Source organism: Pseudomonas sp. GD04058 (assembly GCF_029836855.1).
In the GTDB taxonomy this organism is placed as follows: Bacteria; Pseudomonadota; Gammaproteobacteria; order Pseudomonadales; family Pseudomonadaceae; genus Aquipseudomonas; species Aquipseudomonas bharatica.
This window is the reverse complement of sequence record NZ_JAOECN010000007.1, coordinates 169,472-226,287: the sequence shown is the minus strand read 5'-3', so window position 1 is coordinate 226,287 and position 56,816 is coordinate 169,472. Positions and strand designations below refer to the sequence as shown.

The following is a 56,816-nucleotide window of genomic DNA, read 5'->3' as shown; positions in this document are numbered from 1 at the left end:
CGTATGCAGGTAGGGGTTTTGTCTTTTCCGGACCGACACAAATCGATCCAGATCCTGTCTGACCCAGGGAACGGGCTCCATGCTATGTTCCCCTCTCTTTTCGACTGCCCAGGGACGTCTCATGTCGCATACCAGCAAGCTGCTTCCGGGATTCATGGTTGTCCACGGCAACCGTTTGGACGAGCTGCGCAGCCTGGTGGTGAGCTGGATGCGGCGTTACCCTTTGGCACCGTTGGAAAACGAGATCGTCCTGGTGCAAAGCAACGGTATCGCCCAGTGGCTGAAACTGGCGCTGGCCGAGGACCCGGAGGACGACGACATGGGCGGCAGCGGTATCGCTGCGGCAATCGAAGTCCAGCTCCCCGGCAGCTTCATGTGGCAGCTTTACCGCAAGGTGCTGGGACGCGAGGAAATCCCGGAAACCTCGTTGCTGGACAAGGCTCCGCTGACCTGGCGCCTGATGCGCCTGCTACCCGAACTTATCCACAACCCACACTTCGAGCCGCTGCAGCGTTTTCTTCTCGACGACAGCGACCTGCGCAAGCGTTACCAACTGGCCGAGCGCCTGGCCGACCTGTTCGACCAGTACCAGGTCTATCGCGCCGACTGGCTGAAGGAATGGGCGGCAGGGCGTCACGTCATGATCAATGCCCGCGGCGAAGCCAAGCCACTGTCGCCGGCCAATTGCTGGCAAGCCGAGCTATGGCGTGCGCTCCTGCATGACGTGGGGGAAGAGGGGATGGCACAGAGTCGGGCCGGTGTTCACCAGCGCTTCATCGAACGCATCAATGCACTGGAACAGGCGCCGCCGGGCTTGCCGTCGCGGGTGATCGTGTTCGGCATTTCCTCGCTGCCTGCGCAAGCCCTGGAAGCCTTGGCTGGCCTGGCCCGCTTCAGCCAGGTGCTGCTTTGCGTGCACAACCCCTGTCGTCACCATTGGGCTGATATCGTCGCCGACAAGGATCTGCTGCGCCATCAATACAAGCGCCAACAACGTAAGCAGGGCATGGCCGGCCCTGTTGACGCCGGAAGCCTGCACCAGCACGCACACCCCTTGCTGGCCGCCTGGGGCAAGCAGGGGCGTGACTACATCAACCTCCTCGACAGCTATGACGATCCCGCCAGCTATCGAACCGCCTTCAGCGATGGCCGCATCGACCTGTTCAGCGACGAGGAGCCGAAGCACCTCCTGGGCCAGCTCCAGGACGATATCCTCGAACTGCGCCCGCTCGGCGAAACCCGCGAACTGTGGCCCGATGTCGACCCGAAAAAGGACCCTTCGGTGCGCTTCCACATTGCCCACAGCGCCCAGCGCGAAGTCGAGATCCTCCATGACCAGTTGCTCGCCCGCTTCAGCGCCGATCCGAAACTGCGTCCCCGCGACGTGATTGTCATGGTGCCGGATATCAACGCCTACGCGCCCCATATCCGCGCGGTGTTCGGGCAACTCGACCGCAGCGACAGCCGCTTTATCCCGTTCACCCTTACCGACCAGGGGCAAAGGGGGCGCGATCCGTTGCTGATCGCCCTGGAGCATCTGCTGAAACTTCCTGATAGCCGCTTCCCGGTCAGCGAAGTCCTCGACCTGCTCGACGTTCCGGCCTTGCGTGCGCGTTTCGCTATCAAGGAAAGCGACCTGCCGACCCTGCACCGCTGGATCGAAGGTGCCGGCATCCGTTGGGGCCTGAACGCCGGGCAACGTGCCGGTCTCGGCCTGCCGGACGAACTGGAACAGAACAGTTGGCGTTTCGGGCTGCGTCGCATGCTGCTGGGTTATGCGGTCGGTGCTGGTGAGAGCTGCGACGGGATCGTTCCCTATGACGAGATCGGCGGCCTCGACGCTGCTCTGATCGGTCCGCTGGTGGCCTTGCTGGATGCTCTCGAAGTCGCACACTCCGAGCTATCCCAGCCTGCCACCGCGACCCGTTGGGGCGAGCGTCTCAATGCGCTGCTGCAAGTCTTCTTCCTTGCCGAAAGCGAGCACGACGACTATCTGCTGGTCCAGTTGCAGACGCTTTGCGACGACTGGCTGCAGACCTGCGAGGCGGTGGGCCTGCAGGACTTGCTGCCACTCACCGTGGTACGCGAGGCCTGGCTCGCCGGCCTCGATCAGGGGCGTCTGTCCCAGCGTTTCCTCGCCGGTTCGGTGAATTTCTGTACCCTGATGCCGATGCGTGCCATTCCATTCAAGGTCGTCTGCCTGCTGGGCATGAACGACGGTGACTATCCCCGGGCGCAACCACCGCTGGACTTCGACCTGATGGGCAGCGACTACCGTCCAGGCGACCGCTCGCGCCGGGAAGATGACCGCTACCTGTTGCTGGAGGCCGTGTTGTCGGCCCGCGCCCAGCTGTATGTCAGTTGGGTCGGGCGCAGTATCCGTGACAACAGCGAGCGTCCTGCCTCGGTGCTGATCGGGCAGTTGCGCGACCATATCGCTGCCGGCTGGCGACTCAAGGGCGCTAGCAAGGACGACAAGCACGACGCGGGCGAACAACTGCTGGACAAGCTCACCACCGAGCACCCGTTACAGCCTTTCAGCGCGCGCTATTTCCGCCAGGGCGGCGACCTGTTCAGCTATGCGCGGGAATGGCGCGGCCTGCACCTGGGGGGTGAAAGTGCGGCCGCCACGGACGAGCAACTGGAGCGTTTCCGGCCTGAAGAGCCCCTGACCCTGGCATTGCTGCAGGACTTTCTCCGCCATCCCGTGCGGCATTTCTTCAGTCAGCGGCTGAAAGTGTTTTTTGAGGTAGTGGAAGATCCAATTGCCGACGATGAGCCCTTCCTGCTCGATGCTCGCCAGCGCTACGGCCTGAGTGAAAGCCTGCTCGGCGCCGCGATGCTCGACCCGGAGCAAGGCGAGACGGCCCTGCTAACCCAGGCCAGACGTCTGCAGGGCAGTGGGCTTCTGCCCCTGGCTGGTTTTGGCGATTGCCTGCGCGAAGAACTGATCGAGCCGCTGCCGGATCTTCTGCGCCGTCATCGAAAGCTGCTGGAAGGATGGCCGACCCGCATCGACAGCGCCTTGCCGATCCGCTTCGAGGTCGGTGAGCTCAAGCTCGAGGGTTGGCTCGGACGTGTGCAGCAGCGTGCCGACCAGGCGCTGCTGAGCATCACTGCCTTGCCCAACGGCATCATCAGCGGGCGCACGCTGAAGTGGCATCGGTTGACCGGTATCTGGGTCACCCACCTGGCCGCTTGTGCCGTTGGCCATCGACTGCACAGCGCGGTGGTCGCCACCGATGTCACCCTGATGCTGGATCCGCTCGACCAGGCTGAAGCCAGCGAACAGTTGGGCAACCTGCTGATTTCCCGCCAGGCCGGCATGAATGCCCCGTTGCCGGTAGCAATCAAGACGGCCTTCGCCTGGCTGGCTGGCAAGGACCCGGACAAGGCCCTCGCCGAAGCCGCCAAGGCCTACGACGGTGATGACCGGCGCAAGGGCGAGCGCAGCGAGAATGCGGCGCTGGCCCGCCAGTTCAGCGACTTCGCGGCGTTGACTTCCAGCGAGGAGTTCGAGGGCTGGTGCGAAAGCCTGTACAGACCGATGTTCGAGGCCCCGTGGCAAACCCTGGCGGCAGAGGAGGTGCGTCCATGAGCGCAGCAGTCGAACAGCCGCCACTGGCCCTCACCTTCCCGCTCCACGGCAGCCAACTGATCGAGGCCAGCGCCGGTACCGGCAAGACGTTTACCATTTCCGCACTCTACCTGCGCCTAGTGCTCGGCCATGGTGGCGAGCAGGGTTTTGGCCGCGAGCTGCTGCCTCCCCAGATCCTCGTGGTGACCTTCACCGATGCCGCTACCAAGGAGTTGCGCGAACGTATCCGCACCCGTCTGGCCGAGGCCGCGCGGTTCTTCCGTGGCGATCTTGCCGAGGCCGATCTGCTACTGACGCAACTGCGCGACGACTATCCTGCCCATGCCTGGCCGGCCTGCGCGAACCGACTCGAAGTGGCTGCACAGTGGATGGACGAAGCGGCCGTTTCCACCATCCATAGCTGGTGCCAGCGGATGCTGCGCGAGCACGCTTTCGACAGCGGCAGCCTGTTTACCCAGACCCTGGAAACCGATCACAGCGAGCTGCTCGGCCAGGTCATGCGCGATTACTGGCGGCGTTTCTGCTATGGCCTGGAAGGTGATGCGCTGCACTGGGTGCGGGAGAACTGGGGCAGTCCGGACCAGCTTCTACCGCGGGTGCGCGCCCTGTTCGGCCGGCATTCGGCCGAGGTGCAGGCGCTGGAGCCGCAAGAAGTGATCCGTGAAGTTCTGCGCCTGCGCGGCGAGTTGCTGCGCTCCTTGAAGGCCCCCTGGGCACAGTGGTCGCAGGAATTGCTGGAAATCCTCCGCGCCGGGATCAAGGCGAAGGCCGTCAACGGCAGCATGATCCAGGAGCGTCATTTCAAACCCTGGTGCGACAAGCTCCTGGCCTGGGCGCAGGACGACCTGGCACATGATCTCGATATAGGCACCGGTTTCACCCGGCTCACGCCCGACGGCCTGGCCGAAGCCTGGAAGAGCGAGCCGCCGAGCCATCCTGCGCTGGAGGTGATGGCCACCCTGCGCGAACAGTTGAAGGCGCTGCCGACCCCGGATGCGCAACTGCTCGAACATGCAGCCGCCTGGGTCTCGCAGCGCTTCGAACAGGAAAAGCGCCGCCGCGCCGAGATGGGCTTCGACGACATGCTCCAGCGCCTCGACCAGGCCTTGGCCGGCCCCGCCGGCGAGCGTCTGGCCGGCTTGATTCGCGAGCAGTTCCCGGTGGCCCTGATCGATGAATTCCAGGACACCGACCCGGTGCAGTACCGCATCTTCGAATGCATCTATCGCATCGAGGACAACGCGCGCGATACAGGACTTTTCCTCATCGGCGACCCAAAGCAGGCGATCTACGCCTTCCGTGGCGCCGACATCTTCACCTACCTTGGCGCGCGCCGGGCTACCGCCGGGCGCCTGCACAGCCTGGACACCAACTTCCGCTCGACCCAGCCGATGGTGACGGCGGTCAACCATGTGTTCATGACCGCCGAACAGCGTCAGGAGGGACGTGCAGCCTTCCTGTTCCGTGACTCGCGGGGCGACAACCCGGTACCGTTCGTTGCAGTGAAGGCCCGTGGGCACAAGGAGCACCTGCAGGTCGATGGCCAGCCGCTGCCAGCGCTGACCCTCTGGCACCAAGACAGCGACACGCCGCTTTCCAGCACCCTGTATCGCCAGACGATGGCCGCAGGCTGTGCCACCCGCATCGTCCAGTTGCTCAATGGCGGCCAGCAGGGCCGTGCCGGTTTCATCCAGGCCGACGGCTCCTTGCGCGGTTGCCTGCCCTCGGATATCGCCATTCTCGTGCGGGATGGTCACGAGGCGCAGTTGGTGCGTGCCGAACTCGCGGCTCGCGGCGTGCGTAGCGTCTATCTCTCCGACAAGGACTCGGTATTCGCCGCCCAGGAAGCCCGCGACTTGCTGTCCTGGCTCAAGGCCTGTGCCGAACCGGACAACGAACGCCTGCTCAAGGCTGCGCTGGCCAGCCACACCCTGGGCCAGTCGCTGTGTGCCCTGGCCCGTCTCAACGAAGACGAGATGCTATGGGAAGATCGCGTCATGCAGTTCCGCCAGTATCGAATGATCTGGCGGATCCAGGGGGTGCTGCCGATGTTGCGGCACCTGCTGCATGACTTCCGCTTGCCCGGGCTGTTGATGAGCCGCCCTGATGGCGAACGTGTGCTCACCAACCTCCTGCACCTTTCGGAACTGCTTCAGCAGGCCGCGACCGAGCTGGACGGCGAGCAGGCGCTGATCCGGCACCTGGCCGAACACCTGTCGGCATCCGGGCAGGCCGGCGAGGAGCAGATCCTGCGCCTGGAAAGCGATGAACAGCTGGTCAAGGTGGTCACCATCCACAAGTCCAAGGGCCTGGAATACGAGTTGGTGTTCCTGCCCTTCATCTGTACCGCCAAGCCGGTGGACGGCAAGCGCCTGCCGCTGGGCTGGCATGACGAGCTGGGTGTGGCGCACCTGACCCTGAGCCCGACCGACGAGCAGATCGCCATGGCCGACGATGAGCGTCTGGCCGAGGACCTGCGCCTGTTCTATGTGGCCCTGACACGGGCCCGGCACGCCTGCTGGCTGGGCGTCGCCGACCTCAAGCGCGGTACCGGCAAGGAATCGCTGTTGCATCGCAGTGCCTTCGGCTACCTGCTCGGGGGCGGTGAGCCGCTGGCTGACTCGACCGCCCTGGCGGGCTGGCTCGATGACCTGGGCAAGGGCTGCGATGCGATCAGCCGCCTGCCGCCACCTGAAGCCGATGACCAGGTTTACGTTCCTGCGCGCCAGACCGCCGAATTACTGGCCCCGCGTGAGCCGAAACGCCGTGCCGCGGAGAACTGGTGGATCGCTTCCTACAGCGCACTGCGCATCGGTGAGGAGGCGCTGGCGCTCGATGCCGATGTCGCCCAGGCCCAGCAGTTGCTGGACGACGAGCGTCCCGACCCGCAGGCCGCGCGCGAAGTCATGGCGACCGCCGGGGATATCCACCGTTTCCCGCGCGGCCCCAACCCCGGCACCTTCCTTCATGGATTGCTGGAATGGGCCGGTCAGCAAGGTTTCGAACGTGTCGCGGCTGCGCCTGGTGAACTGCGCCAGATGATTGCCCAGCGCTGTAACCGTCGCGACTGGAAAGGCTGGATCAATACCCTCGGCGACTGGCTCGAGCATTTGCTGAGCACGCCCATGTCTGTGGGAAATGACCGTAGTCCGGTGGTCCTCGGCGCATTGGGCCAGTACCAGATCGAAATGGAGTTCTGGTTCGCCAGTCATCGCGTCGACGTGTTGCAGCTCGACCGCCTGGTGGCCCGCCATACCCATCAGGGTGCTCCGCGACCAGCCGCCCAGGCAGCGCTGCTCAATGGCATGTTCAAGGGCTTCATCGACCTGGTCTTCGAGCACGATGGGCGCTACTACGTCGCCGACTACAAATCCAACTGGCTCGGCCCCGACGATCTTGCCTACAGCGAGGTGGCCATGGAGGCCGCGATCCTCGAGCACCGCTACGACCTGCAATATGTCCTCTACCTGCTCGCCCTGCATCGCCAACTGCGCGCCCGGCTGCCGGATTACGACTACGACCGGCATGTCGGAGGCGCCCTGTATCTGTTCCTGCGCGGTGCGCATTCACCGGGCCAGGGCGCGTACTTCGTCAAGCCGCCGCGCGCGTTGATCGAAGCGCTCGACGCGCTGTTCCGCGGCGCCCCGCACGGGGTGCAACAGGACCTGTTTGGAGACGTCCCATGATCCGTACCTTCGACGATCTGTTGCCGACCCCGCTGGACGCTGAACACCTCGCCGCCCTTGCGCCGCTGACCGACAGCAACGACCTGCTGGCCTTGCTCGATCGCTGGGTCGAACGCGGCTGGCTGCGCTCGCTGGACCGCGCCTTCGTCGGCTTCCTGCGTGACCGCGATCCCCACGGTGGCTCGCTGGTGCTGCTGGCTGCGGCGCTGGCCAGCCACCAGCTGGGCCATGGCCACGTCTGCCTCGACCTGCACAAGACCCTTGCCGAACCGGACTTCGCCTTGTCGTTGCCTCCCGAAGGTGATGCCCTGGCGGGCCCCCTGCTGTTGCCATCGCAATTGCTCGAGCGCCTGAGCGCCGAGACCTGGCTGCAGCATTTGCACGCCAGCGCACTGGTGGCCGCAGGTAATGATGCACAGCAGGTTTCCCGGCCGCTGGTCCTCAGCGAGGGTCGCCTGTACCTGCGCCGCTACTGGGCCTACGAACGGCAGATCGACGGGGCCCTGCGCCAGCGACTGGCGCAGCATGACGCCACTCCACGGGATCTGCGTGCGCGGCTGGACAGCCTGTTCAAGGATGGCGCCGAACCCGGGCAGGTGGACTGGCAGAAACTCGCCTGTGCCCTGGCCACCCGAAGCGCGTTCAGCATCATCACCGGCGGTCCCGGTACCGGCAAGACCACCACGGTGGTGCGGTTGCTGGCCTTGTTGCAGGCGCCGGCAGTCGAAGCAGGGCGTCCCTTGCGCATTCGCCTGGCGGCGCCGACCGGCAAGGCGGCTGCGCGCCTGACCGAATCCATAGGCCAGCAGGTCGAGTTGCTCGAGGTCAGTGCCGAGGTACGTGAGCATATTCCCTGCGATGTCTCCACCGTTCACCGTCTGCTCGGCAGTCGTCCCAACTCCCGGCACTTCCGCCACCATGCGGGCAATCAATTGCCGCTGGATGTGCTGGTGGTGGACGAAGCTTCGATGATCGACCTGGAGATGATGGCCAACCTGCTGGCCGCCATGCCGGACAATGCCCGGCTCATTCTCCTGGGTGACAAGGACCAGTTGGCCTCGGTGGAGGCCGGGGCGGTGCTCGGCGATCTTTGCCGGGATGCCGAGGAAGGTCGCTACAGTCCGCAAACTGCTGCCTGGCTGGAGCAGGTCAGTGGCGAGTCCCTGGCGAACAGTGGCCTGCTTCCCGGCGATGCGCAACAGCACCCCTTGGCCCAGCAGGTGGTCATGTTGCGGCGGTCGAGGCGGTTCGGCGAGGGAAGCGGGATTGGCGAGCTGGCTCGCCTGGTCAATCGCCAGCAGGCGGGCAAGGCGCGCGAACTGCTCCAGCAGGGCAAGCATGCCGATGTCTTCGGTCTGACCCTGCGCGGTGAACAGGACCGTGCCCTTGACCGACTGGTGCTGGATGGCCTGGAGAAGGGGGCGGAGGGCCCGTTGGGCTACCGCGATTACCTGCATGCGATCCGCCAGGGGCGCCCGCCTGCCGACCGGGCCGGGGACGAACCTTGCTGGGGTGAATGGGCGCTTGGCGTGCTCAAGGCGTTCGAGCGCTTCCAGTTGCTCTGTGCGGTGCGCAAGGGCCCCTGGGGCGTGGAAGGCCTGAATCAGCGGGTTTGCCGTGTGCTGACCCATGCCGGCCTGATCGACGGCGACCTGCCCTGGTACGAAGGCCGTCCGGTACTGGTGACCCGCAACGACTACGGCCTGAACCTGATGAACGGCGATATCGGCATCGCCCTGAGGGTGCCGGATGGCCATTCCGAGGACGTCCCCCTGCGGGTCGCCTTCCCGCGCAACGACGGCCGTGGCGGCGTACGTTTCGTCCTGCCCAGCCGGCTCAGCGAAGTGGAAACCGTGTACGCCATGACCGTGCATAAATCCCAAGGCTCGGAATTCGCCCACACCGCGTTGGTGCTGCCGGACGCCTTGAACCCGGTGCTGACCAAGGAACTCATCTATACCGGCATCACCCGGGCCAAGCACTGGTTCAGCCTGGTCGAGCCACGCAAGGGCGTGCTGGAAGAGGCGGTGGAGCGCAAGGTGAAGCGGATTTCGGGGTTGATGCTGGAGAGGACCTAGGCGACCGGGTATTACTGCGGGAATACCATCTCCCGCGATTCCCCCATCAACAACCCGCCGTTCCTCTCCGTCACATCCCGGATGTAATCCCACAACAAGGTAATCCGCTTCAACTTGCGCAGATCCTCCCGGCAGTACATCCAGAACTGCCGGGTGATCTCCACCTGCTCCGGCAACACCGCTACCAGCCCAGGGTCCTGCGCCGCCAGGAAGCAGGGCAGGATCGCCAGCCCGCGGCCCTGTTGCGCCGCCACGTACTGGGCGATCACGCTGGTGCTGCGCAGGTGCGCACTGGCATTGGGCAACAGGTTGTTGAGGTACAGCAGCTCCGAGCTGAATGCCAGGTCGTCCACATAGCTGATGAAGGGATGCTCTGCGAGGTCGCTGATCTGCCGGATCGGTGCGTGGCGTTCCAGATAGTCCCGGGTCGCATACAGGCGCAAGCGGTAGTCGCACAGCTTGCAGCAGACATAAGGCCCATGCTCCGGCCGCTCCAGGGCGATGACGATATCCGCCTCGCGCTTGGACAGGCTGATGAAGTGTGGCAGCGGCAGGATATCCACCGAGATCGCCGGCCAGGTATCGACGAAGTGGCTGAGCTGGGGGGTGATGAAGAAGCTGCCGAACCCTTCGGTACAGCCCATCCGCACATGTCCGGAAAGCGCCACGCCGGAACCGGAAACCTGTTCGCAGGCCATATGCAGGGTGCTTTCGATGGCTTCCGCATAGGTCAGCAGGCGCTGGCCTTCTGCAGTCAGCACGAAGCCGTTGGTCCGCGACTTCTCGAACAGCAAGGTGCCCAGTGCCTGCTCCAGCGAATTGATCCGCCGCGACACGGTCGTGTAGTCCACGTTCAGGCGCTTGGCCGCGCTGCTGGCTTTGCGCGTGCGCGCCACTTCGAGAAAGAACTTCAGGTCGTCCCAGTTCAGCGAACCCAGGGAGGTGATGTTTTTTTGCATGTTGGACCGGTTTTTATGTGCGTTTTTGTTGGAGATTTGCACATCTATACTCCAAAACACCCCAGGCCCCCAAGCGCCTAGCAGCGGCGCGGCCGATTCTCTCGCTAACAATAATGTCCAGGAGAAGCCCCCCATGAACGCATCCCTCACGCCCGGCCAGACCAAGGTCGATCAGGTCCGCCTGTTGATCGACGGCCAGTGGGTCGAGTCGAAAACCAGCGAATGGCGAGACATCGTCAACCCGGCCACCCAGGAAGTGCTGGCGCGCGTGCCCTTTGCCACCGCCGAGGAAGTGGATGCCGCCGTGGCTGCCGCCCAACGCGCCTTCAAGACCTGGAAGGACACCCCGATCGGGGCACGCATGCGCATCATGTTGCGCCTGCAGGCGTTGATCCGTGAACATTCCAAGCGCATCGCCGTGACCCTCAGCGCCGAGCAGGGCAAGACCATCGCCGACGCCGAAGGCGATATCTTCCGCGGCCTGGAAGTGGTGGAGCATGCGTGCAGCATCGGCACCCTGCAGATGGGCGAGTTTGCCGAGAACGTGGCCGGCGGGGTCGACACCTACACCCTGCGCCAGCCGATCGGTGTGTGCGCCGGCATCACCCCGTTCAACTTCCCGGCAATGATCCCGCTGTGGATGTTCCCGATGGCCATCGTCTGCGGCAATACCTTCGTGCTCAAGCCGTCCGAGCAGGATCCCCTGTCGACCATGATGCTCGTCGAACTGGCGATTGAAGCCGGGGTTCCGGCCGGTGTGCTCAACGTCGTGCACGGCGGCAAGCACGTGGTGGATGCGTTGTGCACCCATAGCGATATCAAGGCGATTTCCTTCGTCGGCTCTACCGAGGTCGGCACCCACGTCTACAACCTGGCCGGCCAGCACGGCAAGCGCGTGCAGTCGATGATGGGGGCGAAGAACCACGCTGTGGTGCTGCCCGACGCCAATCGCGAGCAGACCCTCAACGCCCTGGCCGGTGCGGCCTTCGGTGCCGCCGGCCAGCGCTGCATGGCGACCTCGGTGGCGGTGCTGGTGGGCAAGGCCCGCGAGTGGCTGCCGGACCTCAAGGCCCTGGCTGCGAAGCTGAAGGTCAATGCCGGCAACGAGCCGGGCACCGATGTCGGCCCGCTGATCTCCAAGCGCGCCAAGGAACGTGTGCTGGGCCTGATCGAAAGCGGTATCCGCGAGGGCGCCAGGCTCGAACTGGACGGTCGCGACGTCAAGGTGCCGGGCTACGAGAACGGCAACTTCGTCGGCCCGACCCTGTTCTCCGGGGTGACGACCGACATGCAGATCTACACCCAGGAAATCTTCGGCCCGGTGCTGGTGGTACTGGAAGTCGACACCCTCGACGAAGCCATTGCCCTGGTCAACCGCAACCCCTTCGGCAACGGCACCGGCTTGTTCACCCAGAGCGGAGCGGCAGCGCGCAAGTTCCAGGCGGAGATCGACGTCGGCCAGGTCGGCATCAATATCCCGATTCCGGTGCCGGTGCCGTTCTTCAGCTTCACCGGATCCCGTGGCTCCAAGCTCGGCGACCTCGGCCCGTACGGCAAGCAGGTGGTGCAGTTCTACACTCAGACCAAGACGGTCACTGCCCGCTGGTTCGATGACGACAGCGTCAACGACGGCGTGAACACCACCATCAGCCTGCGCTAAGGAGTCGATCATGCGTATCGCATTCATAGGACTGGGCAACATGGGCGCGCCGATGGCGCGCAACCTGATCAAGGCCGGGCATCACCTCGACCTGTTCGACCTCAATACCAGCGTTCTCGCCGAACTGGCGGGTCTGGGCGGGCATATCAGCGATTCGCCGCGGCATGCCGCCAGCAGTGCCGAGCTGGTCATCACCATGCTTCCTGCCGCGGCTCATGTGCGCAGCGTCTACCTGGGTGAAAACGGGGTACTGGCCGGTGTCCGTGCCGGTACGCCGGTGGTCGACTGCAGCACCATCGATCCGCAGACCGCCCGTGACGTGTCCGCTGCCGCGAAGAAACAGGGCGTGGACATGGGCGACGCGCCGGTGTCGGGAGGCACTGGTGGCGCCGCGGCAGGAACCTTGACCTTCATGGTCGGTGGCAGCGACGCGCTGTTCGCCACCCTGCAGCCGGTACTGGCGCAGATGGGACGCAATATCGTGCATTGCGGCGATGTCGGTACCGGGCAGATCGCCAAGATCTGCAACAACCTGCTGCTGGGGATTTCCATGGTCGGCGTGTCCGAGGCCATGGCCCTGGGCAATGCGCTGGGCATCGACACCAAGGTGCTCGCGGGCATTATCAACAGCTCAACCGGGCGATGCTGGAGTTCCGACACCTACAATCCGTGGCCGGGAATCATCGATACCGCACCTGCGGCTCGCGGGTATACCGGGGGCTTCGGGGCGGACCTGATGCTCAAGGACCTGGGCCTGGCGACCGAAGCGGCGAAACAGGCGCATCAGCCGGTGATCCTCGGAGCGGTGGCACAGCAGCTCTACCAGGCAATGAGCTTGCGCGGGGATGGCGGGAAGGACTTTTCGGCGATAGTGGAGAGTTACCGTAAACCCGAATGATGTGGTGTTCTCGGGGGCCCTATCGCTGGCAAGCCAGCTACCACGCGAACCTGTGGGAGCTGGCTTGCCAGCGATGAGGCCCTCGAAGATCAAGCAAAGACGAAATACTTGCGCACCGTCTCGACCACTTCCCAGGTGCCCTTCATTCCCGGCTCGACGATGAAGATATCCCCGGCGCGTAGGTGAATCGGCTCCTGGCCGTCAGGGGTGATCACGCAATAGCCTTCCTGGAAATGGCAGTACTCCCACTTCTCGTAGGCCACTCGCCATTTGCCCGGGGTGCAGATCCAGGTGCCCATGATCTTGCTGCCGTCTTCGCTGGTGTAGGCGTTGAGGTTGACGGTGTGCGGATCGCCCGCCAGTTTTTCCCATTTGCAGGCGTCGAGTACCGGCAGCGGATGGGTATCGCGAAGGACCACGATTGGCTTGCTCATAAGGGCTCCGTCAGGCAATTGAAAGAGTCCGCAGCCTAGCGGGCCGGTCTGCACGGCAATTGCCTGTGTTCGACGTCCAGTTGTCTAAACGCGCGGCGCCAGGGCCTCAAGCAGGGCCAGGGCCTGACCGGGCAAGCTGGCGAAATCCCGTGCGCAGAGCAGCAACCGGCGCTGCGCCCACTCTTCCTGCAAGGCCACACTGTGCAACGGCAGCATGCCCTGCCAACGGCGCACCGCCGCCAGCGGCACGATGCCCAGCCCGGCACCGTGGGCGACCATGCGGATCACCCCGTCGAAGCCCTCGGCCCTTACTCGCACCTGCATGCGTCGGCCCAGGTGCAGCGCCTGTTCTTCCAGATGAAGGGCCAGGGCGCTGCTGGCGCCGAGACCGACATAGCCGTGTTCGAGTGAGCGGGGAAAGTCGGGATTGTCCACAGCCGCGAGCGGGTGGTCGGGCGCCATGATCAGCACCAGCGGATCATCGCGGAATGGCCGGGTCTGCAAGTCGCCGCAAGCCACTGCCGTCGAGATGATCCCGATATCGGCGATGCCCTGGCCGAGCGCCTGGACGATGCGCAGGCTCGGCAATTCCTGGATATCCACATCGATCTGCGGACGCTGGCGCAGGAACCCGGCGAGCAGTTCCGGCAGGTACTCGGTCAGCGCCGCGGTATTGCACAACAGGCGAACCTGGCCCTGCAGGCCGTTAGCGTACTGCGCCAGGTCGAATCGCAGGCGCTCGACCTGGAGGCCGATCTGCCGCGCATGGGTGACCAGCGCCTGTCCCGCTGGCGTGGGTTGCACGCCCCGGCGATTGCGTTCGAGCAGGGCGATTCCCAGTGAACTCTCCATCGCCCGGATCCGCGCACTGGCTGCCGGCAGCGACAAATGACTGCGCCGCGCACCGGCGGTGATGTTGCCGCATTCCACGGTATGGAGGAAAAGGCGGAGGTCGGTGAGGTCGAAGTGCATGGGAGCGGCCGCCAGAAATTGGTTGAGTTTAGAGAAGCCTATTGCCATACGATAGGCTGGCTGCCGAATTTACGAATAGGCTACTGATGGTTATCCGGGCACTATTTCCCCATGCAAACCTTCCTCGCCTTCTACCAACAAATCGGCCCAGCGCTTACCCTGCTGGTTCTCCTCACCTTCCTCCTCGCCGGCGCAGTCAAGGGTGTGATTGGGCTCGGTCTGCCCACCATTGCCATGGGCCTGCTCGGCCTGGCTATGCCTCCGGCGCAGGCAGCGGCCTTGCTGATCGTCCCTTCGACCCTGACCAATATCTGGCAACTGGCAAGCGGCGGACACCTGCGCGGCTTGATCAATCGTTTGTGGCCCATGCTGCTGATGATCTTCCTCGGCACCCTGGCCGGCAGCGCCTGGCTGGGGATCAGCAGTGGCGCCTGGGCGGCCCATGCCTTGGGCGCGGCGCTGTTGCTGTATGCGCTGGTGGGATTGTGGTTGCCGCCGTTCAGCCTGAAACCGCGGCAGGAAGTGTGGCTGGGGCCCGTGTGTGGCGCGCTGACCGGACTGATCACCGCCGCTACCGGTGTCTTCGTGATCCCGGCGGTGCCTTACCTCGGTGCGCTGGACCTGGATCGCGATGAGCGGGTCCAGGCCCTGGGCTTGTCCTTCACCGTTTCCACCGTCGCACTGGCCATCGGCCTGGCCGGGCAGGACGCCCTCGGCAGTCAGGCCCTGGGTGCGTCGTTGCTGGTGCTGGCGCCTGCGCTGCTGGGTATGTTCGTCGGCCAGTGGCTGCGCCAGCGCATCAGCGCCCAGCTCTTCAAGCGCTGCTTCTTCATCGGCCTGGCGCTGCTCGGCGCGCACCTGATGATCAACGGTTAGCCGAGGACTCGCTGAGCATCTCGATCAACTGGATGTCGAAATCCCGCTCCAGGTAGTCCATGCGCCGCTCGAAGAATTCAGTCATGTGCGGCAGGGCGGAATGCACGTCCAGCGCTTCCTTGCTGGCCCAGACTTCATAGAACACGAACAGGGTCGGGTCTTCCTTGTCGCGCAGCATGTGGTACTCGATGCAGCCCGGCTCGGCGCGGCTCGGTTCGATGTAGGCGCGGAACAGGCGTTCGAAGGCCTCGGCCTGTTCCGGGCGGGTCTTGGCTTTGAGAATGAAGCCGTAGGGTTCGCTCATGGGAAATCTCCGGAAAGTGAAGAGCTGATTCTATTTCAATAATCGGCAGCCAATTTGTGCTTTAAGGTCAAAAGTATTTTGCTCGTGGGGCGGTTTTTCCCTCGTCGGCTGCCGATTAATCTGCCGCCATCCAGTTATCCCGGTCCCCTTCGAGGCGGACCCGAACGAACGACGAGGCTGCGCAATGAAAAAGATCCTGTTGCTCAACGGCGGCAAGCAATTCGCCCATTCCGATGGCCGCTTGAACGAAACCCTGCATGAAACCGCAGTGGCGTTCCTAGACCGCGCTGGCTACGACGTGAAGAGCACCTATATCGACGGCGGCTACGACACCCAGGAGGAAGTCGGGAAGTTCCTCTGGGCCGATGTGGTCATCTACCAGATGCCCGGCTGGTGGATGGGAGCGCCCTGGACCGTCAAGCAATACCTCGACGAGGTCTTCACCGCCGGCCACGGCAGCCTGTATGCCAGCGATGGCCGAACCCGTGCCGACGGCTCGAAGAAATATGGCAGCGGTGGCCTGATCCAGGGCAAGCAATACATGTTGTCGCTGACCTGGAACGCCCCGCAGGAGGCGTTCGATGAGCCGGGCCAGTTCTTCGAGGGCAAGGGCGTGGACGCGGTGTACTTCCCGTTCCACAAGGCCAATGAATTCCTCGGCATGAGCCGCCTGCCGACTTTCCTCGCCACAGACGTGATGAAACGTCCCGATGTGCCGGCGACCGTCGCTGCCTACGAGGCGCACCTGGCCCGGGTATTCCCTGGCAAGGCCTGATCCGGCCTTGCGTATCGCGCGGCGACGGGCTATGACTCTGCCGGTTGCCGATCGTGAGAGTCCTTCAGTGAAAGCCAGGTCCGATGAATTGCAGGTGTTCGTCTCGGTCATCGAGTGTGGCTCGATTTCCGCCGCCGCCGAACAGGGCGGGCAGACGCCCTCGGCCATCAGCCGGACCCTGTCGCGCCTGGAAAGCAAGCTCGGCACCACCCTGATCAACCGCACCACGCGGCGCATGGACCTGACCGAGGAAGGGCGTTTCTTTTTCGAGCGGGCCAAGGCGATCCTGCAGCAGATGGACGAGTTGGAGGAACACCTCTCCCAGCACCACCAGACCCCGTCCGGGCGCCTGCGGGTCAATGCCGCGCTGCCGTTCATGCTCCATGCCATCGTGCCTTGGGTCGGCGAGTTTCGTGCGCTGTATCCGCAGATCCAGCTGGAGTTGAACACCAACGACCTGATCATCGACCTGCTGGAGCAGAGCACCGATGTGGCGATCCGTATCGGTGAGCTGGCCGACTCCAGCCTGCATGCCCGCTCCCTGGGTTGCAGCCCGCTGAACCTGCTGGCCAGCCCGCTCTACCTGGAGCGCCATGGCGTTCCGGCACGGGTCGAGGATCTGGCGCAGCACACCCTGATCGGCTTCACCCAGACCGAAACCCTCAACCACTGGCCGTTGCGCCACGCCGAGGGCGATCGCTGGCTGATCCGTCCGACCCTGTGTGCGTCCAGCGGCGAAACCATTCGCGCCCTGGCCCTGGCTGGCGAAGGCATCGCCTGCCTGTCCCATTTCATGACCCACGAGGATATCCGCAGCGGTCGTCTGCAGGTCCTGCTGGGCGAAGCCAACAGCGGCTACCGTCAGCCGATCCACGCCGTGTACTACCGCAACTCGCAGCTGGCCCTGCGCATCCGGTGCTTCCTCGACTTCATCCAGCACAAGCTCGCTGCCTACGCCTGCTGAGGAAACATCCCACTTCGTTTGATAACTCTTCCTTCATGGGCCTTAATGAGTGTTCAACGAAAACAACACCAGGGACGTTTTATGCGCGTAGTGATGCTTCGAACCTTGGGCTTCTCCGCGGCGATTCTCGCCAGCTCTGCGGCTTACGCAGTGACATTGGAAGGCGGCGCTGTCGCCGCACCCGATCAATATGGCGCACAGGTTGCCGCCGACATTCTCAAGAAGGGTGGCAACGCGGTGGATGCCGCCGTCGCCACCGCCTTCACCCTCGCCGTGACCTACCCCGAGGCCGGCAACATCGGCGGCGGTGGCTTCATGACCCTGTACATGGACGGCAAGGCGTATTTCCTCGACTACCGCGAAGTGGCGCCCAAGGCTGCCACGCGCAACATGTACCTCGACGACAAGGGCGAGATCATCGAAAACCTCAGCCTGGTAGGCGCCCGTGCGGCGGGCGTACCGGGTACGGTGATGGGTTTGTGGGAGGCGCACAGCAAGTTCGGCAAGCTGCCCTGGTCGGAGCTGCTGACCCCGGCCGTCGGCTATGCGAAGAACGGTTTCAAGGTCGCCGAGAAGCAATACCAGTACCGCGAGGACGCCCAGGGTCTGTTCAAGGACAGCACCAACTTCAACGATTACTTCGGTCACATGAAGGTCGGCGAAACCTTCAAGCAGCCCGAGCTGGCGCAGACCCTGGAGCGCATCGCCGACAAGGGCGTCAGCGAGTTCTACCAGGGCAGGACCGCCGACCTGCTGGTGGCGCAGATGCAGGCCAGCAACGGCCTGATCAGCAAGGAGGACCTCAAGGACTACAAGGCGGTCTGGCGTGAGCCGATGCGCATCGACTGGCGCGGCAACGTGGTGTACACCGCGCCGCTGCCCAGCTCGGGCGGCATAGCGCTGGCCCAGTTGCTGGGCATCAAGGAGCAACGTGCGGCCGACTTCAAGGGCGTCGGGCTGAACTCGGCACGTTATATCCACCTGTTGGCCGAGATCGAGAAGCGGGTATTCGCGGACCGCGCCGACTACCTGGGCGACCCGGCCTTCGCCAAGGTGCCGGTGGCCGAACTGGTGGCGCCGGATTACCTGGCAAAGCGCGCGAAAGAGATCAATCCGACGGCGATTTCCGAAACCGCGAAAGTCCGTCCGGGCCTTGAACCGCACCAGACCACCCACTTCTCCATCGTCGACAAACAGGGCAATGCGGTCAGCAATACCTACACCCTGAACTGGGACTACGGCAGCGGCATGGTGGTCAAGGGCGCGGGCTTCCTGCTCAACGACGAAATGGATGACTTCAGTTCCAAGCCGGGTGTAGCCAATGCCTTCGGCGTGGTGGGTGGCGATGCCAATGCCATCGAGCCGGGCAAGCGCATGTTGTCGTCGATGAGTCCGAGCCTGGTAACCCGCGATGGCCAGGTGACCCTGGTGCTGGGAACGCCGGGTGGCTCGCGGATCTTTACCTCGATCTTCCAGGTGCTGAACAACCTGTATGACTACGACCTGCCGCTGGACAAAGCCGTGGCCGCGCAGCGCGTCCATCACCAGTTGCTGCCCAAGGACACCATTTATTTCGATGCCTATGCGCCGTTGACCGGTGAGGTGGCGCAGGAGCTGAAGAAGATGGGATATACCCTGGAGGATCAGGGCTGGGAGATGGGGGATGTGCAGGCCATCCGGGTCAGTGGCGGCAAGCTGGAAACGGCTTCGGATCCGAGGGGCAGGGGAGTGGGGCAGGTAGTTAAATAAGGTGCCAGGACCCGGAAGACTGCTGTGTTCTTTCGGGCCTCATCGCTGGCAAGCCAGCTCCCACAGGGTTCGCGGCGCTGCAGAACCCTGTGGGAGCTGGCTTGCCAGCGATTGGCCCTTCCGGTCAGACCCGGAAGTGACTGACCATCATCTGCAGCTGATTCCCCAGCCGCGCCAACTCGACACTGGACGCCGCCGTCTCCTCGCTGGCCGAAGCGGTCTGCTCCGACACGTCCCGCACACTCAGGATGCTCCGGCTGATTTCCTCGGCCACCGCGCTCTGCTGCTCGGCTGCCGCAGCGATCTGCTGGTTCATCGACTGGATGTCGGAGACCACGCGGGTGATGCTCTCCAGTGAGGTCCCGGCCTTGCGCGTCAGCTCGACGCTGCTGTCGGTCAGGCTGCGGCTGCCAAGCATGACATTGGCCACCTGCTGGGTGCCGGCCTGCAGGCCGGCCACCAGTTCTTCGATTTCCTCGGTGGATTTCTGCGTGCGCTGCGCCAGCCCGCGTACTTCATCGGCCACCACCGCAAAACCACGTCCGGCTTCGCCGGCACGGGCCGCCTCGATGGCGGCGTTGAGGGCCAGCAGGTTGGTCTGCTCGGCGACCGATTTGATCACGTCCATGACGCTGCCGATCTTCTGGCTTTCCTTCTGCAGCTCGGCCATGGCCTCGGTGGAGCGCTGTACCTCGCCGGCCAGCCTTTCGATCTGGGCAATGGCCTGGCCGACCACGTCGTCACCGGCACGCGCCTGGCGGTCGGCGTCGGTGGCCGCTGCCGAGGCGTGTTCGGCGTTGCGCGCGACTTCCTGCACGGTGGTCGCCATTTCATGCATGGCGGTAGCGACCTGATCGGTCTCGCTCTTCTGGTTGTTGGCGCCGGCACTGGTTTGCTCGGTGACGGCCGACAGCTCTTCGGCAGCGCTGGCGATCTGGGTGACGCCATCGCGGATGCCGCTGATCAACTCGCGCAGGGTGGTGCCCATGCGCTGGATGCCCTGTTGCAGCACGCCCAGCTCGTCGCGACGATTGACCCGCTGTTCGTGGGTCAGGTCGCCGGCGGCGATACGTTCGACCACGGTCATGGTTTCACGCAGCGGGCGGACGATCTGGCGGGTGATGATCAATGCGGCGGCAATGCCGACGATCAGGGCCAGCAGCGTGGCGATCAATTGCAGGGTACGGGCTTCGGCGCTTTCGGCGTCGCGACGTTCGAGCTGGATCTTGTACAGCGCTTCGCTGCGGCTGACGATGTCGTAGCCTTGGGTGGTCATTTCCGCACGGGCGGCGGCGATGTCGGCGATGGCGGCCTTGTAGCGGTTCAAGGCATCGCGATAGCTGACCACGGCAGCCTCGAACTGCTGGATGCGCGCTGCTTCGTTGGGCAGCACCTGGCCCAGCTTGCGCGCATAGTCGAGGGCGTTGTCCAACTGGCGCAGCGCCGTCTGCTCGCTCTGCGTCGAGTTGTCGGCGATGTAGCCGCGCACTTCGAAGCGCACTTGCAGCAACTGCTCCTTGGCGGCGCTGGCCGCGCGGTATTGCTCCAGGCGTGCGGCATCGCTTTCGCCTTGGCCGAGCACATCGCGGTTGATGTTATCGATCAGTTGCAGCGCGGCGGCGGCAGTGGTTTCCAGATCGGTACGGGCCACCGCGCTGGCCTTGTAGGTGGCGCGCATACGGTCGAGGGTGACCTGGTAGGCGGCGATGATCTGCGCCTGCTCGTTCAGCAGCTTGAGGTTTTCCGGGCTCTTGAAGGTCTTCAACAAATGCTGCTGCTGTTGGTTGAAGTCATTGAGCTTGGCCTGCACGTTGTTGGCGGTGGCGTCGTCGCCGTTGGCCAGCATGTACTGCAGGCGCGCGACCCGCAGGTTGGTCAGGTCGCTGTTCAGGCGGGTGATGTCGCTCATCCAGTTGCTGCGCTGGATCAGGCTGCCCAGGCTGCTCCAGCCGGTGAGTGCGAGCAGGGCGGTGAGCACCAGGACCAGGCCGAAACCGAGCCCGAGCTTGAGATTGACACTGATGTTGGCAAACCAACTGTTCATGGGTTCCCTCCAGAAAAGGTGTGATCGGCGGTCGCTGAAAGTTCTTTTTCTTGGAGGCCAGCGTGTGTAGAGGACGCTTTATCGGCGTAAACCCGGCAGGCTGAAACGCTTTTTCAATAAAACCGACGAAAATACTCAACAAGATGTGACAAGCCCCGCAAATGCGGGGCCTGGGGGATGTTCTCTGGATTGGGATTCTTGTGGTGAGGCTTGCGGCCCTATCGCTGGCAAGCCAGCTCCCACAGGGACCGAGTGGACCGCGAACTCAAGAACACCATCACAGCACTTTGGCGGTGAAGGTATCGCACTGGTTGATATCCCCCTTGTCGAACCCCGCCTTGAACCACTTCACCCGTTGCGCCGAGGTTCCGTGGGTGAAGGAGTCCGGTACCACCCGGCCCTGACCCTGCTGCTGCAAACGATCATCACCGATGGCATTGGCCGCGTTCAGGGCCTCTTCGACATCTCCCGGCTCCAGCCAGTTGTGCCGTTGTTGCGCCTGGTAGGCCCAGACCCCGGCAAGGCAGTCGGCCTGCAGTTCCTGGCGTACCAGCAGGCCGCTGGCGCCCTCGACCCGCTGGCCGCTGCGCCGCGCGTCGTTGACCTTGGCCGAGATGCCCAGCAGGGTCTGCACGTGATGGCCGACTTCATGGGCGATCACGTAGGCCTGGGCGAAGTCGCCCGCAGCGGCGAAGCGCTGCTCCATTTCGCGGAAGAAACTCATGTCCAGGTACACCTGCTGGTCTGCCGGGCAGTAGAACGGCCCGGTGGCAGAGGTGGCGAAGCCGCAGGCGGAATTCACCTGGCCGCTGAACAGCACCAGCTTCGGATCCTTGTACTGCCTGTTGGCCTGGGCAAAGATCGCCCGCCAGGTGTCTTCGGTATCACCCAGGATGCTGGCGACGAACTGGCTGCCCTCGTCGTTCGCCGCCGGGCGCGGCGCCGTCTGGGACTGGGTGGGCGCGCCCTGCTGCATCTGCCCGGCCAGTTGCCCCAGGATCTGCATCGGGTCCTGCCCGGTCAGCAGGCCGATCCCGACGATCAGCACCACGGCGCCCAGGGTCAGGCCCTTGCCGCCGCCCATGCGCATGCCGCCCGGACTCTCGCCCCGAGCGTCGACCACGTTGTCGCTGCGTCTGCCTTTTCGCCATTGCATGGGTATTTCTCCACGGGGTGGTGTCGTCGCCCTAAGACTAGTCCAGTCGGGAGACATCAGGTTACACATAACCATCTGGTTATGAGTCAGGTAGGACAATTCAGTTTTCGCCGGGTTCGTCACGAGAGACACTTCGCCGCACCACCTGCCCGTCCTGATCGGGCTCTCCATAAATCCAAGAACAGGAGAACGGCATGTCTGCTACAGACAACAGTCGCTTCGTTATCCGTGATCGAAACTGGCACCCTAAGGCCCTCACCCCCGACTACAAGACTTCCGTCGCCCGTTCGCCACGCCAGGCGCTGGTGAGCATTCCGCAGTCGATCAGCGAGAGCACCGGCCCGGACTTTTCCCACCTGCGCTTCGGCGAACACGACAACGACCTGTTGCTGAACTTCAACAACGGTGGCCTGCCCGTTGGCGAGCGCATCCTGGTCACCGGCCGGGTCTTCGACCAGTACGGCAAGCCGATCCCCAACACCCTGGTTGAGATGTGGCAAGCCAACGCCGGCGGCCGCTATCGCCACAAGAACGACCGCTACCTGGCGCCGCTGGACCCGAATTTCGGTGGCGTCGGCCGTGCCCTGACCGACAGCGAAGGCCGCTACAGCTTCCGTACCATCAAGCCGGGCCCGTACCCATGGCGCAATGGCCCGAACGACTGGCGTCCGGCGCATATCCACTTCTCGATCAGCGGCCCGTCGATCTCGACCCGCCTGATCACCCAGCTGTACTTCGAAGGCGATCCGCTGATCCCGCTGTGCCCGATCGTCAAGAGCATCGCCAATCCGGCGGCGGTCGATTTGCTGATCGCCCGTCTCGACATGAGCAACGCCAACCCGATGGACTGCCTGGCCTACCGCTTCGATATCGTCCTGCGCGGCCAGCGCGCCACTCACTTCGAAAACCGCTGAGGAGCCCCGTCATGCCTATCGAACTGCTGCCGGAAACCCCTTCGCAGACCGCCGGCCCCTACGTCCACATCGGCCTGGCCCTGGAAGCCGCCGGCAACCCGACCCGCGACCAGGAAATCTGGAGCCGGATGGCCAAGGACGGCGCGCCGGGCGAGCATATCCTGGTGTTCGGCAACGTCTATGACGGCAACGGCCACCTGGTGCGCGACTCCTTCGTCGAGTTCTGGCAGGCCGACCACACCGGTGCCTACCAGACCGACTACAACCTGGAGAACGCCTTCAACGGCTTCGGCCGTACCGCCACTACGTTCGACGCCGGCGAATGGACCATGCACACCATCAAGCCGGGCGTGGCGAAGAACGCCGCCGGCGTGCCGATGGCGCCGCATATCAACATCAGCCTGTTCGCCCGCGGCATCAACATCCACCTGCAGACCCGCATCTACTTCGATGACGAGGCCGAGGCCAACGCCAAGGACCCGGTGCTCAACCTGATCGAGCAGCCACAGCGCCGCGAGACCCTGGTGGCCAAGCGCTGCGAAGTGGACGGGAAAACGGCGTATCGCTTCGATATCCGTATCCAGGGTGAAGGGGAGACGGTGTTCTTCGACTTCTGATGCATGGCCTGGGCAGTTGTGTTGCTGCCCAGGGCCTCATCGCTGGCTTGCCAGCGATGAGGCCCTCAGATCTGCTTGCCATTGAAGGCCAGCACCTCCCCCTCCACCACTTCCTGCCGCACGATCAACGGCTCCACCAACGGCCGGCTGGCGAGAAAATGCGCCGTCAGCATATGCGCCTCGAACGCCGCCTCGCTTTCGTACACCTCGTACAGCCAGACCAGGTCCGGATCGCTGTAGTCGCGGATCACATCGAACACCAGGCATCCCGGCTCATCCCTCACCGAACTGGCCGCATTGATCCGCATCGCGTCCATGAAGCGCTCCAGGGTGCCGGGCTGCAGTTGGGTCTTAAGTAGAAGGCTGTACACGTTGAACTCCTTTTTGTCTTATATTTGCGCAAAATTGTATACAAAAATGGAGTCGAAACCATGCCTGCCCGTCCAAGCCGGCTCAACGGCCTGCGCCATCTGGCGATCCTGGTGCCCAATCTCGAAGTCTGCGAGCGTTTCTACGTGGAGGTGCTCGGCATGGAGGTGCTGCATCGCGCCAACGAGGATCTTGTCTACCTCACCTGCGGCAACGATAACCTGTCCCTGGGGCGTGCCTTCGCTCCGAGCAGCGGTGTGCAGGCGGTGGACCACTACGGCTTCGTGGTCGACAGCCTCGACGAATTGCACGCCTGGCATGCCTATCTGAAGGAATGCGGGGTAACCCTGCTGGACACGCCGTTCGCCCACGGCGACGGGACCTGGAGCTTCCACCTGCTGGACCCTGCGGGGAACAAGGTCCAGCCGATCTATCACCCGGCGATATCCGGCCAGCGCTTCACCTGATCACTCGTAGTCGGTGACGCCGGCGATATGGCGGGCGGCGATATAGCCGAAAGTCAGTGCCGGCCCGAGGTTGATCCCGCCCGCCGGGTAGTGGCCGCCCATGATGCTGGCCATGTCGCAGCCCGCCGCATACAGGCCGGGGATCGGTTGCCGGTCGCCATCCAGCACCTGGGCGTGCTCGTTGGTGCGCAGCCCGGCGAAGGTGCCGAAGCAGCCGGCTTCGACCTTCACGGCATAGAACGGCCCCTGCTCGATGGGTGCCACGCAGGGGTTCGGTCCGTGCAGCGCATCGCCCTGCTTGCGGTTGTACAGGGTGCTGCCACGGCCGAACTGCGGGTCCTCGCCGAGGCGGGCGTGGTGGTTGTACTCGGTCACGGTGTCGATCAGCCCGCGTGCGTCGATGCCGCACTGGTTGGCTAGCTCCTGGAGGCTGTCGGCGCGCTTGAGATAACCGCTGCGCACCAGCGGCGTTGTGGGCAGCGGGAAGGGGCGGGCGATGCCCAGGCCATAGCGGCGCTGGAAGGTGTGGTCGCAGATCAGCCACGACTCGACCTTCTCACCCGGTGCTGCCGCGACCATCGCACTGACGTAGTCGTAGTAGCCGCCGGCCTCGTTGACGAAGCGCCGGCCGTTGCTCAGCACGCCGATGATCCCCGGTTTGCCGCGCTCGATGATGTGCGGGAAGTGGCCGCTGCTGCCGTCGCTGTACGGGACCCTGGACACCGGCGCCCAGGCTACCGGGCTGTAAAGGTCGTCGGCGACCTTGCCACCCGCGCTTTCGCCCAGGCGCAGGCCGTCGCCATTGGCCGAGAGCGGCGGCAGGGCCAAGTGCTCGTGACCGGTGGGCGTGCGCGGGAACATCGCCTTGCGCCGCTCGATATCGTTGGGGAAACCACCCGCCGCCAGCACCACGGCGCGGGCCTTGATGGTCACTTCGCCCTTGACCGTGTGCACCACGGCGCCGCTCACCTTGCCGTCCTCACGCAGCAGGCGACGGGCCGGAGCAGATTCCCAGAGCAACACGCCCAGGTCCTCGGCGGACTTCGCCAGCCGCGCCACCAAGGCCACGCCATTGACCAGATGCAAGGCGCGGCCGTGGGTCGCCAGGCCGATCAGGTGGCGGGTGACACGTTTGCCCACATGCAGTACCGAGCGCCACGAGCGGGTCAGAGTGAGGAAGGCCGTGAGGTCCTTGCCGGCCATGATCGGCATGCCCCAGAACGCGGTTTCGCGCAGGGTGCGGCGCAGGCGCTTGAGCAGCTTGCCGGTTTCGCGAGCGTCATAGGGCGCGGCGATCACCGAGCGGCCGCCGGTGCCGGCGCCGGGGGTGTCGCCATGGATATCGGCGATGCCGTTGCCATCGGCGAACTGCAGGCGGGTGTGCTTTTCGAAAAAGCCGACCATGTGTGGCGCGGCGTCGAGAAAGGCGTCGATCAACGGCGCGTTGAAGCGCTCGCCCAACTCGTGTTCCAGGTAGGTGCGCGGCGCCGAACGGTCCTCGACGATACCGGCGCGCCGGGCCAGCGGATTACACGGTACCCAGGCCCAGCCGCCGGACCATGCGGTGGCGCCGCCGAACACCGGGTCCTTCTCGACCACGATGACCTTCTGCCCGTGCCACGCGGCGGTAACCGCGGCACTCAGGCCGGCGGCGCCGGAACCTATCACCAGAACATCGCACGCAACGGTACGGGATGGGGTGGGCAGAGCTGTCATGAACAATCCTCGGGATGTTATTTTTGGAACTTGATTCCATAATCGCTAATGACGCGGACGGTGCCAAGCCTCCGCTATCGAAGTTGGGCGAAGATCGAACAGTGGTTTGCGCTTTGTCCGGCGCTCTTTAGAATTCGCCCCACATTTCCAAGGACCGTGACCATGGCCGGCAGTCAGATCGAACGCGCGTTGAGCCTTATCGAAAGCCTTACCAGCGAGCCTCGCGGGCTGCCGATGCAGACGCTGGCCGAGCAGCTCGACATTCCGAAAAGCGCGACCCACCGCATGCTCGCCGAGCTGATCCGGCTGGGCTACGTGCGGCAGAATCCGGAGAACAGCCGCTACCTGCTCAGCACCCGGCTGGTTGCCATGGGCTTTCGCTACCTCGCCAACAGCGGCGCGGACATCGTCCAGCCGATCCTTGACGATCTGGCGCGCAAGAGCGGCGAGCTGGTGCGCCTCGGGGTGATCGAAGGCGAGCGCCAGACCTGGATCGCCAAGTCCCAGGGCGCGCGCTCGGGGCTCAAGTACGATCCGGACATGGGCCGGGATGCACCGTTGTTCTACAGCGCCTCGGGGCATGCCTGGCTGGCCAGCCTGAGCGATGCCCAGGCCCTGCTGCTAGTGGAGCGCCAGGGCGTGGGCCCGGCCGAGGAATTCGGGCCGAACGCACCCAAATCCAATGCCGAATTGCTGGAGCGCCTGCGCCTTGCCAGGGAGCGTGGCTACGCCTGGGTGGTGGAGAGCTCGGCGGTAGGCATGTCGGCGCTGGCGGCGGTGGTGGCGGATCCCCGGGATGGCCGGGCGGTCGGGGTGGTCAGCATTGCCGGGCCTACGGCGCGGATGAGCGAGGCGCGGATGCATGAACTGGCGCCTTATCTGCTGGAAACCGTTGAGGAGCTGGCGGCGGCGAGTCCGGCATCCGAGTTGTTCAGCTAATTTTGCTTTGATCTCTCGGGCCTCATCGCTGGCAAGCCAGCTCCCACAGGGATCGGGTGCACCGCAAAACCTGTGGGAGCTGGCTTGCCAGCGATAGGGCCCTCACATCCAGCACATCATTTTCAGAAACCCATCGATACCAGGGGTCTCCCCGTTTTTTCTGCTTGCAATGAATCTCCCACAGGGATCGAGTGCACCGCAAAACCTGTGGGAGCTGGCTTGCCAGCGATAGGGCCCTCAAAACCAGTACACCATTTTCAGAAACCCATCGATGCCAGGGTCTCCCTGTTTTTCTGCTTGCAATGAATCTGGAACCAAGTTCTAAATAATTGCGTCAGAACAACAACCCCAAGAGACCCCCGCGAAAATGAGCCAACGAATCTTCTCCCTGGCCGCCCTGACCGTGCTCGAGCTGTCCCCGCCGGACATGGTCGAGGTCGCTGCCCGGGCCGGCTACAGCCATGTCGGCCTGCGCCTGGAACCGGCCACCGCCGAAGAACATCACTTTCCCCTGGTCGGCGATGCCGGCCTGCGCCGCCAGACCGCCGAGCGCCTGCGCGACACCGGCATCAAGGTGCTCGATATCGAGATCCTCCGGCTCAAGCCGGAAACCCGCGTCGACGATTTCGATGCCCTGCTGGCCGTTGGCGCAGGGTTCGGCGCCACCGAGTTGCTGGTGGCCGGCAACGACCCCGACCAGGCCCGGTTGACCGACAACTTCGCCGCGCTCTGCGACCTCGCCGCGAAGTACGGCATCTACCCGCACCTGGAGTTCATGCCCTGGACCGACTGCAGGAACCTCACCCAGGCCTGGGATATCGTCAGCGCCGCCAACCGCGAAAATGCCTGCGTGCTGGTCGATGCCTTCCACTTCGACCGCTCCGCCTCGCGCCTGGACGACCTGCGCCGGATTCCGGCCTCGCGCATGCGCTATCTGCAATTGTGCGACGTTGCCGGGCCGCGTCCCGACGATATGGCCGAGATCCTGCGCCAGGCACGCAACGAGCGGCGGTTCCCCGGCGACGGCGACTGTGACCTGCGCGGCCTGCTCGCCAGCGTTTCGCCCGATATGCCACTGAGCCTGGAAATCCCCACCCGGCAGTTGCTGGAGCAGGGCGTGTCCGCGTTGCAGCGGGCGCAATGGGCGCTGGACAAGGCCCGTTCCGTACTGAGCCCCCTTTAAGGCCCCGAGCCCAACGTCCCGAGTCGCGCCCATGCCCTCTGTCAGTCAACCGTTCAAAGGCATTCTCCTGGTCGTCCTGGCGACCTTCCTGTTTTCCAGCCACGACGCCATGTCGAAGTACCTGTCGGGTTTCTATCCGATCGTCTGGGTGGTCTGGGCGCGCTATTTGGTTCACACCTTGCTGATGCTTGGCATCTTCCTGCCCCAGGCCGGCCTGCGCGGGCTGTATACGCGCAGGCCCGGCCTGCAGGCGGCGCGGGCCCTGTGCCTGCTCGGCTGCAGCCTGTTGTTCACCAAGGCCTTGCAATACCTGCCGCTGGCCGAGGCGACCGCAGTCAACTTCCTTGCCCCGCTGATGGTGACGGCGCTGTCGGTGCCGTTGCTCAAGGAGTCGGTGAGCAAGGGGCAGTGGGTCGCGGTATTGGCGAGCTTCGTCGGGGTGCTGATCATCGTCCATCCGGGCGGGGCGCTATTCACCCCGGCAGTGCTGTTGCCCTTCGGCTCGGCAACCTGTTTCTGCTTCTACCAGATCCTCACCCGCAAGCTGAGCCAGGTGGACAGCCCGACCGCCACCAACTTCTTCACCGGGCTGTTCAACACCCTGGTGATGAGCGCCCTGGTGCCGTTGTTCTGGATCGTGCCAAGCCTGACCCACGGCCTCATGACCTTGGCCTTGGGTACCTTCGGCATGCTCGCCCATCTGTTCCTGACCCAGGCCTTCCGCCATGCGCCGCCGGCCATGCTGGCGCCGTTCAGCTATTGCCAGATTGTCTTCGCGGGGTTGATGGGCATCGTGCTGTTCGGCCAGAGCCCGGACCGCTGGGGCGTGATCGGCATTGCCATCGTCTGCCTCAGCGGCCTCGCCGCAGCCTGGCTGCAAAGGCGCCGCTGAAACGCAAGCGGGGCCTGTCCACCGAAGGACAGGCCCCGCCCGGGGTTACGCAGGGTGGGTCAGTCTTCGACCTTCGGGACCTTGCGCGGCGCCATGAAGTACATCCAGGTCAGGGCGATGAAGTACATCGTCGGGATCATGGTGAACAGCACGGCATAGTTGTTGTTGGTGGTGGTCAGCACGTAGCCGACGATCTGGGTCATGAACATGCCGCCGATGGCCGCGCACATCCCACCGAAGCCGAACACGGTGCTCATCATGTGCTTGGGCGTGTAGTCCATCACCAGGCTCCAGATGTTGGCGGTCCAGGCCTGGTGCGCAGCGATGGCCAGGGAGATCGCGATGACCGCGACCCACAAGCTGCTGGCGCCAGCGGCGAAGATCACGCCGATGATGGTGGCGGCGAAGATCAGCATCGACAGCAGGCGCGCCTTGACCGGGGCCATACCGCGGCCGATGAGGAACGAGGACAGGATGCCGCCACCGACGCTGCCGAAGTCGGCGCTGAGGTAGATGACGATCAGTGGGATACCCATCTGGGTAACGCTGATGCCCAGGCTGTATTGCTGGTTCAGGAACGGTGGCAGCCAGTACAGGTAGAACCAGAACACCGGCGCGGTGATCGAGTAGGCCAGGGCGAAGGCCCAGGTGCCGCGCATGCGCAGGATCCGCGAGAACGGCACGCCTTTCTGCTCGGGTTCGGCTTCGCCCATTACGTAGGCACGTTCGGCGTCGGTCACGGTTGGGTGGTCTTCAGGGTTGAAGTACTTCAGGCCCCAGAAGATCACCCAGACCAGGCCCAGCGCGCCCATGGCCATGAACGCGGCCTGCCAGCCCCACACGGTGAGGATCAGCGGCAGCAGCATCGGGGTGAACATGGCACCGACGTTGGTGCCGGCGTTGAAGATGCCGGTCGCCACGGCGCGCTCGCCGGCGGGGAACCACAGGCGGGTGGTCTTGACGCAGGCCGGGTAGTTGGCGGCTTCGGTCAGGCCGAGGACGAAGCGGCAGACCATGAAGCCGACCGCCGAGGTGGCCAGGCCGTGGGCACCGGTTGCCAGGCTCCAGAGCAGCACGGCGCAGAAGAACACGCGCTTCACACCGACCCGGTCGATCAGCCGGCCTTGCAGGACGAAGCCGATCGCGTAGCCGACCTGGAACCAGAAGTTGATGTTGGCGTAGTCCATCGCCGTCCAGCTCATCTCCTTGGCCAGGATGGGCTGCATCACGCCGAGGGCGGCACGGTCGATGTAGTTGAGGGTCGTGGCGAAGAAGACCAAGGCCAGCATGACCCAGCGGGTCTTGCCGACGGCCATGGCGCCGCGGATCTTGTCGCCGATACCGGCGTGCGGGTTGCTGCTCAGCGTCTGAGCAACGGGAGTGCTGGAGCTGTGGATCATCGTGGGTTACCCGTATTTTTATGTTTATGGGTCAAGCCTGGGTGACGCAAGAAAAGCGGGCATTACAGGTTATTTGGCAGGATCGGCGCCGCAGTTTGGCCGAGTAGCCTGCTTCATGGTTGGAAATGGTGCGCCACTGCTCAAAAAAGGGTCAATTCGTCTCAACGCATTTCGGGCGATAATCGCACACAAAACTAACCAGTTCGTACCTTTTTCTTGAGCGGATTTTGGCCCCGGCCAATAATTCTTCATAGTTTGGGCACTGCCTGCCCGTAGGAGACTGAAGATGCAGCGTTCGATTGCCACCGTGTCCCTGAGCGGCACCCTGCCGGAAAAGCTCGAAGCCATAGCCGCTGCGGGTTTCGACGGTGTCGAGATTTTTGAAAACGACCTGCTCTACTACGACGGCAGCCCCCGTGAAATCCGCCAGCGCTGCGCCGACCTGGGCCTGGATATCACCCTTTTCCAGCCATTTCGCGACTTCGAAGGCTGCCGCCGCGACCGTCTGGCCCGCAACCTCGACCGCGCCGAGCGCAAGTTCGACCTGATGCAGGAACTGGGCACCGATTTGGTGCTGGTATGCAGCAACGTCGCCGCCGATGCCCTCGGCGAAAAACAGATTCTCGTCGATGACCTCGGCCTGCTGGCCGAGCGTGCCGGCGCGCGCAACCTGCGCATTGGCTACGAAGCGCTGGCCTGGGGGCGGCACGTCAACCAGTGGCAGCAGGTCTGGGACATCGTTCGCGAGGCGAACCACCCGGCGCTGGGCATGATCCTCGACAGCTTCCACACCTACTCGATCAAGGGCGACCCGAGCGGTATCGCCGACGTCCCGGGCGACAAGATCTTCTTCGTGCAGATGGCCGACGCGCCGATCCTGGCCATGGACGTACTGGAGTGGAGCCGGCATTTCCGCTGCTTCCCGGGCCAGGGCGAGTTCGACCTGCCAGCGTTCCTTGCGCCGATCCTCAAGGCCGGTTATCGCGGCCCGTTGTCCCTGGAAATCTTCAACGACGGCTTCCGCGCCGCGCCGCCGCGGGCCAACGCGGCCGACGGCCTGCGTTCGCTGCTGTACCTCGAGGAGAAGACCCGCGAGCGCCTGCTGCAGACCGCCCCAGCGGTAGCCGCCGAGCCGGACCTGCTGTTCGCCCCGCCAGCGGCGGATACCTATGACGGTGTCGAACTCCTTGAGTTTGCGGTGGACGATGCTTCCGGTGCCAAGCTCGGTGGCTGGCTGGAAGGCCTCGGTTTCGCCAAGGTCGGCCAGCACCGCTCGAAGAATGTCAGCCTGCTGCGCCAGGGCGACATCAACCTGATCCTCAACGCCGAGCCGTATTCCTTCGCTCACAACTTCTTCGAAAGCCACGGCCCGTCGCTATGCGCCACCGCCGTGCGGGTCAAGGACAGCGCCAGGGCCCTGGCCCGTGCCGTGGGTTATCACGGCCAGCCCTACCGTGGCTTGGTCGGTCCCAACGAACGCGAACTGGCGGCGGTACGTGCGCCGGACGGCAGCCTGATCTACCTGGTGGACCAGGGCGCCGATGGCCAGACCATCTACGACACCGACTTCAGCCTCAGCGGCGGGGTCGCGGACAACGGCCTCGGCCTGACCCGCATCGACCACATGGCCATGGCCCTGCCGGCCGACGGCCTGGACACCTGGGTGCTGTTCTACAAGAGCCTGCTGGACTTCAAGGCCGACGACGAAGTGGTGCTCCCGGACCCTTACGGCCTGGTGAAGAGTCGCGCGCTGCGCAGCCAGTGCAGCAGTATCCGCTTGCCGCTGAACATCTCGGAGAACCGCAACACCGCGATTTCCCACGCGCTGTCCCACTATCGCGGTTCGGGCGTGCATCACATCGCCTTCGATTGCGAGGACATCTTCACCGCCGTGAAAAAGGCCAAGGAGTCTGGCGTGGCATTGCTGGACATCCCGCTGAACTACTACGACGACCTCGCGGCGCGCTTCGACTTCGATGACGAGTTCCTCAGCGAGCTGGCTTACTACAACGTGCTGTACGACCGTGACGCCAATGGCGGCGAGCTGTTTCACGTGTACACCGAGCCGTTCGAGGATCGCTTCTTCTTCGAGGTGATCCAGCGGCGCAATGGCTATGCCGGGTATGGTGCGGCGAACGTGGCGGTGAGGCTGGCAGCGATGGCCAAGGCGCGTAGTGGTGGGTTGCGCCACGCCAAGTTGTAAGGCTTGATGGCCTCATCGCTGGCAAGCCAGCTCCCACAGGGTTTGTGGGAGCTGGCTTGCCAGCGATGAGGCCGTCAGCAGCACCCACAATGATCGGGGTAAATCCCCCTACAACCCCAAGGCTTTCTTCTGGTGCAACCCGGGCCCATAATTGCGCCGTTAATCGAAGGCCACGAGTCCCGTATGACGACTACCCCTGCACTTGCCGAGGCGACGGACAGCACTCCGCGCAAAGGTCGCAAGAACAATCCGGAAAAAACCCGCGAGAACATTCTCCAGGCGGCGATCACCGAGTTCGTCCACCAGGGGCTGGCCGGTGCCCGGGTGGACGCCATCGCCGAGCGTACCCAGACCTCCAAGCGGATGATCTACTACTACTTCAACAGCAAGGAGCAGTTGTACGTCGAGGTGCTGGAAAAGCTCTATGGCGATATCCGCAGCACTGAAAGCAACCTGCACCTGGACGAGCTGGAGCCGCGTACCGGCATCCGCCGGCTGATCGAGTTCACCTTCGACCACCATGACCGCAACGTCGATTTCGTGCGTATCGTGTGCAACGAGAACATGCACCACGGCGAATACGTGAAGCAGTCCACGGCCATCCGTTCGATGAACAATACGGTGCTGCGGGCGCTGGACGAGATCCTGCGGCGGGGCGCGGACCAAGGGCTGTTCCGCAAGGGCCTGGATGCACTGGACGTGCACCTGCTGATCAGCTCGTTCTGTTTCTACCGGGTGTCCAACCGCCACACCTTCGGCGAAATCTTCCAGATCGATTTCGAGGACCAGGCCATCAAGGCCCGGCACAAGGAAATGATCTGCGAGTCGGTGCTGCGTTACCTGCAGGCTTGAGAAACACCGCAGGATTGTCCTGCGGTGTCGCTGTCTTCAGTTGCCCAGGCTGTGGAAGTGCTTGGTCATGCGCTGCGGATCGGGGGTAATGCCGGTGAACAGCTCGAACGCCTTGACCGCCTGGTACACCGCCATGGTGGCGCCGTTCAGGGTGCGGCAGCCCAGGGCCCGGGCTTCCTTGAGCAGTTCGGTTTCCAGCGGGAAATAGACGATCTCCGCCACCCACAAATCTGCCCGCAACAATGTCTTTGGCACCGGCATGCCCGGCAGCTTGGCCATGCCCATGGGCGTCGTGTTGACCAGGCCGCAGGCGCTGTTCATCGCGCTGTCGAGGTCATGGCCGACCCTGGCCCGGGTGCCGACGAAGTGCTGGTTGAGGTTATCCACGAGGGCCTGGGCCCGTTCGCTTTCCACATCGAAAATGGTCAGCTGTTCCACGCCCTCGCTGAGCAGGGCATGAGCGACGGCGGCACCTGCGCCACCGGCTCCCATCTGCACTACGCGCTGCCGTGAAACGTCGGTCAGGCCGCGACGGAAACCTTCGGCAAAGCCGAGGCAGTCGGTGTTATGACCGATGCGCCGGCCGTCCTTGAGCACCACGGTATTGACTGCGCCGATGCCACGGGCTTCCGGCGAAAGGTCATCCAGCAGCGGCAGGATCGCCTGTTTGCACGGGAAGGTAATGTTCAGGCCGGTGTAGCCCATGTATTGGGCGGCGGTCAGGAGTTCTTCGAGGGCAGTGCTGTCGAGCTTCAACTGGTCGAGGTCGATCAGGCGGTAAAGGTAGGTCAGGCCCTGGGCGGCGCCTTCGTGCTCGTGCAGCGCAGGGGTGCGCGAGGCCTGGATGCCCGCGCCGATCAGGCCGGCGAGAATGCCGGGCGGTTTGGCCAGATTCATCGGTAAGACTCCGTTGTTGTTCTTGGCGATTGGAAAAGGAGTTCCGACAAAATGTACCGTTTGGTTAACAGGAATCAACCGGCTGCCGCGTTTAGTGTTCGCTGATCGAACAGGCTCGTGCTAAACCTTGTGCTTCGAACATGGAGGAGGGGCGTACATGACAGTAGCGATGGACGTAACCCGGCAGCCGACCTGGCCCGGGCTGGCCAACCTGAGCCAGTCGATTCTTGCCGCGCTGGGCGGCGTGGGCTTTCGCAATGCCTTCGAGCTGGCACCGTCGTCGGCGACCTGCCTGTTGCTGATCGACGGGCTTGGACATGCCTTGCTGCAGGAACATGCACAGCAGGCGCCTTTCCTGGCGGCCCTGGCGAAACCTGGGGGCGTGTTTCGCGTGGGCTTTCCGGCGACCACGGCGGCGAGCCTGGCAACGCTGTCCTCGGGCATGGCCAGCGGGGTGCACGGCATCGTCGGTTGCACCTTTGCCCTCGATGCCGACAGTGAATTCTCGCCGCTGACCTGGACCTGTTCGCCCTTCTCCGAAGAAAAGCTAGCAACCCTGGCCCCGCCACCGGAGCGCTTCATCGTGCCGCAAACCGCTTGGGAACAGGCCAGCGAGCAGGGCCTGCGAATCAGCACGGTGATGCCGGCGCGCTATGCCGACTCGCCCTATACCCGGGCCGTCTACCGCGGTTCGCAGATTCTCGGGGCGCCGTCCCTTGATGCTTATCCGCTGCTGGTGCGCCAAGCGCTGACTGTCGACGCTGCGGCCTATTGCTTTGCCTACTTCGCCGACCTGGACTTCGCCGGCCATCTGTTCGGCCCCGGCTCCGAAGCCTGGCTGGAACAGTTGCGCAGCGCCGACCGGCTGGCCCAGGCGATCTTCCGGCAACTGCCGCAGGGCGCGCGGCTGCTGGTCAGCGCCGACCACGGCATGCTCGGCCTGGACAGCGCCGAGGTGGTGGATTTCGACCTTGAGTACGGGTTGCAGGAGGATGTGCTGGCGATCGCCGGGGATATCCGCGCGCGGCATGTCTATATCGATGCTGCGCGGCACGACCGGGTGCTGGAACGCTGGCGGGACCGGCTTGGCGACAATTACACGGTGCTGAGCAAGGCCAATGCGATCGCCGGCGGATTGTTCGGCGATGTGATGCTGAGCCAGGCGGAAGGGCGGATCGGCGACCTGATCGTGGTGCCGAATGCTGGCGGGGGGATCATTCGCAGCGTAGTGGAGCCGGCGGCGAGTCGCTGGCAGGGGCATCATGGGGCGTTGGCCGATGCCGACCAGGTGGTGCCGTTGTTGATGTGTTGACTGTCAGGGCCTCATCGCTGGCAAGCCAGCTCCCACAGTGTCCGCGGTGATCATAAAATCACTCCCACAGGTTTGGCGGTGCACGCGATCCCTGTGGGAGCTGGCTTGCCAGCGATGAGGCCCAAGAGATCAGCGCCGAACCAGCAGAACCCCACTCTCCATATGGTGGGTATACGGGAACTGGTCGAACAAGGCGCAGCGCTCCACCCGGTGGGTGTCATGCAACTGTGCGATGTTCGCCGCCAGTGTCTCCGGATTGCAGGAGATGTACAGGATATTGTCGAAACGCCGGGTCAGCTCGCAGGTGTCCGGGTCCATCCCGGCCCGCGGCGGATCGACGAACACGCTGCCGAACGCGTAGCTCTTCAGGTCGATCCCTTCCAGCCGGCGGAACGCCCGCACTTCGTTCAGCGCTTCGGTCAGTTCTTCCGCCGACAGCCGCACCAGGCGCACGTTTTCCACCGCGTTGTCATCGAGGTTGTGCAGCGCGGCATTCACCGAGGTCTTGCTGATTTCGGTGGCCAGCACCTTGCGCACCCGGGTTGCCAGCGGCAGGGTGAAGTTGCCGTTTCCGCAATATAGCTCCAGCAGGTCGTCCTGGCGCTGGCCCAAGGCTTCATAAGCCCAGCCGAGCATCTTCTGGTTGACCTGGCCGTTGGGCTGGGTGAAGGCCCCTTCCGGCTGGCGATAGCGGAAGGTGCGGCCCGCGACCTGCAGTTCCTCTACCGCGTAATCCCGGCCGATCACCAGGCGTTTGCCCTTGGAGCGACCGATGATGCTCGCACCCAGCTCGGCGGACAGTTGCCGCGCCTCGGCTTCCCACTGCTCGTCCAGCGGACGGTGGTAGCACAGGGTGATCATCGCATCGCCGGCCAGGGTGGTGAGGAACTCCACCTGGAACAGCCGGTTGCTCAGCGCTTCGCTGGCCTGCCAGGCGCTTTTCAGGCGCGGCATCAGTTCATTGATGCGCTGGCTGGCGATGGGGAAATCCTCGATCAGGATCGGCGTATGCTTCTCGCCCGGGGCGAACATCGCGTAGTGGCGCTGGCCATCCTGGCGCCACAGGCGGAACTCGGCACGCAGGCGATAGTGCTCGCGGGGCGAGTCGAAGACGGCCGGCTGCGGCGCATCGAACGGCGCCAGCAGCGCACGCAGGCGTTCTACCTTGGCCGCGAGCTGCTGGTCGTAAGTGGAGGGGTCGAAGACAGCACTCATGCGTTGAACCAGCCCAGCTTGATGACGAACAGGATGGAGAGGATGACCAGCGCCGGGTTGAGGTCCTGGCGGCGGCCGGACAGCAGCTTGATGGCGGTCCAGGAAATGAAGCCGAAGGCGATGCCGTTGGCGATCGAGTAGGTCAGCGGCATGGCCAGTGCGGTGATCATTACCGGAGCGGCTTCGGTGATGTCTTCCCAGTCGATTTCCGCCAGGCCCGAGGCCATCAGCACGGCGACGAACAGCAGCGCCGGGGCGGTGGCGAAGGCCGGCACGCTACCGGCCAGCGGGGCGAAGAACAGCGCCAGGAGGAACAGGATGGCGACGACGATGGCGGTCAGGCCGGTGCGGCCGCCGGCGCTGACGCCCGCTGCCGATTCGATGTAGCTGGTGGTGGTCGAGGTACCCAGCAGCGAACCGGCCATGGCCGCGGTGCTGTCGGCGATCAGGGCGCGGCCCATCTTCGGCATATGGCCGTCCTTGCGCATCAGGCCGGCGCGCTTGGCGACGCCGATCAGGGTGCCGGAGTTGTCGAACAGGTCGACGAACAGGAAGGCGAAGATCACGCTGACCAGGCCGACGTCCAGGGCGCCCTTGATGTCCAGTTGCAGGAAGGTCGGGGCCAGCGATGGCGGCATCGACACCACGCCGCCGAACGGGGTGACACCCAGGGCGATGGAGGCGATGGTGACAGCGAGGATGCCGATCAGCACGGCGCCGCGGACCTTCATGGCTTCCAGGGCAACGATCAGGAAGAAGCCCAGGGTAGCGAGGATCGGTGCCGGTTGCTTGAGGTCGCCCAGGCCCACCAGGGTGGCCGGGTTATCGACGACGATACCGGCGTTATGCAGCGCGATCAGCGCAAGGAACAGGCCGATGCCGGCGGCGATGGCCGAGCGCAGCGGCAGCGGGATGCTGTTCACGATCCATTCGCGGATACGGAAGATCGACAGCAGGAAGAACAGCACCGCCGAGATGAACACTGCGCCCAGGGCCACCTGCCAGGTGTGGCCCATGTGCAGGACCACGGTATAGGTGAAGAAGGCGTTCAGGCCCATGCCCGGGGCCAGGGCGATCGGGTAGTTGGCGATGATGCCCATGGTGGTGGAGCCGATGGCCGCAGCCAGGCAGGTCGCGACGAACAACGCGCCCTTGTCCATGCCGGTCTCGCCGAGGATGCTCGGGTTGACGAATAGAATGTAGGCCATGGCCAGGAATGTGGTCACGCCCGCCAGGATCTCGGTCCGCACATTCGTATTGTGGGCTTTCAGTTGAAACAGCCTTTCCAGCATGTCCTGCTCCCCGTGGCGCGATCGGCGCCAAAAATTGTCGACCCGGTCAGGAAAGCACAAAGCGTACCGCATTGGTGCTGTTTCGACCGGGCCGGAAAAAAGCCGCGCATGATACCAGCATGGCTGGCCGAGGGTAATGCGTCCAACAGGAAGGACAGGAGAGAACACCTTGGCCCCTGTGGGAGCTGGCTTGCCAGCGATGAGGCCCGGGCTGACAACATCTTTGCCCCTGCCGGCCCTATCGCTGGCAAGCCAGCTCCCACAGGTTTTGCAGGGTTCTGAAGTCAGTTGTCCGACCGCCGGCTATGCATATGATCCCGCCCCGCCAGCGTCGGGAACAGCTTGATCCATACCCCGGTCACCACCAGCGTGCCGACGCCGCCCAGCACCACCGCCGGTACCGTGCCGAACCAGTGTGCGGTCACGCCGGACTCGAATTCGCCCAGTTGGTTCGAGGCACCAATGAACAAACCGTTCACGGCGCTGACCCGGCCGCGCATCTCGTCCGGCGTCTCCAGTTGCACGAAGGCGCCGCGGATCACCATGCTGATCATGTCCGCCGCACCCAGCACGGCCAGCACCGCCAGCGAGAACCAGAACGAGGTGGACAGGCCGAAGGCGATGGTCGCCACGCCAAACACCCCGACCGCCGTGAACATCACCCGGCCCACTTTGCGTTCCACGGGGAAGCGCGCCAGCCACAGCGACATCAGCAGCGCCCCCACCGCCGGTGCCGAGCGCAGCAGGCCCAGGCCCCAGGGGCCGGTGAGCAGGATGTCCTTGGCGAATACCGGCAACAGCGCGGTAGCGCCGCCCAGCAGTACGGCGAACAGGTCCAGGGAGATCGCCCCGAGGATGTCCGGGCGGCTGCGGATAAAGCGGATCCCCGCCAGCAGCGACTCGATGCTGGCGCGCCCCTGGGCCAGCGGGACCTGGCGCGAGGCCAGGCTCAAGGTCAGGCAGCAGGCGATCACGTAGAGGCAGACGGTCGGCCCGTAGACCCAGACGCTGCCGAAGGCATACAGGAACCCGCCCAGCGCCGGGGCGACGATGGTTGCCGATTGCATGGCCGAAGCCGACGCCGCGACTGCCCGGGGGAACAGGCCTGGCGGGACGACGTTGGGCAGCAGCGCCTGGGTCGCGGGCATCTCGAAGGAGCGGGCGGCGCCAAGGAGGAAGGCGAGGATGAAGATCAGCTCGCGGGTCACCGAGCCGGTGCTGCTGGCCAGCGCCAGCGACAGGGCGATCAGCGCCTGCAGGCTCTGGCACAGCGCGGCCACGCGGCGCCGGTCGTAGCGGTCGGCAACATGCCCGGTGTGCAGCATGAACAGCACCCGCGGGGCGAACTCCACCAGGCCGACCAGCCCCAGGTCGAGCACGTTGCCGGTCAATTGGTAAAGGTGCCAGCCGATGGCCACGGTGAGCATCTGGAAACCGCTGGCGGTAAACACCCGGGCCAGCCAGAAGGACAGGAACGGACGGTGATGACGCAACAACAACGGAGCCTGATCGGACATCGAGCGCGGGGTCTTTATCGGGGAAGGGGTGTTGCAGCGTAACACCAGGCTGTAACAAAAGGTTGCATGAAGCGGCAAAACCCGTGCGGTCAGCGCACCGATCCGTCCTTCGGTAAAGAGGGTGAGGCAACCGGTCACGCGGCAAACGACCACACAACCCTGCGGGGCTTTCGGGACTATCCTTTTCTCCTGACGTTGATCTGTATCAATACTTGTATCTGCAACGATTGATCAGCGGCGCCGGGCCATTCAGGCCGCCAATCCCTGCGGTGGGAAATTAATCAGAACAAATCCAGCCGAGTGCACTCCACCACCAAGGGGGCAAGTTGACGTCAAGGCAACGGACCCTGACGCCGGTTTACCTGACAGAGGAAGCACCATGTTCGGATCAGAGGCTCTCGATCTCGCCCGAATGCAGTTTGCGTTCACCGTGTCCTTTCACATTCTTTTCCCTGCCATCACCATCGGGCTGGCCAGCTACCTGGCGGTGCTCGAAGGCCTATGGCTGAAAACCAACGAAGCGGTATACCGCGACCTTTACCATTTCTGGTCGAAGATCTTTGCCGTCAACTTTGGCATGGGCGTGGTCTCCGGGCTGGTCATGGCCTACCAGTTCGGCACCAACTGGAGCCGCTTTTCCGACTTCGCCGGCGCGGTGACCGGCCCCTTGCTGACCTACGAGGTGCTGACCGCGTTCTTCCTCGAAGCCGGCTTCCTCGGTGTCATGCTCTTCGGCTGGAACCGCGTGGGCCGCGGCCTGCATTTCTTCTCCACGGTGATGGTGGCCCTCGGCACCCTGGTCTCGACCTTCTGGATCCTTGCGTCCAACAGCTGGATGCACACGCCCCAGGGGTACGAGATCGTCGACGGCCGGGTGATCCCGGTGGACTGGCTGGCGGTGATCTTCAACCCGTCCTTCCCGTTCCGCCTGATGCACATGGCCACTGCCGCCTTCGTCGCCACCGCTTTCTTCGTCGGCGCCTCGGCGGCCTGGCACCTGCTGCGTGGCCGCGATAACCCGGCGATCCGCAAGATGCTGTCGATGGCCATGTGGATGGCCCTGATCGTTGCGCCGATCCAGGCGGTGATCGGCGACTTCCACGGCCTCAACACCCTCAAGCACCAGCCGGTGAAAATCGCCGCCATCGAAGGCCATTGGGAAAACGTCGGTGATGAACCGACCCCGCTGATTCTCTTCGGCATTCCCGACATGCAGGCCGAAACCACCCGCTTCAAGCTGGAAATACCGGCCCTGGGCAGCCTGATCCTGACCCACAGCCTGGACAAGCAGGTGCCGGCGATGAAGGACTTCCCGCCCGAGGACCGGCCCAACTCCACCGTGGTGTTCTGGTCGTTCCGCATCATGGTCGGGCTGGGCATGCTGATGATCTTCGTCGGCCTGTGGAGCCTGTGGCTGCGCAAGCGCGGCACGCTTTACAGTTCGCGGCCGTTCCTGCACCTGGCGTTGTGGATGGGGCCGTCCGGGCTTATCGCCATCCTGGCAGGCTGGTTCACCACCGAGGTCGGACGCCAGCCCTGGGTGGTCTACGGGCTGATGCGCACCGCCGACGGTGCCTCCAACCACAGTTACGCCCAGTTGGGCTTCACCCTGATCATGTTCGTGGTGGTGTATTTCGCCCTGTTCGGCGCCGGCCTTGGCTACATGATGCGCCTGGTGCGCAAGGGGCCGAAGACCGGCGAGGGCGACGAGAGCAACCCGGGCGGCCCTGGCCAGCCCCGTACACCGGCGCGGCCGCTGTCGGCGGCGAAGGACGAACACGACATCGGCGATGTCAGCCTGAACAAAGAAGGACACTGAATCATGGGAATCGATCTTTCACTGATCTGGGCCGTGATCATCATCTTCGGCGTGATGATGTACGTGGTCATGGACGGTTTCGACCTGGGCATCGGCATCCTCTTTCCCTTCGTCAAGGGCGAGCAGGACCGTGATGTGATGATGAACACCGTGGCACCAGTATGGGACGGCAACGAAACCTGGCTGGTGCTCGGCGGCGCGGGGCTGTTCGGCGCCTTCCCGCTGGCCTACTCGGTGGTGCTTTCGGCGCTGTACCTGCCCCTGATGCTGATGCTGGTCGGCCTGATCTTCCGTGGCGTGGCCTTCGAGTTCCGCTTCAAGGCCAAGGCCGACAAGCGTCACCTGTGGGACAAGGCATTCATCTGGGGCTCGCTGACCGCGACCTTCTTCCAGGGCGTGGCCCTCGGCGCCTTCATCGAAGGGTTCAAGGTGGTCGATCGCCAGTATGCCGGCGGAACGCTCGACTGGCTGACCCCGTTCAGCATCTTCAGTGGCCTGGGGCTGATCGTGGCCTACGCACTGCTCGGCTGCACCTGGCTGATCATGAAGACCGAGGGCAAGCTGCAGGAGCAGATGCACGCGCTTGGCCGGCCGCTGGCGCTGGTGCTGCTGCTGGTCATCGGCATCGTCAGCCTGTGGACGCCGCTGGCCTACCCCCAGATCGGCGAGCGCTGGTTCAGCATGCCCAACCTGTTCTGGTTCATGCCTGTGCCGTTGCTGGTGCTGGTCACCTTCTACGGTTTGCTCCAGGCGGTGAAGCGCAACGCCCACTACACGCCGTTCCTGCTGACCCTGGTGCTGATCTTCCTTGGCTACAGCGGGCTGGGAATCAGCCTCTGGCCGCACATCATCCCGCCGTCGATCACGATCTGGGACGCCGCCGCGCCGTCGCAGAGCCAGGGCTTCATGCTGGTGGGGACGCTGTTCATCCTGCCGTTCATCCTCGGCTACACCTTCTGGAGCTACTACGTGTTCCGCGGCAAGGTGACCCACGAGCATGGTTACCACTAGGAGGGTTCAGGTCATGACCGGGAAAGACACCTTCGAGCCGGAAAAGAAGCCGCTGTGGCAGCGGCTCGGCTGGCTGGCGCTGATCTGGACGCTGAGCGTGGCGAGCCTGGCGGTGGTGGCGTGGCTGATGCGGATGTTCATGAGTGCGGCGGGGTTGAGTACACACTGACCTTGTGCCCTATCGCTGGCAAGCCAGCTCCCACAGGGTCAGCACAAATCTTGAGGTCTGTGCAGTACCTGTGGGAGCTGGCTTGCCAGCGATAGGGCCAGTACGACCGCAGCCTATTTCCGCGCTTTGAGCACCACGAATTTCGGCGTCGCCGCGACCTGCTCCACCCCACGGAACAGCCGCGCCAGCTTGGTGTGATACCCCAGGTGCCGGTTACCGACGATATACAGGGCCCCGCCCACCACCAGCGCCTCCCGGGCCTGCTGGAACATGCGCCAGGCGAGGAAGTCGCCGACCACCTGCTGCTGGTGGAACGGCGGGTTGCACAACACCACATCCAGCGATTGCTCGGCCTGTCCGGCCAGCCCATCGGCCGCACGGATCTGCACTTCGCGCTCGCCCAGGGCCGCTCGCCAGTTTTCCTGCGCCGATTGCACCGCCATGTACGACTCGTCCACCAGCGTGTAGTGCGCCTGCGGGTTTTCCAGTGCACTGGCGATCGCCAATACACCGTTGCCGCAGCCAAGGTCGGCGACCCGCGCATTGCCCAGGTTGCGCGGCAAGTGCGGGAGGAAGGCGCGAGTACCGATATCCAGCCCTTCGCGGCAGAACACGTTGGCGTGATTCACCAGTTCGAGCGCTGGCTTGTCCAGCCGGTAACGGGTCGGGTAGGGCGAGCTGGCGCGAGGTTTTTCTTCGAAAGTGGCGACCAGCAGGCGCGCCTTTTTCTGGGCCAGGGATGCCTGCATCGGGCCGATGTACCTCTCCAGCAAGTCACCTGCAGCCCGCGGCAAGTGCTTGATCATCGCCCCGGCCACCACCTTCGCGCCTGGCGTCAGGTGCCCTTGCAGGCGGATCAGTTGCTCTTCAAGCAGCGCCAGGGTCTTTGGCACCCGCACCAATACATGATCGAAAGGCCCCTGCCACGCTTCGCTGGCCGGCACGAAGGCTACGCCATCCCACGGCTGGCCATTGCGCGGAAGGTTCTTTTCCAGGCCCAGGCGGGCGAGAAACGAATCGCCACTGCTGGTTACCGGGAAACGCTCGCGCAGGCTGATCGCCAGGCCACCGAAGCTGTCGTTTAGCACCAGTACCCGGGCGCTGGCCGGCAGGTTGCGGGCCGCCAGATGCTCCAGCAGGTATTCGTCCGCGGCGTCGAATGCTTGCAGTGGATCGTTGGCGTATTCGGGTTGGCGGATCAGGTCGAGTTCGGCGAAGGGGCTGGTCAGCAAAGGCATGGTACGAGGCTCTGGGGCATGGGTGGCACTGCCGGGCAGTGTCAGACAGGCGCCGATTCTACAGGGCTTTGCCGTATAGCGGGGTCAGAGCAGTCCGTGCATGGCGGCGATGGCCACGGCGCCGGCCTTGTTGTTGGCGCGCATCTTGGTGATGACGCTACGGATATGAAAGTTCACCGTGCTTTGCGACAGGGTGAGAATGCAGGCGATGTCGGATGCGGTCTTGCCCGCTGCGGACCATTTCAGCACTTCGCGCTCGCGGTCGGAAAGGCCGAAGCCGTTGGGGCGTAACGGGTTGATGCGTTCGACCATGACGGTATGCATGACATTGCACAGCCACAGGGCCTGGCCGGTCTTGTCGTAGAACTCGCAGCTGTCGATCGCCCCTGTGCTGCGCACCAGGCTGAGCATGCTGTTGTTGCCGCGGATATCGTGCGCGGCCTGGCTCCAGCCATGGGTCAGCCCATGAGTCCTGGCGTCTTCACGCAGTTGGGGCGTTTCGGCGAATACAGCGTCTTCCCAGAGCAGGGGTATCAGTGAGTGCCGGCAGTGCTGAAAGGTCGGATCCTGGGCGAGGTAGTTGCACGCCTGGTAATGGGTGTTCCACTCGGCCGAATAGTTGTTGAACATGATGATCTGCGCGGTCATTCCGCTGGCCTGGCTCTGTACCACCAGGCTCAGGTACTCCATGTCCAGTTGCTGCGCCAGCGACAGGGCGGATTCGAAGATGCGCTCGGGTTCCTGCTCCGCGATCAGGCTTTCGAGCTGCTCCTGCTTCCAATGCGCCATTTGAGTGTCGCTCCCTTTGAATGGATCCAACTTGCGCTTTGTCGTCTGCTGAGTATAGAAATCGTCCTACAAGATGATTGGTTTTTTTCGCTATAAGTTGATCCAGGTCATGATCGGTAACGTGTAGTTGGGGTAAACGCGATGTGTATGCGTTTCCGCCCTCAACTCTGGCAAGCCACTACAAACCGGTGGTGTTTATTCATACGGCTTTGGGCGAAACTGGGCGCACCTGATTTGTGGAGCGAACCATGACTGCCAGCGCGGAGAAATACACCCGCCAGACCCTGCTCGACGTCCAGCCGCTGACGTCCAGCCTGTTCAGCCTGCGTACCACCCGCGATGCCGGTTTCCGTTTCCGTGCTGGCCAGTTCGCTCGCCTGGGCGTCGCCAAGGCCGACGGCAGCGTGGTCTGGCGGGCGTATTCGATGGTTTCGTCGCCGTTCGACGAGCATCTGGACTTCTATTCCATCGTCGTGCCCGGCGGCGAGTTCACCAGCGAACTGAGCCGTCTGCGCGAGGGCGACGAGTTGCTGGTCGATCGTCAGGCGTTCGGCTACCTCACCCTGGACCGGTTCGTCGATGGCCGTGATCTCTGGTTGCTGGCGACCGGCACCGGGATCGCGCCGTTCCTTTCGATCCTCCAGGACTTCGAAGCCTGGGAGCGCTTCGAAACCATCAAGCTGGTGTATTCGGTGCGCGAAGCCCGTGAACTGGCCTACCTGGACCTGATCGCCGGCCTGGAGCAGCGTGAGTACCTGGCCGAACATGCCGGCAAGCTGCAGTTCATTCCGGTGGTGACCCGTGAGCAGCACCCGGGAGCCTTGAACGGGCGGATCACCACCCTGATCGAGAACGGCGAGCTGGAGCAGGCAGCGGGCCTGGAACTTAGCCCCGAGCACTCGCGGGTGATGTTGTGCGGCAACCCGCAGATGATCGACGACACCCGGCAGGTACTCAAGGCTCGGGGCTTGAACCTGAGCCTGAGCCGGCGGCCGGGGCAAGTGGCGGTCGAGACTTACTGGTAAGGCTGAGCGCTGACCCCTGTGGGAGCGGGTTCACCCGCGATGACGTCGGTGAATTCACTACCGTATCGCGGGTGAACCCGCTCCCACAGGGTACGCGTAAACCTTAGGGTTTATTGTTCTGCTGTTTCAGCAAATCCCGGATCTCGGTCAGCAGCGTCTCCTGCGGCGTCGGCGCAGGCGGCACCGACGGCGCGACGGCTTCTTCACGCTTCAAGCGGTTGATCGCCTTGACACCCATGAAGATCGCGAACGCCACGATCACGAAGTCCACCACCGTCTGGATGAACTTGCCATAGGCCAGCACCACCGCCGGTGCATCGCCCTCGGCGGCCTTCAACGTCACTGCCAGGTCACTGAAGTCCACCCCGCCAATCAACAGGCCCAACGGCGGCATCACCACATCGCCGACGAAAGAGGAAACAATCTTGCCGAATGCCGCGCCGATGATGATACCGACGGCCATATCGACGACATTGCCCTTGACCGCAAAGGCTTTGAATTCACTGATCAGGCCCATGGTTTATTCCTTGTAACAATTGAAAGGGGTCAACGCAGTGTAATTCAGCTGCTGGCTTAATGCGCTGCGTCGCAACAAATGACCCCGCTGATAGCCAATGGTTTGGTCGCGATTGGCACCTTTCCCGGCACGGCGGCTATCATGGCGACTTTTTCCAGGAGATTGCCCATGGCCAAGGCCAAGCGCTTGTACGGCTGCACCGAGTGCGGTGCGACCTTCCCGAAATGGGCCGGCCAATGCAGTGAATGCGGCGCCTGGAACACACTCACCGAGACCATGATCGAAAGCGGCGGGGCGGCGGCACCCAGCGGCCGCACTGGCTGGGCCGGGCAGCAGGCGCAGATCAAGACCCTGGCCGAAGTCTCCATCGAAGAGATCCCGCGCTTTTCCACCGCCAGCGCCGAACTCGACCGCGTCCTGGGCGGCGGCCTGGTGGACGGCTCGGTGGTGCTGATCGGCGGCGATCCCGGGATCGGCAAGTCCACCATCCTCCTGCAGACCCTCTGCCACATCGCCGCGCGCATGCCGGCGCTGTACGTCACCGGCGAGGAGTCCCAGCAACAGGTGGCCATGCGTGGCCGCCGCCTGGGCCTGCCGCTGGATAAGCTGCGGGTGATGACCGAGACCTGCATCGAAAGCATCATCGCCACCGCGCGCAGCGAAAAGCCCAAGGTGATGGTGATCGACTCGATCCAGACCATCTTCACCGAGCAACTGCAATCGGCCCCCGGCGGTGTTGCCCAGGTGCGTGAAAGCGCGGCGCTGCTGGTGCGCTACGCCAAGCAGAGCGGCACGGCGATCTTCCTGGTCGGCCACGTCACCAAGGAAGGCGCCCTGGCCGGCCCGCGGGTGCTGGAGCATATGGTCGATACCGTGCTGTATTTCGAAGGTGAATCCGATGGCCGCCTGCGCCTGCTGCGGGCGGTGAAGAACCGCTTCGGTGCGGTCAATGAACTCGGCGTGTTCGGCATGACCGATCGTGGCCTTAAGGAAGTGTCCAACCCCTCGGCGATCTTCCTCACCCGGACCCAGGAGGAAGTGCCGGGCAGCGTGGTCATGGCCACCTGGGAGGGTACCCGGCCGATGCTCGTGGAGGTCCAGGCCCTGGTCGATGACAGTCACCTGGCCAACCCGCGCCGGGTGACCCTCGGCCTCGACCAGAACCGCCTGGCCATGCTGCTGGCGGTCCTGCACCGGCATGGCGGAATTCCCACCCACGACCAGGATGTGTTCCTCAACGTGGTTGGCGGGGTCAAGGTGTTGGAGACCGCGTCCGATCTGGCGCTGATCGCGGCCGTGATGTCCAGCCTGCGCAACAAGCCACTGTCCCAGGGCTTGCTGGTGTTCGGCGAGATCGGTCTGTCAGGCGAGGTGCGCCCGGTGCCGAGCGGCCAGGAGCGCTTGAAGGAAGCTGCCAAGCACGGCTTCAAGCGTGCCATCGTGCCCAAGGGCAACGCGCCGAAGGAAGCGCCGGCGGGCCTCCAGGTGATCGCCGTTACTCGTTTGGAGCAGGCGCTCGACGCACTCTTCGAGGAGTAGGGCGGCGGCAAGGTCTTCTTGCAAGTGATTCTCACTAGCGAGTAGCATGGCGCCTCCATCCCGATAGCCCTCTGGAGTTCGCGTGGCGGAGTCCGACCTCAAGCGCCTGTTCCTCAAGCACGCGAAAAGCCTGCAGGGCCTGCTCACACGCAAGGTACGCGACCCGCAACTGGCCGCCGACCTGGTGCAGGAAAGCTTCCTGCGCCTGGTCGAGCAGAAGGCCGGCGAGCGCATCGACAACACGCCGGCCTATCTCTATCGCACGGCGCACAACCTGATGATCGACCACCTGCGCCAGCAACAGCGGCGCAAGACCGACCTGGTTCCCCACGAAGCCCTCGAAGGCATCGTCGAAGACAGCCCCGGCCTTGAAGACAGCACGGCGACCGAGCAGCATATGCGCCGCCTGCGTGCGGCGATGAACGAGTTGCCGCCACGAACCCGGGAAATCTTCCGCCTCAACCGCCTCGAGGGCTTGACCCACGCCGAGGTTGCCAGGCGCCTGGATATTTCCGACAGCTCGGTGCAGAAGCACCTTTCCAAGGCTTTGGCCTATGTCATGCAGTGTCTTCAGGAACCGGGATGACGAACGGTTTACTGGGAAATACGCCTTCGGACGTCAGCCCTTACATAAGCAGAATTCGAGAGAACCGTGTGAGCAGCCAGATCCCGCCAGAGCAAGCGATTCGCGAGCAGGCCGCCGAGTGGGCGGTATTGCTGGAGGCCGGATGCCTGAGCCCCGGGCAGGAACAGGCATTGGCCGAATGGTGTGAACGCGATCCGCGTCATGCGCGGGCGTTGGCGTTCGCCCGGGCGACCTGGGCCGATCTTGGACGCCTGGGATCCCTGGACGAGCCGCAGCCTGCGGCGCTGCTGCTGCCGCAACTGCCGCGGCCGGTCACTGGCCGGCGTCGCCGGTCGCGTCTGCGCCTGGCGGCGAGTGCGGCGGCGGTGCTGCTGGCGGTGTTCGCCGTGGTTCGCGGGCCGGATACCGTCCAGCGCCTGAACGCCGACTACGTCACCAGTCGTGGGGAAATCCGCCAGGTCGTCCTGCCCGATGGCAGCAAGGTAGACCTCGACAGTGGCAGCGCCATCAGCCTGGCCTACAGCGATAGCGAGCGGCGCGTGCGTTTGTGGTCGGGGGATGCGCTGTTCGACGCAGTGCCGATCGGTGGCAAGGAAACGCGGCCTTTCGTCGTCGAATACGCCGGCGCCACGACCCGTGCGCTTGGCACGCGTTTCGTGGTCGGTGGGGAGGGGCAGGGTGGCTGGGTTGGCATGCTCGAGCACAGCACCCGGGTGAGCCTGCTCGAGCCGCCGGCCAGCGGCGTTGCCGAGCGGGTGCTGGAGGAGGGCCTGAGCCTGCGCTACGACTCGCAGCATGGCATCCGCGCCTGGCCGGAACAGGATGTACGCCGCGCCAGTGCCTGGCAGCGCGGGCTGCTGATCTTCGAGCGCGAGCCGCTGGCGAAGGTAGCCGAACAGATCAACCGCTACCGTGGCGGGCATGTGGTCATTACCGATTCGGCGCTGGCGCGGCGCGAGGTCAGTGGCATGTTCCGCCTGGACAACCTCGACCATGCGCTGGTGATGCTGACCGAAGAGCTGAAGGTGAAGCGGGTCGATTTGCCTGGGCTGACCTTGATCTATTGAAAACTTTTCGTCGCTCTTTCGGGCGTAATCGCTGGCAAGCCAGCTCCCACAAGGATTGCATGCACCGCTGACCCCTGTGGGAGCTGGCTTGCCAGCGATGAGGCCGGCGAATACTCCGCAAAAGATCCCTGCTGAAAATTTATTTACTGACTTTCCCCACCCCGCTCGTCTGATTGTTGAGATTGATTTTCATTACTAGAAAATGCCAACACAGCGAGCCACCTGAAGTGACCACTCCACAACAACGACCCTTGCACCTCAACCGGATTGCCCTGGCCTGCAATCTGCTGCTGAGCGTCTGCACCCTGCCGATGGGGATCGGCGTGGTACAGGCAGCCGAGCCGGGCCAGGACGCGAGCCAGCGCAGCGCCCTGATCCGTTTCGATATCCCGGCCCAGCCCCTCGATAGCGCCGTGCTGGCCTTCGCCGAGCAGGCCAAGGTCCAGGTGTTCTTCGACAGCCGCAAGCTGGCCGGCCTGCGCAGCGAAGGCCTGCACGGCGAACATACCTCGCGCGAGGGCCTGGCCCTGCTGCTGGGGGCCAACCCGGTGCGCTACCGCTTCGGCGGTAATGACCAGGTCGGCCTGGAGCGCCTGAGCGATGACGGCAAGGCCCTGGAACTGGGCGCCACGCGGATCCGTTCGGTGAGTGACGGCGATTGGGTCTACACCGCGCCGCGCTCGGTGGCGGTGATCACCCGCGAGCAGATCGACAAGCGCCCGCCCCGCCATGCTGCCGACATGCTGGAGGAAACCGCCGGTGTCTATACCGCGGTCAACCAGCGCGACCCCGGCCTGTCGGTGAATATCCGCGGCGTGCAGGACTACGGTCGGGTCAACATGAACATCGACGGCATGCGCCAGAACTTCAACGTCAACGGCCACCAGCAGCGCAACGGCATCATGGTGGTGGACCCGGAGTTCGTCAGCTCGGTGGAAATCGAAAAGGGCTCGCAATCGGGCATGGGCGGCGCCGGCGTGCTCGGCGGCATTGCCAGCTTCAATACCGTGCAGGCCAGCGAATTCCTTGGGCCGGACAAGGAGTACGGTGGTCGTATCCGTGCCGGTCACGGTATTGGCGAGCTGGGCAATGGCACCTACTTCAATGGCAGTGCGCTGTTCGCCTTCGGCAATGAAGCGGGCGACCTGCTGCTTGGCGTCAGCGAACGCCACTTCGGCGATTACCGCGCCGGTACCAACGACAAGGACAACCTGGGCACCCAGATCCGAGCCCGTGAAGTCTGGCCCCAGGCCTGGGAAAACTGGCTGGAAAGCGAGGTCGGCGACATGGGCAGCGTGACCCGCTCGCGGCTGTTCAAGCTCGGCGTCAACCTGCCCCAGGACCAGCGCCTGCAGTTCAACTACATCGAGACCGACACCGACAGCAAGGATGCCTGGACCTGGCCGACCGATGATCTCAGCGCCTTTTACTACCAGCGCAGCGGCGCCACCGACCTCAACGCGAAGAACGCTTCGATCGATTACAGCTTCACGCCCGACAACGACCTGATCGATGTGCAGGCGAAGGTCTATTTCGTGCGCACCCGCATGGATCGCTGGAACGCCGCGAGCACCGCCAGCCCCGGCAGCGGCAACTGGTTCGGCGCATACAACGACCGTTTCCAGACCGACACCTGGGGCCTGCAATTGCAGAACACCTCGCGCTTCTATATCGGCGCGGCGGACAAGCTGACCATCAACTACGGCACCGAGCTTTTCGAAGACCGCTTCAAGCCGGCGACCGATCGCGTGGCCGCGACCAACGAGCAGGCGCTGCCATATGTCGAGGGCGCTACGCCGGAGGGCAAGAAGCTGACCGCCAGCCTGTTCGCCAATGCTCAATATGAGCACGGCGACTGGCTGACCCTCGACGCCGGCCTGCGCTATGACCGCTATCGCCTCAGTGGCGCCAGTGGCATGACCCTGTGGATGTACCCCGAGGGCACCTGGGAAGGTGCTGCTTCGACGAAGACCCGCCAAACCCTGCTCTTCGATGACACGACGGAACAGGGGCATTTTTCGCCGACCTTCGGCATCGCGGTAAAACCGGGTGTCGATTGGCTGCAGTTGTACACCCGCTGGGGTCGAGGCTGGCGCTCGCCGGCGGTCACCGAGGTGTTCATGACCGGGCGTCCGCACGCCGGCAACGCGTCCGAGATGGTCTATCCCAACCCCTACCTCAAGCCCGAGACCTCCCATGACTGGGAGCTGGGTTTCAACATCTTCCGCGAGTCGTTGTTGCGCGACGGTGACCGCTTCGGCCTGAAGGTGGCCTACTTCGATACCCGGATCGACAACTTCTCGTTCCTCGACGTCAACGTCAACCTGCCGGACGAAACCTCCTCGGGCACCGGCCTGGGCCGCATGGCTTACCAGAACAACGAGGAAACCACGCGCTTCCGGGGCGTCGAGTACTCGCTGGACTACGACGCCGGGGCCTGGTACGGACGCCTGGCCTACACCCACATGATCGGCAGCAACGATTTCTGTTCCCGGCAGTTCTACATGGGCGGCGCCAAGCAGGTGGTCAGGGTCGGCACCGTGACCCGCCCCGTGCAGGTTGGCAACCGCATCGTGATGCGCCAGTTCCCGGTCAGCGAGGCGCAGGCCAACGACGCCATGAGCAACCAGATCACCTGCGGCAACATCATGGGCAATGCCACCTACATGCCCGCCGACCGTGGCTCGCTGACCCTGGGCATGCGCTTCTTCGACAACACCCTGGATGTCGGTGGTCGCCTGCGCTACAGCAAGGGCAATGGCGCCAACCTCGACACCCCCGGCTACGCCACCCTCGACCAGGCGCTGTGGCCCAAATACAAGGTCTACGACCTTTTCGCCAGCTACTGGATGACGCCACAGGTGAACCTGTCGCTGGCCCTGGAGAACGCCACCGACCAGGCCTATTTCGTGGCCATGGGCGATGTCAACAACCTGTCCCTGGCTCGCGGTCGCACCCTGACCGGAATGCTGGAATACCGATTCTGAAATGACACGGCCCCCGGGCCGCTGGCAACGCTTTTGTCCTTCGGGACAAAAACGAAGGCAGGCGCCTTCGTCAATCCACCCCAACGTTCAGAGGAACAGTCATGAGCATTTCCGTTACTTACGATGCCGCCATTTTTGCCAACTACACCGTCGACGAGTACCTGGCGGAGTGGGCCACCGGATTCGCCACCGCAGGCCATGGCACCAGCAACACCGGTGGTTTCAACAACGGCGGTTTCAACGGTAGCCAGTACGCCACCCACGGCGCCAACGGTTCGGACTACGCGTTCATCGCCGGCAGCGATACTGCCAATGGCCTGCATTACGTGTTCAACCCGGCCCTGCCGGCCAGCAGCAACCAGAACCATTACCTGTATGGCTCGCTGGACAACGTTTCCCTGGGCTACGACCTGTCCGGTGGCAACGGCAGCAACTTCGCGCTGGGCAACGACGTTGTGACCTTCTCCGGCCTGGATCTGGACTCGGTGCTGGGTGCCGGCCGCACCGGCAACGAGGTGCACCAGGTGATCTACGGCCTGATGCAGGGCAACACCTCCGCCCTGGAAGGCGTGCTCGACAGCCTGCTGGCCAGCTACAGCGTGTCTACCGACAACACCTTCGCCGAAATCACCGCGGCCTTGAATGCGGCCTCGGCCACCGCTGTCGGCGTCCAGGCGCAGGTCGACGACCTCGCCCTGGCGGCCTGACAGCGGGCAATAAAAAGCGAATGGCAGGTTGCCCTGGCATTCGCTGATCTGCTGCATTACCCCGCAGCCCGTGTCTTTGCCGGGCCCAGGCTGCGGTGGTGCGAATTCTGTGGCGAGGGTACGGCGATTGCAATCGCCCGCCGTCGCCGTTTGCGAGGAATCCAAGCAATGGGAACCGCTCCCGTTTCGGCCAACAACGAAGTGCGCCAGGCGCTCAAGGCCTGCCGCGCCGGCTTTGCCAATGTCGGCCTGTTCACGGCGGTGATCAACCTGCTGATGCTGGCGCCGGCCCTGTACATGCTGCAGGTCTACGACCGGGTGCTGTCCTCGGGCAACGAGATGACCCTGCTCATGCTCAGCCTGATGGTCGTTGGCCTGTTCGCCTTCATGGGGTTGCTGGAGTGGGTGCGCAGCCTGGTGGTGATCCGCCTCGGCACGCAGATGGACCTGGGCCTCAATCCCCGGGTGTTCCAGGCCGCCTATGAAGCCAGCCTGGCCGGCAGCAAGGGGGCCGCCGGGCAAGTGCTGGCGGACCTGACCAGCCTGCGTCAGTTCGCCACCGGCCAGGCACTGTTCGCCTTCTTCGATGCGCCGTGGTTTCCGGTTTACCTCGCGGTGATGTTCCTGTTCAGCCCCTGGCTGGGGTTGATGGCGCTGGCCGGTGCGGTGCTGCTGATTGCCCTGGCATGCTTGAACGAACGCCTGACGCAGAAGGCGTTCGCCGACGCCGGGCGACTCTCCCAGCAGGCCGGTGTGCAGGCCAGCGGCAACCTGCGCAACGCCGAGGCCATGGAAGCCATGGGCATGCTCGATGCGGTACGCCAGCGCTGGACTGCGCTGCACCATGGCTTTCTCGGTCTGCAAAACCATGGCAGCGAGCGCGCTGCCGCGGTGGCCGCCGTGTCCAGGAGCCTGCGCCTGACCCTGCAATCCCTGGTCCTTGGCCTCGGTGCCTGGCTGGCGCTGGAGAAGCAGGTCAGCCCGGGGATGATGGTCGCTGGCTCGATCCTGATGGGCCGGGTGCTGGCGCCGATCGACCAGTTGATCGCGGTGTGGCGCCAGTGGAGTTCGGCGCGCCAGGCCTATGTCCGCCTCACTGAATTGTTGCACGCCCGGCCGCCGCGTCCCGAGGGCATGCCGCTGCCGGCGCCCACCGGCCGCCTGTGCGTCGAGCAGGTCACCGCGCTGCTGCCGGGAACGCGCAAACCTTGCCTGAGCAATCTCGCCTTCGCCCTCGAGCCCGGTGATTCCTTGGGCATCATCGGCGCGTCCGGCTCCGGCAAGTCGACCCTGGCCCGCTTGCTGGTGGGTGCTGCCAATCCCTTCGACGGCAAGGTACGCCTCGACGGCGCCGACCTGCAACGCTGGGACAAAAGCCTGCTCGGCCAGCACATCGGCTACTTGCCGCAAGACGTGCAACTGTTCGCCGGCAGCATCGCCGAGAACATCGCCCGGCTTGGCGAGGTGGATGCCGATGCCGTGGTCGCCGCTGCGCAACTGGCCGGGGTGCACGACATGATCCTCAAGCTGCCGGCGGGCTACGACACCGTGCTGGGGGAGGGCGGCAGCGGTCTTTCCGGCGGCCAGCGCCAGCGCATCGGCCTGGCTCGGGCGTTGTACCGGCTGCCTGCGCTGATCGTCCTCGACGAGCCCAATTCCAACCTCGACGAAGCCGGCGAACAGGCTTTGCTCGCAGCGGTGGCCAAGGTGCGCGAAGCGCGTCGCACGCTGATCCTGATCACCCACAAGCCGGCATTGCTGTCCGGCCTGGAGAAGCTGCTGGTCCTGCAAAACGGCCAGTTGCAGGCCTTCGGGCCCACCGTGCGGGTGCTCCAGGACCTGCAGAAAGCCGCCCGTCCCGCTGCGGTCCCCGGCCCCACCGCGCTGCGCAGCCCGGCCAGCGTCAGCATGAGCTACGGCACACCGAGAGCCTGATCGATGACTGCAACCGCTTCTTTTCCCAACAATGTCCTCGCCATGGACGAGCGCCGCCCTGCGCGGATCGGGCGCTGGATGGTGATCGCCGGCTTCGGCGGCTTCATGCTTTGGGCCGCGCTGGCGCCGCTGGACAAGGGCGTGCCGCTGTCCGGCAACGTGGTGGTCGCCGGCAGCCGCCAGGCGGTGCAACACCCTGCAGGTGGGGTGATCGAACAACTGCTGGTGCGCGATGGCGACCAGGTCACGGCCGGCCAGGTGCTGTTGCGTCTGGATCCAACCCAGGCCCGGGCCCAGTACGAGTCGTTGCGGGTGCAGTTGCTCACCGCCCGGGCCATGCAGGCCCGCCTGAGCGCCGAGCGTGACGGGCAGAGGACGGTGCAGTACCCGGCCGAATTGCAGAAGGACGCCAGCGAACCCTGGCTGGCGGCGATCCTGGAGACCCAGCGGCAACTGTTGAGCAGCCGCCGCCAGGCCCTGGCCATGGAGTTCGACGGCGTGCGTGAAAGCATCGCCGGCGCCCAGGCCAGCCTCGACGGCCTGCAAGGCTCGCTGGCCGCAAAACAGGATCAGCGCCGCGCCTTGCAAGAGCAGTTGCACGGCCTGCGCGAGCTGGCCCGGGATGGTTATATCCCGCGCAACCGGCTGCTGGAAAACGAGCGCCTGTTCGCCCAGGTCAACGGATCGATTTCCGAAGACCTGGGCACTATCGGCCGCACCCGTCGCCAGTTGCAGGAGCTGAAGCTGCGCATCGCCCAGCGCCAGCAGGAGTACCGGCGCGAGGTCAGCCAGCAGCTTGCCGAGGCGCAGTCGACTGCTGCCGATCTCGACAACCGCCTGCGCAGCGCCGCCTTCGACCTGGCCAATACCGAGGTCAAGGCGCCGGCCAGCGGCACGGTGGTCGGCTCCAGCGTGTTTACCAATGGCGGGGTGATCGCCCGCGGGCAGTCGCTGATGGAAATCGTCCCCCGTGATGTGCCGCTGCTGGTGGATGCCCGGGCCTCGGTGGAACTGGTGGACCGCCTGCATCCGGGGCTGCCGGTGGAACTGCTGTTCGTTGCCTTCAACCAGAGCACCACGCCCCGGGTCGAGGGCGAGGTGATCCTGGTTTCTGCCGATCGCCTGCTCGATGAGCACAGCGGACAGCCTTACTACCAGGTGCGTGTACGGGTTGGCGAAGAGGGGCTGGGGCAGTTGGCCGGCCAGGACATCCGCCCGGGCATGCCGGTGGAGGCCTTCGTCCGTACGGGTGAACGCTCGATGCTCAACTACCTGTTCAAGCCCTTGACCGACCGGGCCCATGTCGCCCTGGCGGAGGAATGATGCGTTTGCTGTCCTGCTTCATGTTGCTGGGCCTGAGCCAGCCGGCTGCGGCAGTCGACCTGAGCGATGCCTTCGCCCTGGCCCTGCGCAACGATCCGGCTTTCCACGCCGCCATCGCCGAGCGCGATGCCGGACTGGAATACCGGGCCATTGGCCGGGCGAAACT

General features: G+C 64.3%; 46 protein-coding genes (1 of these 46 cut by a window edge). 30 read left to right on the top strand and 16 right to left on the bottom strand.

Going from position 1 to position 56,816, the window contains the following annotated elements; all coding sequences use genetic code 11:
- The first annotated feature begins 121 nt into the window (after nt 1-121).
- The 3 genes from recC to recD are packed head-to-tail and all read left to right on the top strand — an operon-like array spanning nt 122 to nt 9,362.
- Nucleotides 122-3,598, top strand: a complete 3,477-nt coding sequence (gene recC, locus N7650_RS09200) for an exodeoxyribonuclease V subunit gamma (RefSeq protein WP_009397660.1) — start codon at nt 122-124, stop codon at nt 3,596-3,598.
- The gene (recB, locus tag N7650_RS09195; RefSeq protein ID WP_279897934.1) at nt 3,595-7,284 is read left to right on the top strand and encodes an exodeoxyribonuclease V subunit beta; all 3,690 of its coding nucleotides are present in this window, start codon (nt 3,595-3,597) and stop codon (nt 7,282-7,284) included. The genes recC and recB overlap by 4 nt, the downstream gene beginning before the upstream one ends.
- Nucleotides 7,281-9,362, top strand: coding sequence for an exodeoxyribonuclease V subunit alpha (gene recD, locus N7650_RS09190; RefSeq protein WP_009397664.1), 2,082 nt, complete (start codon nt 7,281-7,283; stop codon nt 9,360-9,362). Before recB ends, recD begins: the two co-directional genes overlap by 4 nt.
- A gap of 11 nt (nt 9,363-9,373) precedes the next feature.
- Here recD and N7650_RS09185 read toward each other — a convergent pair whose 3' ends face one another.
- Entirely contained in the window at nt 9,374-10,321 is a 948-nt protein-coding gene (locus N7650_RS09185) for a LysR family transcriptional regulator (RefSeq protein ID WP_009397668.1), read from the bottom strand.
- A gap of 133 nt (nt 10,322-10,454) precedes the next feature.
- Between N7650_RS09185 and N7650_RS09180 the strand changes: the two genes are divergently transcribed.
- Complete coding sequence (locus tag N7650_RS09180) at nt 10,455-11,981, top strand: CoA-acylating methylmalonate-semialdehyde dehydrogenase (protein ID WP_009397670.1); 1,527 nt, start codon at nt 10,455-10,457, stop codon at nt 11,979-11,981.
- Between the two features lie 10 nt (nt 11,982-11,991).
- Nucleotides 11,992-12,879 (top strand): 3-hydroxyisobutyrate dehydrogenase, encoded by an 888-nt coding sequence (mmsB, locus tag N7650_RS09175; protein ID WP_279897931.1) that lies wholly within the window; start codon nt 11,992-11,994, stop codon nt 12,877-12,879.
- 89 nt (nt 12,880-12,968) lie between these two features.
- On the opposite strand, the gene N7650_RS09170 is transcribed toward mmsB, so the two are convergent.
- Together N7650_RS09170 and N7650_RS09165 are read right to left on the bottom strand one after the other, a co-directional pair.
- Complete coding sequence (locus tag N7650_RS09170; protein WP_009397672.1) at nt 12,969-13,313, bottom strand: cupin domain-containing protein; 345 nt, start codon at nt 13,311-13,313, stop codon at nt 12,969-12,971.
- A gap of 84 nt (nt 13,314-13,397) precedes the next feature.
- A complete protein-coding gene (locus N7650_RS09165; RefSeq protein WP_009397673.1) occupies nt 13,398-14,285 on the bottom strand; it encodes a LysR substrate-binding domain-containing protein in 888 nt (295 codons plus the stop codon).
- A 111-nt stretch (nt 14,286-14,396) separates the two neighbouring features.
- On the opposite strand from N7650_RS09165, the gene N7650_RS09160 reads away from it, so the two are divergent.
- A complete protein-coding gene (locus N7650_RS09160) occupies nt 14,397-15,161 on the top strand; it encodes a sulfite exporter TauE/SafE family protein (protein WP_009397675.1) in 765 nt (254 codons plus the stop codon).
- Here the strand turns inward: N7650_RS09160 and N7650_RS09155 are convergent.
- Nucleotides 15,151-15,465: a putative quinol monooxygenase gene (locus N7650_RS09155; protein WP_009397677.1), complete on the bottom strand. Its 315-nt coding sequence runs from the start codon at nt 15,463-15,465 to the stop codon at nt 15,151-15,153. The genes N7650_RS09160 and N7650_RS09155 overlap by 11 nt on opposite strands.
- Nucleotides 15,466-15,649: 184 nt before the next feature.
- On the opposite strand from N7650_RS09155, the gene N7650_RS09150 reads away from it, so the two are divergent.
- The 3 genes from N7650_RS09150 (at nt 15,650) to ggt (ending at nt 18,953) form a co-directional block, all read left to right on the top strand.
- A complete protein-coding gene (locus tag N7650_RS09150; RefSeq protein ID WP_009397679.1) occupies nt 15,650-16,240 on the top strand; it encodes an NAD(P)H-dependent oxidoreductase in 591 nt (196 codons plus the stop codon).
- 67 nt (nt 16,241-16,307) lie between these two features.
- Complete coding sequence (locus N7650_RS09145; protein WP_009397680.1) at nt 16,308-17,204, top strand: LysR family transcriptional regulator; 897 nt, start codon at nt 16,308-16,310, stop codon at nt 17,202-17,204.
- Between the two features lie 81 nt (nt 17,205-17,285).
- Nucleotides 17,286-18,953 (top strand): gamma-glutamyltransferase, encoded by a 1,668-nt coding sequence (ggt, locus tag N7650_RS09140; RefSeq protein WP_170394993.1) that lies wholly within the window; start codon nt 17,286-17,288, stop codon nt 18,951-18,953.
- 124 nt (nt 18,954-19,077) lie between these two features.
- On the opposite strand, the gene N7650_RS09135 is transcribed toward ggt, so the two are convergent.
- Both N7650_RS09135 and N7650_RS09130 read right to left on the bottom strand, forming a co-directional pair.
- The gene (locus N7650_RS09135; protein ID WP_279897927.1) at nt 19,078-20,997 is read right to left on the bottom strand and encodes a methyl-accepting chemotaxis protein; all 1,920 of its coding nucleotides are present in this window, start codon (nt 20,995-20,997) and stop codon (nt 19,078-19,080) included.
- Nucleotides 20,998-21,274: 277 nt separating this feature from the next.
- Nucleotides 21,275-22,153, bottom strand: a complete 879-nt coding sequence (locus tag N7650_RS09130) for a neutral zinc metallopeptidase (RefSeq protein ID WP_009398932.1) — start codon at nt 22,151-22,153, stop codon at nt 21,275-21,277.
- A 194-nt stretch (nt 22,154-22,347) separates the two neighbouring features.
- Between N7650_RS09130 and pcaH the strand changes: the two genes are divergently transcribed.
- A complete protein-coding gene (pcaH, locus tag N7650_RS09125; RefSeq protein WP_009398933.1) occupies nt 22,348-23,067 on the top strand; it encodes a protocatechuate 3,4-dioxygenase subunit beta in 720 nt (239 codons plus the stop codon).
- A gap of 11 nt (nt 23,068-23,078) precedes the next feature.
- On the top strand, nt 23,079-23,684 hold the full coding sequence (gene pcaG / locus N7650_RS09120; protein WP_064303574.1) for a protocatechuate 3,4-dioxygenase subunit alpha: 606 nt from the start codon (nt 23,079-23,081) through the stop codon (nt 23,682-23,684).
- Between the two features lie 65 nt (nt 23,685-23,749).
- Here pcaG and N7650_RS09115 read toward each other — a convergent pair whose 3' ends face one another.
- Nucleotides 23,750-24,055: a putative quinol monooxygenase gene (locus tag N7650_RS09115; RefSeq protein WP_009398935.1), complete on the bottom strand. Its 306-nt coding sequence runs from the start codon at nt 24,053-24,055 to the stop codon at nt 23,750-23,752.
- Between the two features lie 60 nt (nt 24,056-24,115).
- On the opposite strand from N7650_RS09115, the gene N7650_RS09110 reads away from it, so the two are divergent.
- Complete coding sequence (locus N7650_RS09110; protein ID WP_009398936.1) at nt 24,116-24,520, top strand: VOC family protein; 405 nt, start codon at nt 24,116-24,118, stop codon at nt 24,518-24,520.
- Here N7650_RS09110 and N7650_RS09105 read toward each other — a convergent pair whose 3' ends face one another.
- Nucleotides 24,521-26,236 (bottom strand): FAD-dependent oxidoreductase, encoded by a 1,716-nt coding sequence (locus N7650_RS09105; RefSeq protein ID WP_279897926.1) that lies wholly within the window; start codon nt 26,234-26,236, stop codon nt 24,521-24,523. It abuts the gene before it with no gap.
- A 162-nt stretch (nt 26,237-26,398) separates the two neighbouring features.
- Between N7650_RS09105 and N7650_RS09100 the strand changes: the two genes are divergently transcribed.
- The 3 genes from N7650_RS09100 to N7650_RS09090 all read left to right on the top strand — a co-directional run bounded on the left by N7650_RS09100 (nt 26,399) and on the right by N7650_RS09090 (nt 29,250).
- Entirely contained in the window at nt 26,399-27,175 is a 777-nt protein-coding gene (locus tag N7650_RS09100; protein WP_009398938.1) for an IclR family transcriptional regulator, read from the top strand.
- Between the two features lie 367 nt (nt 27,176-27,542).
- Entirely contained in the window at nt 27,543-28,358 is an 816-nt protein-coding gene (locus tag N7650_RS09095) for a sugar phosphate isomerase/epimerase (RefSeq protein WP_279897925.1), read from the top strand.
- A 31-nt stretch (nt 28,359-28,389) separates the two neighbouring features.
- Nucleotides 28,390-29,250 carry a DMT family transporter gene (locus N7650_RS09090; protein WP_009398940.1) on the top strand — a complete coding sequence of 287 codons (861 nt, stop codon included), beginning with the start codon at nt 28,390-28,392 and terminating at the stop codon, nt 29,248-29,250.
- 59 nt (nt 29,251-29,309) lie between these two features.
- Here N7650_RS09090 and N7650_RS09085 read toward each other — a convergent pair whose 3' ends face one another.
- Nucleotides 29,310-30,650 carry an MFS transporter gene (locus N7650_RS09085; protein WP_009398941.1) on the bottom strand — a complete coding sequence of 447 codons (1,341 nt, stop codon included), beginning with the start codon at nt 30,648-30,650 and terminating at the stop codon, nt 29,310-29,312.
- A 286-nt stretch (nt 30,651-30,936) separates the two neighbouring features.
- On the opposite strand from N7650_RS09085, the gene quiC reads away from it, so the two are divergent.
- A complete protein-coding gene (gene quiC / locus N7650_RS09080) occupies nt 30,937-32,853 on the top strand; it encodes a 3-dehydroshikimate dehydratase QuiC (RefSeq protein WP_279897923.1) in 1,917 nt (638 codons plus the stop codon).
- A gap of 183 nt (nt 32,854-33,036) precedes the next feature.
- Nucleotides 33,037-33,705 carry a TetR/AcrR family transcriptional regulator gene (locus N7650_RS09075; RefSeq protein WP_009398943.1) on the top strand — a complete coding sequence of 223 codons (669 nt, stop codon included), beginning with the start codon at nt 33,037-33,039 and terminating at the stop codon, nt 33,703-33,705.
- A 36-nt stretch (nt 33,706-33,741) separates the two neighbouring features.
- Here the strand turns inward: N7650_RS09075 and N7650_RS09070 are convergent, their stop codons facing one another.
- Nucleotides 33,742-34,596 carry a shikimate dehydrogenase gene (locus N7650_RS09070; RefSeq protein WP_279897940.1) on the bottom strand — a complete coding sequence of 285 codons (855 nt, stop codon included), beginning with the start codon at nt 34,594-34,596 and terminating at the stop codon, nt 33,742-33,744.
- Nucleotides 34,597-34,759: 163 nt separating this feature from the next.
- On the opposite strand from N7650_RS09070, the gene N7650_RS09065 reads away from it, so the two are divergent.
- The gene (locus N7650_RS09065) at nt 34,760-35,914 is read left to right on the top strand and encodes an alkaline phosphatase family protein (RefSeq protein ID WP_279897922.1); all 1,155 of its coding nucleotides are present in this window, start codon (nt 34,760-34,762) and stop codon (nt 35,912-35,914) included.
- Nucleotides 35,915-36,043: 129 nt separating this feature from the next.
- Here N7650_RS09065 and trmA read toward each other — a convergent pair whose 3' ends face one another.
- The 3 genes from trmA to N7650_RS09050 all read right to left on the bottom strand — a co-directional run bounded on the left by trmA (nt 36,044) and on the right by N7650_RS09050 (nt 39,938).
- Nucleotides 36,044-37,129, bottom strand: a complete 1,086-nt coding sequence (gene trmA / locus N7650_RS09060) for a tRNA (uridine(54)-C5)-methyltransferase TrmA (RefSeq protein ID WP_009398946.1) — start codon at nt 37,127-37,129, stop codon at nt 36,044-36,046.
- Complete coding sequence (locus tag N7650_RS09055) at nt 37,126-38,421, bottom strand: NCS2 family permease (protein WP_009398947.1); 1,296 nt, start codon at nt 38,419-38,421, stop codon at nt 37,126-37,128. Before N7650_RS09055 ends, trmA begins: the two co-directional genes overlap by 4 nt.
- A 284-nt stretch (nt 38,422-38,705) precedes the next feature.
- The gene (locus tag N7650_RS09050; protein ID WP_279897921.1) at nt 38,706-39,938 is read right to left on the bottom strand and encodes an MFS transporter; all 1,233 of its coding nucleotides are present in this window, start codon (nt 39,936-39,938) and stop codon (nt 38,706-38,708) included.
- 379 nt (nt 39,939-40,317) lie between these two features.
- Between N7650_RS09050 and N7650_RS09045 the strand changes: the two genes are divergently transcribed.
- The 3 genes from N7650_RS09045 to N7650_RS09035 are packed head-to-tail and all read left to right on the top strand — an operon-like array spanning nt 40,318 to nt 42,937.
- Entirely contained in the window at nt 40,318-41,757 is a 1,440-nt protein-coding gene (locus N7650_RS09045; protein WP_009398949.1) for a cytochrome ubiquinol oxidase subunit I, read from the top strand.
- 3 nt (nt 41,758-41,760) lie between these two features.
- Nucleotides 41,761-42,768: a cytochrome d ubiquinol oxidase subunit II gene (cydB, locus tag N7650_RS09040; RefSeq protein WP_009398950.1), complete on the top strand. Its 1,008-nt coding sequence runs from the start codon at nt 41,761-41,763 to the stop codon at nt 42,766-42,768.
- A gap of 13 nt (nt 42,769-42,781) precedes the next feature.
- Nucleotides 42,782-42,937: a DUF2474 domain-containing protein gene (locus N7650_RS09035; RefSeq protein WP_009398951.1), complete on the top strand. Its 156-nt coding sequence runs from the start codon at nt 42,782-42,784 to the stop codon at nt 42,935-42,937.
- Between the two features lie 113 nt (nt 42,938-43,050).
- Here N7650_RS09035 and N7650_RS09030 read toward each other — a convergent pair whose 3' ends face one another.
- Nucleotides 43,051-44,175 carry a methyltransferase gene (locus N7650_RS09030; RefSeq protein ID WP_009398952.1) on the bottom strand — a complete coding sequence of 375 codons (1,125 nt, stop codon included), beginning with the start codon at nt 44,173-44,175 and terminating at the stop codon, nt 43,051-43,053.
- 84 nt (nt 44,176-44,259) lie between these two features.
- Entirely contained in the window at nt 44,260-44,964 is a 705-nt protein-coding gene (locus N7650_RS09025) for an autoinducer binding domain-containing protein (protein WP_009398953.1), read from the bottom strand.
- Nucleotides 44,965-45,212: 248 nt separating this feature from the next.
- Here N7650_RS09025 and N7650_RS09020 point away from each other — a divergent pair, with 248 nt between their 5' ends.
- Nucleotides 45,213-45,989 (top strand): ferredoxin--NADP reductase, encoded by a 777-nt coding sequence (locus N7650_RS09020; protein WP_009398954.1) that lies wholly within the window; start codon nt 45,213-45,215, stop codon nt 45,987-45,989.
- 103 nt (nt 45,990-46,092) lie between these two features.
- On the opposite strand, the gene mscL is transcribed toward N7650_RS09020, so the two are convergent.
- Nucleotides 46,093-46,506, bottom strand: a complete 414-nt coding sequence (gene mscL, locus N7650_RS09015; RefSeq protein ID WP_009398955.1) for a large-conductance mechanosensitive channel protein MscL — start codon at nt 46,504-46,506, stop codon at nt 46,093-46,095.
- 168 nt (nt 46,507-46,674) lie between these two features.
- Here mscL and radA point away from each other — a divergent pair, with 168 nt between their 5' ends.
- The 8 genes from radA to N7650_RS08975 all read left to right on the top strand — a co-directional run.
- Nucleotides 46,675-48,045 carry a DNA repair protein RadA gene (gene radA / locus N7650_RS09010; protein ID WP_009398956.1) on the top strand — a complete coding sequence of 457 codons (1,371 nt, stop codon included), beginning with the start codon at nt 46,675-46,677 and terminating at the stop codon, nt 48,043-48,045.
- A gap of 82 nt (nt 48,046-48,127) precedes the next feature.
- Nucleotides 48,128-48,631, top strand: coding sequence for an RNA polymerase sigma factor (locus tag N7650_RS09005; protein WP_009398957.1), 504 nt, complete (start codon nt 48,128-48,130; stop codon nt 48,629-48,631).
- A 68-nt stretch (nt 48,632-48,699) separates the two neighbouring features.
- Entirely contained in the window at nt 48,700-49,698 is a 999-nt protein-coding gene (locus N7650_RS09000) for a FecR domain-containing protein (protein WP_279897917.1), read from the top strand.
- 311 nt (nt 49,699-50,009) lie between these two features.
- Nucleotides 50,010-52,685: a TonB-dependent hemoglobin/transferrin/lactoferrin family receptor gene (locus tag N7650_RS08995; protein ID WP_279897939.1), complete on the top strand. Its 2,676-nt coding sequence runs from the start codon at nt 50,010-50,012 to the stop codon at nt 52,683-52,685.
- Between the two features lie 101 nt (nt 52,686-52,786).
- Nucleotides 52,787-53,392: a heme acquisition protein HasA gene (locus N7650_RS08990; RefSeq protein ID WP_009398960.1), complete on the top strand. Its 606-nt coding sequence runs from the start codon at nt 52,787-52,789 to the stop codon at nt 53,390-53,392.
- 168 nt (nt 53,393-53,560) lie between these two features.
- The gene (locus N7650_RS08985; protein ID WP_279897916.1) at nt 53,561-55,327 is read left to right on the top strand and encodes a type I secretion system permease/ATPase; all 1,767 of its coding nucleotides are present in this window, start codon (nt 53,561-53,563) and stop codon (nt 55,325-55,327) included.
- A gap of 3 nt (nt 55,328-55,330) precedes the next feature.
- Nucleotides 55,331-56,650: an HlyD family type I secretion periplasmic adaptor subunit gene (locus N7650_RS08980; protein ID WP_279897915.1), complete on the top strand. Its 1,320-nt coding sequence runs from the start codon at nt 55,331-55,333 to the stop codon at nt 56,648-56,650.
- A protein-coding gene (locus N7650_RS08975) for a TolC family outer membrane protein (RefSeq protein ID WP_279897914.1) crosses the window boundary here: on the top strand, nt 56,650-56,816 show its 5' portion. The gene runs 1,183 nt beyond the window's last position; 167 of the gene's 1,350 nt are visible here — the first part of the coding sequence; it begins with the start codon at nt 56,650-56,652; the stop codon falls past the right edge of the window. The genes N7650_RS08980 and N7650_RS08975 overlap by 1 nt, the downstream gene beginning before the upstream one ends.

Excerpts from the sequence above, each read along its gene's own strand:
- N7650_RS09045 (WP_009398949.1), top strand. The coding sequence starts at position 40,318 with ATGTTCGGATCAGAGGCTCTCGATCTCGCCCGAATGCAGTTTGCGTTC.
- N7650_RS09050 (WP_279897921.1), bottom strand. The coding sequence starts at position 39,938 with ATGTCCGATCAGGCTCCGTTGTTGTTGCGTCATCACCGTCCGTTCCTG.
- N7650_RS09180 (WP_009397670.1), top strand. The coding sequence starts at position 10,455 with ATGAACGCATCCCTCACGCCCGGCCAGACCAAGGTCGATCAGGTCCGC.
- radA (WP_009398956.1), top strand. The coding sequence starts at position 46,675 with ATGGCCAAGGCCAAGCGCTTGTACGGCTGCACCGAGTGCGGTGCGACC.
- N7650_RS08995 (WP_279897939.1), top strand. The coding sequence starts at position 50,010 with ATGGGGATCGGCGTGGTACAGGCAGCCGAGCCGGGCCAGGACGCGAGC.
- N7650_RS09150 (WP_009397679.1), top strand. The coding sequence starts at position 15,650 with ATGAAAAAGATCCTGTTGCTCAACGGCGGCAAGCAATTCGCCCATTCC.
- mmsB (WP_279897931.1), top strand. The coding sequence starts at position 11,992 with ATGCGTATCGCATTCATAGGACTGGGCAACATGGGCGCGCCGATGGCG.
- N7650_RS09110 (WP_009398936.1), top strand. The coding sequence starts at position 24,116 with ATGCCTGCCCGTCCAAGCCGGCTCAACGGCCTGCGCCATCTGGCGATC.
- N7650_RS09165 (WP_009397673.1), bottom strand. The coding sequence starts at position 14,285 with ATGCACTTCGACCTCACCGACCTCCGCCTTTTCCTCCATACCGTGGAA.
- N7650_RS09090 (WP_009398940.1), top strand. The coding sequence starts at position 28,390 with ATGCCCTCTGTCAGTCAACCGTTCAAAGGCATTCTCCTGGTCGTCCTG.
- N7650_RS09130 (WP_009398932.1), bottom strand. The coding sequence starts at position 22,153 with ATGCAATGGCGAAAAGGCAGACGCAGCGACAACGTGGTCGACGCTCGG.
- N7650_RS09135 (WP_279897927.1), bottom strand. The coding sequence starts at position 20,997 with ATGAACAGTTGGTTTGCCAACATCAGTGTCAATCTCAAGCTCGGGCTC.
- N7650_RS09055 (WP_009398947.1), bottom strand. The coding sequence starts at position 38,421 with ATGCTGGAAAGGCTGTTTCAACTGAAAGCCCACAATACGAATGTGCGG.
- ggt (WP_170394993.1), top strand. The coding sequence starts at position 17,286 with ATGCGCGTAGTGATGCTTCGAACCTTGGGCTTCTCCGCGGCGATTCTC.
- N7650_RS08990 (WP_009398960.1), top strand. The coding sequence starts at position 52,787 with ATGAGCATTTCCGTTACTTACGATGCCGCCATTTTTGCCAACTACACC.
- N7650_RS09085 (WP_009398941.1), bottom strand. The coding sequence starts at position 30,650 with ATGATCCACAGCTCCAGCACTCCCGTTGCTCAGACGCTGAGCAGCAAC.
- quiC (WP_279897923.1), top strand. The coding sequence starts at position 30,937 with ATGCAGCGTTCGATTGCCACCGTGTCCCTGAGCGGCACCCTGCCGGAA.
- pcaH (WP_009398933.1), top strand. The coding sequence starts at position 22,348 with ATGTCTGCTACAGACAACAGTCGCTTCGTTATCCGTGATCGAAACTGG.
- cydB (WP_009398950.1), top strand. The coding sequence starts at position 41,761 with ATGGGAATCGATCTTTCACTGATCTGGGCCGTGATCATCATCTTCGGC.
- N7650_RS09075 (WP_009398943.1), top strand. The coding sequence starts at position 33,037 with ATGACGACTACCCCTGCACTTGCCGAGGCGACGGACAGCACTCCGCGC.
- trmA (WP_009398946.1), bottom strand. The coding sequence starts at position 37,129 with ATGAGTGCTGTCTTCGACCCCTCCACTTACGACCAGCAGCTCGCGGCC.
- N7650_RS09025 (WP_009398953.1), bottom strand. The coding sequence starts at position 44,964 with ATGGCGCATTGGAAGCAGGAGCAGCTCGAAAGCCTGATCGCGGAGCAG.
- mscL (WP_009398955.1), bottom strand. The coding sequence starts at position 46,506 with ATGGGCCTGATCAGTGAATTCAAAGCCTTTGCGGTCAAGGGCAATGTC.
- N7650_RS09065 (WP_279897922.1), top strand. The coding sequence starts at position 34,760 with ATGACAGTAGCGATGGACGTAACCCGGCAGCCGACCTGGCCCGGGCTG.
- N7650_RS09020 (WP_009398954.1), top strand. The coding sequence starts at position 45,213 with ATGACTGCCAGCGCGGAGAAATACACCCGCCAGACCCTGCTCGACGTC.
- N7650_RS09095 (WP_279897925.1), top strand. The coding sequence starts at position 27,543 with ATGAGCCAACGAATCTTCTCCCTGGCCGCCCTGACCGTGCTCGAGCTG.
- N7650_RS09105 (WP_279897926.1), bottom strand. The coding sequence starts at position 26,236 with ATGACAGCTCTGCCCACCCCATCCCGTACCGTTGCGTGCGATGTTCTG.
- N7650_RS08985 (WP_279897916.1), top strand. The coding sequence starts at position 53,561 with ATGGGAACCGCTCCCGTTTCGGCCAACAACGAAGTGCGCCAGGCGCTC.
- recC (WP_009397660.1), top strand. The coding sequence starts at position 122 with ATGTCGCATACCAGCAAGCTGCTTCCGGGATTCATGGTTGTCCACGGC.
- recB (WP_279897934.1), top strand. The coding sequence starts at position 3,595 with ATGAGCGCAGCAGTCGAACAGCCGCCACTGGCCCTCACCTTCCCGCTC.
- N7650_RS09170 (WP_009397672.1), bottom strand. The coding sequence starts at position 13,313 with ATGAGCAAGCCAATCGTGGTCCTTCGCGATACCCATCCGCTGCCGGTA.
- pcaG (WP_064303574.1), top strand. The coding sequence starts at position 23,079 with ATGCCTATCGAACTGCTGCCGGAAACCCCTTCGCAGACCGCCGGCCCC.
- N7650_RS09100 (WP_009398938.1), top strand. The coding sequence starts at position 26,399 with ATGGCCGGCAGTCAGATCGAACGCGCGTTGAGCCTTATCGAAAGCCTT.
- N7650_RS09185 (WP_009397668.1), bottom strand. The coding sequence starts at position 10,321 with ATGCAAAAAAACATCACCTCCCTGGGTTCGCTGAACTGGGACGACCTG.
- N7650_RS09030 (WP_009398952.1), bottom strand. The coding sequence starts at position 44,175 with ATGCCTTTGCTGACCAGCCCCTTCGCCGAACTCGACCTGATCCGCCAA.
- N7650_RS08980 (WP_279897915.1), top strand. The coding sequence starts at position 55,331 with ATGACTGCAACCGCTTCTTTTCCCAACAATGTCCTCGCCATGGACGAG.
- N7650_RS09160 (WP_009397675.1), top strand. The coding sequence starts at position 14,397 with ATGCAAACCTTCCTCGCCTTCTACCAACAAATCGGCCCAGCGCTTACC.
- recD (WP_009397664.1), top strand. The coding sequence starts at position 7,281 with ATGATCCGTACCTTCGACGATCTGTTGCCGACCCCGCTGGACGCTGAA.
- N7650_RS09035 (WP_009398951.1), top strand. The coding sequence starts at position 42,782 with ATGACCGGGAAAGACACCTTCGAGCCGGAAAAGAAGCCGCTGTGGCAG.
- N7650_RS09155 (WP_009397677.1), bottom strand. The coding sequence starts at position 15,465 with ATGAGCGAACCCTACGGCTTCATTCTCAAAGCCAAGACCCGCCCGGAA.